Annotated in this window: 54 protein-coding genes and 1 riboswitch (2 of these 55 only partly in view); of the genes, 24 read left to right on the top strand and 30 right to left on the bottom strand. The window is 64.4% G+C overall.

The window, feature by feature from the left end; translation table 11 throughout:
• On the bottom strand, window positions 1-198 hold the 5' end (the start) of the coding sequence (locus tag AruPA_RS04080) for a lysozyme (RefSeq protein WP_265635299.1). 297 nt of this gene lie to the left of the window's left edge; 198 of the gene's 495 nt are visible here — the first part of the coding sequence; the start codon lies at window positions 196-198; its stop codon lies off the left edge, out of view.
• A gap of 164 nt (window positions 199-362) precedes the next feature.
• On the opposite strand from AruPA_RS04080, the gene AruPA_RS04075 reads away from it, so the two are divergent.
• Window positions 363-2,270, top strand: coding sequence for a hypothetical protein (locus tag AruPA_RS04075; RefSeq protein ID WP_265635297.1), 1,908 nt, complete (start codon window positions 363-365; stop codon window positions 2,268-2,270).
• On the opposite strand, the gene AruPA_RS04070 is transcribed toward AruPA_RS04075, so the two are convergent.
• Together AruPA_RS04070 and ruvX are read right to left on the bottom strand one after the other, a co-directional pair.
• A complete protein-coding gene (locus AruPA_RS04070) occupies window positions 2,254-2,583 on the bottom strand; it encodes a hypothetical protein (protein WP_265635295.1) in 330 nt (109 codons plus the stop codon). The two genes, AruPA_RS04075 and AruPA_RS04070, sit on opposite strands and share 17 nt — an antisense overlap.
• Complete coding sequence (ruvX, locus tag AruPA_RS04065) at window positions 2,580-3,047, bottom strand: Holliday junction resolvase RuvX (RefSeq protein WP_265635293.1); 468 nt, start codon at window positions 3,045-3,047, stop codon at window positions 2,580-2,582. The genes AruPA_RS04070 and ruvX overlap by 4 nt, the downstream gene beginning before the upstream one ends.
• Window positions 3,048-3,092: 45 nt before the next feature.
• Between ruvX and gatC the strand changes: the two genes are divergently transcribed.
• The 4 genes from gatC to AruPA_RS04045 are packed head-to-tail and all read left to right on the top strand — an operon-like array spanning window position 3,093 to window position 6,971.
• Window positions 3,093-3,380 (top strand): Asp-tRNA(Asn)/Glu-tRNA(Gln) amidotransferase subunit GatC, encoded by a 288-nt coding sequence (gene gatC / locus AruPA_RS04060; protein ID WP_265635291.1) that lies wholly within the window; start codon window positions 3,093-3,095, stop codon window positions 3,378-3,380.
• The gene (gene gatA, locus AruPA_RS04055) at window positions 3,377-4,858 is read left to right on the top strand and encodes an Asp-tRNA(Asn)/Glu-tRNA(Gln) amidotransferase subunit GatA (RefSeq protein ID WP_265635289.1); all 1,482 of its coding nucleotides are present in this window, start codon (window positions 3,377-3,379) and stop codon (window positions 4,856-4,858) included. Before gatC ends, gatA begins: the two co-directional genes overlap by 4 nt.
• Window positions 4,855-6,318, top strand: coding sequence for an Asp-tRNA(Asn)/Glu-tRNA(Gln) amidotransferase subunit GatB (gene gatB / locus AruPA_RS04050; RefSeq protein WP_265635287.1), 1,464 nt, complete (start codon window positions 4,855-4,857; stop codon window positions 6,316-6,318). Before gatA ends, gatB begins: the two co-directional genes overlap by 4 nt.
• A complete protein-coding gene (locus AruPA_RS04045) occupies window positions 6,315-6,971 on the top strand; it encodes an SCO family protein (protein WP_265635285.1) in 657 nt (218 codons plus the stop codon). The genes gatB and AruPA_RS04045 overlap by 4 nt, the downstream gene beginning before the upstream one ends.
• On the opposite strand, the gene AruPA_RS04040 is transcribed toward AruPA_RS04045, so the two are convergent.
• Genes AruPA_RS04040 through AruPA_RS04030 form a run of 3 tightly spaced genes read right to left on the bottom strand, consistent with a single transcriptional unit; the run spans window position 6,968 to window position 8,390 of the window.
• Window positions 6,968-7,306, bottom strand: a complete 339-nt coding sequence (locus AruPA_RS04040) for a c-type cytochrome (protein ID WP_265635283.1) — start codon at window positions 7,304-7,306, stop codon at window positions 6,968-6,970. The genes AruPA_RS04045 and AruPA_RS04040 overlap by 4 nt on opposite strands.
• Window positions 7,303-7,749: a copper chaperone PCu(A)C gene (locus AruPA_RS04035; protein ID WP_265635281.1), complete on the bottom strand. Its 447-nt coding sequence runs from the start codon at window positions 7,747-7,749 to the stop codon at window positions 7,303-7,305. Before AruPA_RS04035 ends, AruPA_RS04040 begins: the two co-directional genes overlap by 4 nt.
• The gene (locus AruPA_RS04030; protein WP_265635278.1) at window positions 7,746-8,390 is read right to left on the bottom strand and encodes an SCO family protein; all 645 of its coding nucleotides are present in this window, start codon (window positions 8,388-8,390) and stop codon (window positions 7,746-7,748) included. Before AruPA_RS04030 ends, AruPA_RS04035 begins: the two co-directional genes overlap by 4 nt.
• 178 nt (window positions 8,391-8,568) lie before the next feature.
• Between AruPA_RS04030 and AruPA_RS04025 the strand changes: the two genes are divergently transcribed.
• The 3 genes from AruPA_RS04025 to AruPA_RS04015 all read left to right on the top strand — a co-directional run bounded on the left by AruPA_RS04025 (window position 8,569) and on the right by AruPA_RS04015 (window position 12,295).
• Window positions 8,569-10,089, top strand: coding sequence for a glycosyltransferase family 39 protein (locus AruPA_RS04025; RefSeq protein ID WP_265635276.1), 1,521 nt, complete (start codon window positions 8,569-8,571; stop codon window positions 10,087-10,089).
• A gap of 134 nt (window positions 10,090-10,223) precedes the next feature.
• The gene (gene otsB, locus AruPA_RS04020; protein ID WP_265635274.1) at window positions 10,224-10,919 is read left to right on the top strand and encodes a trehalose-phosphatase; all 696 of its coding nucleotides are present in this window, start codon (window positions 10,224-10,226) and stop codon (window positions 10,917-10,919) included.
• Entirely contained in the window at window positions 10,916-12,295 is a 1,380-nt protein-coding gene (locus AruPA_RS04015; protein ID WP_265635272.1) for a trehalose-6-phosphate synthase, read from the top strand. The genes otsB and AruPA_RS04015 overlap by 4 nt, the downstream gene beginning before the upstream one ends.
• Here AruPA_RS04015 and AruPA_RS04010 read toward each other — a convergent pair.
• From AruPA_RS04010 to carA, 6 genes are all read right to left on the bottom strand, one after another.
• Entirely contained in the window at window positions 12,260-12,913 is a 654-nt protein-coding gene (locus AruPA_RS04010; protein ID WP_265635270.1) for an RluA family pseudouridine synthase, read from the bottom strand. The two genes, AruPA_RS04015 and AruPA_RS04010, sit on opposite strands and share 36 nt — an antisense overlap.
• A gap of 129 nt (window positions 12,914-13,042) precedes the next feature.
• Complete coding sequence (locus AruPA_RS04005; protein ID WP_265635269.1) at window positions 13,043-14,239, bottom strand: threonine ammonia-lyase; 1,197 nt, start codon at window positions 14,237-14,239, stop codon at window positions 13,043-13,045.
• A 4-nt stretch (window positions 14,240-14,243) separates the two neighbouring features.
• Entirely contained in the window at window positions 14,244-14,717 is a 474-nt protein-coding gene (gene greA / locus AruPA_RS04000) for a transcription elongation factor GreA (protein ID WP_029314711.1), read from the bottom strand.
• 84 nt (window positions 14,718-14,801) lie between these two features.
• On the bottom strand, window positions 14,802-18,044 hold the full coding sequence (gene carB / locus AruPA_RS03995; protein ID WP_265635266.1) for a carbamoyl-phosphate synthase large subunit: 3,243 nt from the start codon (window positions 18,042-18,044) through the stop codon (window positions 14,802-14,804).
• A gap of 81 nt (window positions 18,045-18,125) precedes the next feature.
• Window positions 18,126-19,307, bottom strand: a complete 1,182-nt coding sequence (locus tag AruPA_RS03990) for an ATP-binding protein (protein WP_265635263.1) — start codon at window positions 19,305-19,307, stop codon at window positions 18,126-18,128.
• A gap of 61 nt (window positions 19,308-19,368) precedes the next feature.
• Window positions 19,369-20,718, bottom strand: a complete 1,350-nt coding sequence (gene carA / locus AruPA_RS03985) for a glutamine-hydrolyzing carbamoyl-phosphate synthase small subunit (RefSeq protein ID WP_265635262.1) — start codon at window positions 20,716-20,718, stop codon at window positions 19,369-19,371.
• A 109-nt stretch (window positions 20,719-20,827) separates the two neighbouring features.
• On the opposite strand from carA, the gene AruPA_RS03980 reads away from it, so the two are divergent.
• The 10 genes from AruPA_RS03980 (at window position 20,828) to AruPA_RS03935 (ending at window position 31,220) form a co-directional block, all read left to right on the top strand.
• Complete coding sequence (locus tag AruPA_RS03980; protein ID WP_265635260.1) at window positions 20,828-21,292, top strand: GatB/YqeY domain-containing protein; 465 nt, start codon at window positions 20,828-20,830, stop codon at window positions 21,290-21,292.
• A complete protein-coding gene (gene dnaG / locus AruPA_RS03975) occupies window positions 21,289-23,100 on the top strand; it encodes a DNA primase (protein ID WP_265635257.1) in 1,812 nt (603 codons plus the stop codon). Before AruPA_RS03980 ends, dnaG begins: the two co-directional genes overlap by 4 nt.
• A gap of 46 nt (window positions 23,101-23,146) precedes the next feature.
• Complete coding sequence (gene rpoD, locus AruPA_RS03970; protein ID WP_265635256.1) at window positions 23,147-25,066, top strand: RNA polymerase sigma factor RpoD; 1,920 nt, start codon at window positions 23,147-23,149, stop codon at window positions 25,064-25,066.
• A gap of 7 nt (window positions 25,067-25,073) precedes the next feature.
• The gene (locus AruPA_RS03965; protein ID WP_265635255.1) at window positions 25,074-25,667 is read left to right on the top strand and encodes a GNAT family N-acetyltransferase; all 594 of its coding nucleotides are present in this window, start codon (window positions 25,074-25,076) and stop codon (window positions 25,665-25,667) included.
• Window positions 25,668-25,828: 161 nt separating this feature from the next.
• A riboswitch (guanidine-I (ykkC/yxkD leader) is annotated at window positions 25,829-25,938 on the top strand.
• Between the two features lie 164 nt (window positions 25,939-26,102).
• A complete protein-coding gene (locus AruPA_RS03960; protein WP_265635253.1) occupies window positions 26,103-27,101 on the top strand; it encodes a fatty acid desaturase in 999 nt (332 codons plus the stop codon).
• Window positions 27,098-27,739 (top strand): cysteine hydrolase family protein, encoded by a 642-nt coding sequence (locus AruPA_RS03955; RefSeq protein WP_265635252.1) that lies wholly within the window; start codon window positions 27,098-27,100, stop codon window positions 27,737-27,739. Before AruPA_RS03960 ends, AruPA_RS03955 begins: the two co-directional genes overlap by 4 nt.
• Entirely contained in the window at window positions 27,736-28,512 is a 777-nt protein-coding gene (locus AruPA_RS03950; RefSeq protein ID WP_265635251.1) for an N-acyl homoserine lactonase family protein, read from the top strand. Before AruPA_RS03955 ends, AruPA_RS03950 begins: the two co-directional genes overlap by 4 nt.
• Complete coding sequence (locus tag AruPA_RS03945; protein ID WP_265635250.1) at window positions 28,509-29,363, top strand: ABC transporter permease; 855 nt, start codon at window positions 28,509-28,511, stop codon at window positions 29,361-29,363. The genes AruPA_RS03950 and AruPA_RS03945 overlap by 4 nt, the downstream gene beginning before the upstream one ends.
• Window positions 29,360-30,181 (top strand): ABC transporter ATP-binding protein, encoded by an 822-nt coding sequence (locus AruPA_RS03940; RefSeq protein WP_265635249.1) that lies wholly within the window; start codon window positions 29,360-29,362, stop codon window positions 30,179-30,181. The genes AruPA_RS03945 and AruPA_RS03940 overlap by 4 nt, the downstream gene beginning before the upstream one ends.
• Before the next feature lie 31 nt (window positions 30,182-30,212).
• Entirely contained in the window at window positions 30,213-31,220 is a 1,008-nt protein-coding gene (locus AruPA_RS03935) for an ABC transporter substrate-binding protein (RefSeq protein ID WP_265635247.1), read from the top strand.
• Between the two features lie 83 nt (window positions 31,221-31,303).
• Here the strand turns inward: AruPA_RS03935 and AruPA_RS03930 are convergent, their stop codons facing one another.
• Genes AruPA_RS03930 through AruPA_RS03915 form a run of 4 tightly spaced genes read right to left on the bottom strand, consistent with a single transcriptional unit; the run spans window position 31,304 to window position 35,146 of the window.
• Window positions 31,304-32,446, bottom strand: coding sequence for a hypothetical protein (locus tag AruPA_RS03930; RefSeq protein WP_265635245.1), 1,143 nt, complete (start codon window positions 32,444-32,446; stop codon window positions 31,304-31,306).
• Between the two features lie 21 nt (window positions 32,447-32,467).
• A complete protein-coding gene (locus tag AruPA_RS03925; RefSeq protein ID WP_265635243.1) occupies window positions 32,468-32,719 on the bottom strand; it encodes an acyl carrier protein in 252 nt (83 codons plus the stop codon).
• 22 nt (window positions 32,720-32,741) lie between these two features.
• Window positions 32,742-34,217 carry a class I SAM-dependent methyltransferase gene (locus AruPA_RS03920; protein WP_265635242.1) on the bottom strand — a complete coding sequence of 492 codons (1,476 nt, stop codon included), beginning with the start codon at window positions 34,215-34,217 and terminating at the stop codon, window positions 32,742-32,744.
• Window positions 34,214-35,146: an amino acid--[acyl-carrier-protein] ligase gene (locus tag AruPA_RS03915; protein ID WP_265635240.1), complete on the bottom strand. Its 933-nt coding sequence runs from the start codon at window positions 35,144-35,146 to the stop codon at window positions 34,214-34,216. The genes AruPA_RS03920 and AruPA_RS03915 overlap by 4 nt, the downstream gene beginning before the upstream one ends.
• 409 nt (window positions 35,147-35,555) lie before the next feature.
• Between AruPA_RS03915 and AruPA_RS03910 the strand changes: the two genes are divergently transcribed.
• Both AruPA_RS03910 and AruPA_RS03905 read left to right on the top strand, forming a co-directional pair.
• Entirely contained in the window at window positions 35,556-36,017 is a 462-nt protein-coding gene (locus tag AruPA_RS03910) for a hypothetical protein (RefSeq protein WP_265635239.1), read from the top strand.
• Window positions 36,014-39,037: a glycosyltransferase gene (locus AruPA_RS03905; RefSeq protein ID WP_265635238.1), complete on the top strand. Its 3,024-nt coding sequence runs from the start codon at window positions 36,014-36,016 to the stop codon at window positions 39,035-39,037. The genes AruPA_RS03910 and AruPA_RS03905 overlap by 4 nt, the downstream gene beginning before the upstream one ends.
• A gap of 351 nt (window positions 39,038-39,388) precedes the next feature.
• Here the strand turns inward: AruPA_RS03905 and AruPA_RS03900 are convergent, their stop codons facing one another.
• Complete coding sequence (locus AruPA_RS03900) at window positions 39,389-40,537, bottom strand: DUF563 domain-containing protein (RefSeq protein WP_265635237.1); 1,149 nt, start codon at window positions 40,535-40,537, stop codon at window positions 39,389-39,391.
• 690 nt (window positions 40,538-41,227) lie between these two features.
• On the opposite strand from AruPA_RS03900, the gene AruPA_RS21690 reads away from it, so the two are divergent.
• The 3 genes from AruPA_RS21690 (at window position 41,228) to AruPA_RS03880 (ending at window position 43,279) form a co-directional block, all read left to right on the top strand.
• Complete coding sequence (locus tag AruPA_RS21690; RefSeq protein ID WP_322784381.1) at window positions 41,228-41,977, top strand: CatB-related O-acetyltransferase; 750 nt, start codon at window positions 41,228-41,230, stop codon at window positions 41,975-41,977.
• Window positions 41,974-42,555: an acyltransferase gene (locus AruPA_RS03885; protein WP_265635235.1), complete on the top strand. Its 582-nt coding sequence runs from the start codon at window positions 41,974-41,976 to the stop codon at window positions 42,553-42,555. Before AruPA_RS21690 ends, AruPA_RS03885 begins: the two co-directional genes overlap by 4 nt.
• Window positions 42,556-42,685: 130 nt before the next feature.
• Window positions 42,686-43,279 (top strand): hypothetical protein, encoded by a 594-nt coding sequence (locus tag AruPA_RS03880; protein ID WP_265635234.1) that lies wholly within the window; start codon window positions 42,686-42,688, stop codon window positions 43,277-43,279.
• Window positions 43,280-43,340: 61 nt separating this feature from the next.
• Here the strand turns inward: AruPA_RS03880 and AruPA_RS03875 are convergent, their stop codons facing one another.
• From AruPA_RS03875 to AruPA_RS03830, 10 genes are all read right to left on the bottom strand, one after another.
• The gene (locus AruPA_RS03875) at window positions 43,341-43,874 is read right to left on the bottom strand and encodes a GNAT family N-acetyltransferase (RefSeq protein WP_265635232.1); all 534 of its coding nucleotides are present in this window, start codon (window positions 43,872-43,874) and stop codon (window positions 43,341-43,343) included.
• Window positions 43,871-45,163, bottom strand: a complete 1,293-nt coding sequence (locus AruPA_RS03870) for an RsmB/NOP family class I SAM-dependent RNA methyltransferase (protein WP_265635230.1) — start codon at window positions 45,161-45,163, stop codon at window positions 43,871-43,873. The genes AruPA_RS03875 and AruPA_RS03870 overlap by 4 nt, the downstream gene beginning before the upstream one ends.
• Window positions 45,164-45,244: 81 nt before the next feature.
• Window positions 45,245-46,744, bottom strand: a complete 1,500-nt coding sequence (guaB, locus tag AruPA_RS03865) for an IMP dehydrogenase (protein ID WP_265635229.1) — start codon at window positions 46,742-46,744, stop codon at window positions 45,245-45,247.
• Between the two features lie 113 nt (window positions 46,745-46,857).
• A complete protein-coding gene (locus AruPA_RS03860; RefSeq protein WP_265635227.1) occupies window positions 46,858-47,418 on the bottom strand; it encodes a hypothetical protein in 561 nt (186 codons plus the stop codon).
• A gap of 110 nt (window positions 47,419-47,528) precedes the next feature.
• A complete protein-coding gene (locus tag AruPA_RS03855) occupies window positions 47,529-48,437 on the bottom strand; it encodes an energy transducer TonB (protein WP_265635225.1) in 909 nt (302 codons plus the stop codon).
• Window positions 48,400-48,924 carry a glycine zipper family protein gene (locus AruPA_RS03850; RefSeq protein ID WP_265635224.1) on the bottom strand — a complete coding sequence of 175 codons (525 nt, stop codon included), beginning with the start codon at window positions 48,922-48,924 and terminating at the stop codon, window positions 48,400-48,402. Before AruPA_RS03850 ends, AruPA_RS03855 begins: the two co-directional genes overlap by 38 nt.
• Before the next feature lie 108 nt (window positions 48,925-49,032).
• Window positions 49,033-50,178, bottom strand: a complete 1,146-nt coding sequence (dnaJ, locus tag AruPA_RS03845) for a molecular chaperone DnaJ (RefSeq protein WP_265635757.1) — start codon at window positions 50,176-50,178, stop codon at window positions 49,033-49,035.
• 107 nt (window positions 50,179-50,285) lie between these two features.
• Window positions 50,286-52,217 (bottom strand): molecular chaperone DnaK, encoded by a 1,932-nt coding sequence (gene dnaK / locus AruPA_RS03840; protein ID WP_265635223.1) that lies wholly within the window; start codon window positions 52,215-52,217, stop codon window positions 50,286-50,288.
• 151 nt (window positions 52,218-52,368) lie between these two features.
• A complete protein-coding gene (locus AruPA_RS03835; protein ID WP_265635756.1) occupies window positions 52,369-52,974 on the bottom strand; it encodes a nucleotide exchange factor GrpE in 606 nt (201 codons plus the stop codon).
• A 205-nt stretch (window positions 52,975-53,179) separates the two neighbouring features.
• Complete coding sequence (locus AruPA_RS03830) at window positions 53,180-55,435, bottom strand: glycosyltransferase (RefSeq protein ID WP_265635221.1); 2,256 nt, start codon at window positions 55,433-55,435, stop codon at window positions 53,180-53,182.
• A 29-nt stretch (window positions 55,436-55,464) separates the two neighbouring features.
• Between AruPA_RS03830 and AruPA_RS03825 the strand changes: the two genes are divergently transcribed.
• Window positions 55,465-55,860, top strand: a complete 396-nt coding sequence (locus AruPA_RS03825) for a hypothetical protein (protein WP_265635219.1) — start codon at window positions 55,465-55,467, stop codon at window positions 55,858-55,860.
• Window positions 55,861-55,873: 13 nt separating this feature from the next.
• On the opposite strand, the gene AruPA_RS03820 is transcribed toward AruPA_RS03825, so the two are convergent.
• The 3 genes in view from AruPA_RS03820 to AruPA_RS03810 are tightly spaced (each overlapping or abutting the next) and all read right to left on the bottom strand, a layout consistent with a single transcriptional unit that may run on beyond the window.
• A complete protein-coding gene (locus AruPA_RS03820; protein ID WP_265635217.1) occupies window positions 55,874-56,626 on the bottom strand; it encodes an SDR family oxidoreductase in 753 nt (250 codons plus the stop codon).
• Window positions 56,623-57,390: a class I SAM-dependent methyltransferase gene (locus AruPA_RS03815; protein ID WP_265635216.1), complete on the bottom strand. Its 768-nt coding sequence runs from the start codon at window positions 57,388-57,390 to the stop codon at window positions 56,623-56,625. The genes AruPA_RS03820 and AruPA_RS03815 overlap by 4 nt, the downstream gene beginning before the upstream one ends.
• Window positions 57,387-57,671: the 3' portion of a hypothetical protein gene (locus AruPA_RS03810; protein WP_265635215.1), read on the bottom strand. It continues 249 nt past the right edge of the window; only the last 285 of its 534 coding nucleotides appear in the window; its start codon lies off the right edge, out of view — the gene reads right to left on this strand; it ends in the stop codon at window positions 57,387-57,389. Before AruPA_RS03810 ends, AruPA_RS03815 begins: the two co-directional genes overlap by 4 nt.

Genomic DNA, 57,671 nt, shown 5'->3' with positions numbered 1-57,671 from the left:
CAACGCGAGCGCGTCCGCCTGGCTGATCGCCGGCGTATCGGCGGTGACCGGATTACCCCAGGCATCGATCGTCGAACCATACCCGATCGACCAGACCCCACCGGGATCACGATAGGGTTCGGCGCTGAATCCCTCGAACGGTTCCACCAATCGGGTGGCGGCGATCTGAAGCGGGTCGGGCGTAACTAAGATATCCATCGGTGATCGGCTCCTGACATTGCACCAAAAGATTTGCCATGAGGCCGGGGGGGTGAGAAACCATAAACACAACCTGGAAGTGCATGGCCCGTTTCCCCCTCGAGCGAAAGCAAAGATCCGCATTGGACGATAGCGCGCGCATAGCTTCATTCATGGCGGCGGCGATGACCGCGGATATCGCCAGTTTCGACCTGTTCGACACGCTGGTGCAGCGCGCCGTCTGGCGGCCGCACGATCTGTTCGCACTGCTCGCCGCCACTCTGCCCGACCAGGCCGGCCCATGGTTCGCGGCCGAACGCGGTCGTGCCGAGGCCGCGGCGCGCCGGGCATCAGGTATCACCGAGATCACGCTCGCCGCGATCTATGCCGAATTGGCCCGCACCGCACCGCAAGGCCTCGACCTGACCTCGATCATGGATCGGGAAATCGCCCTGGAAATCGAAGGGATCGCGGCTGACCCCGGCATTGCGGCTGCGTTTCGCGCCCTGGTTGCAGCCGGTCGCCGCGTCATCATCGTGTCGGATATGTACCTGCCACGCCACGCGATCGAAACCATGATCGAACGGGCCGGTATTGACGGGTACGCGCGGCTCTATCTGTCGAGCGAAACCGGCCGCACCAAGGCGAGCGGTGCGGTGTGGGATGAAATCCGCGCCGATTTCGGGCTGACGGCCGAGGCGCGCATCGTCCATCTCGGCGACCATCCGGAGGCCGATGGCGCGGTCGCGCGCCGCTGCGGGGTCACGCCGTCCCTGGTCTCGCCGCCTGAACGCCGGCTGCCGGCAAACCGCTATCAACCCAGCGGCCACGCGCTCGCCGACCTGCCCCATGCGCTGCTGCGCCGCGCCCTCGCCGCACAGCAGCACGTGGGGCAGGCCGGCGACCCATACTGGCTGACCCTCGCCTATCTGGTGGTCGCCCCCGCGGCGATCGGCATGGCCGGATTGATCCACAGCCGCGTGCGCGCGGAATGCCGCCGGCCGTTCTTTCTGGCGCGCGACGGGCTGGTGTTTCAGAAAGCCTATGAAACGGCCTGGCGCACCGAGGCAGCGCCCCCGTCCCACTACGTCTGGTCGTCGCGCCGGTGCCTCAATCTCGCCGCCATCACGACGCTGGATGCCAGCGATCTCGACTTTCTGTGTTCAGGGGTCAGCGACCTCACGATCGCCGAATACCTGCAACGCGCCGCGCTCGATCCCGCTGAAAGCGCGGTCGCGGCGGCAATGCATCGACACGGCGTGCATGGCCAGACCGCCGTGAACGATGCCCCGTCCCGCGCCGCCCTGCGCGCAATTTTCACCGATCTCGCGGACCCGATCACCGCGCGCGCCGGGATCGAGCGGCGCGATCTGCTGGCGCATCTCGACCAGATCGGGCTGTTCGATGGCAAGGCGCTGGTGGTCGATCTGGGCTGGCACGGCTCGCTGCAGCGCTCGCTCATCCGCCTGGGCACGATCGCGCGCGGCACCGCGCCCGACATTACCGGCGTCTATCTCGGCACCACCGCCAGACGCGCCCGTGACATCGAGGCCGAGGGATTTCTGTTCAGCGATAGCGCGCCGCAATCGGTCGTCGCCGCAACCGTCGGGCGATCGTACGAGGTGCTGGAGTTGCTGTTCTCGGCACCGGAATCCGGCATCAGCCATGTCGCCTGCCGCGATGGCGTGCCCTATCCGGTCCGCCTCGAACAGGCCGAGGAAGCCCCGCGTCTCGCCATTGCCGCGCTGATCCACGATGCCGTGACCGATGTGGCGCACGCGATGCGTCCCTATCTGCGCCAAGAGCATATCGCGATGCTGCGCGACCTTGCGTGTACCCGCCTCGCTGGCTTGCTTACCGCACCCGACCGCACCGATGCCGCGCGTTTCGCGGCAATCCCCCATGCCGAAGGGTTCGGCGCATTGTCCTACCGGCCGATCGTGCCACCCTCTGGCCGATCGCTGTTCGCCGCCGCCGGCGCGGCCCGCACCGCCTTCTGGCCGGCCGGATATCTCGCCCGGCTCGATCCCGGTTCACGGTTCGCGGTGCGCCTGATCAACCGCCTGCACCGCCGCATCACCGCGCCAGCGTGAGCACCAGCCCGCCCGCACAGATCAGCGCCCCCGCCACCAGCACCGGCCCGTCCGGGCGAACACCGTAGCCGAACCAGTTGACCAGCTGTGCCACGATGAAAAACAGCACCACATAGACACCAAGCACCCGGCCGAAATCCCACGGCCCGAGATTGACGAAAATACCATAGGCCGCGAGCACCACAGCGCCGCCGATCAGCCAGGAGATCCGCCCCGCCCCGCTCGCGTGCAAGCCGTTGCGCATCAGCGCATCGCCCCCCACCTCGAGCGCGGCGGCAAGGCCCAGCAGCAGCAGGATGCCAAGCCCCTTCACCCGGCGCCCGTGATGATATCGAGGGCCGCTTGCAGCATGTACGAAGCCGCCGCCGCATCGACCCGTGCGGCCCGCCTCGATCGCGATACATCGGCCTCGATCATCGCCCGGTTCACCGCGGCCGAGGACAGGCGCTCATCCATCATCGCGGCGGGCAGATCGGTCGCGAAGGTGATCGCATGCGCCCAGTCGCGCGCCGCCTGCGCCGCGGGGCCGTACGTGCCGTCCATCGACAGCGGCAGCCCGATCACCAGCGCCGTCGCCCCCTCCTTGGCCGCGATGTCGCGGAGCGTCCGCGCCATGTCGGCCAGTTTGCCACGCTTCATCGCGCCATAGGGTGATGCGAGCCGCCGGCTGACATCCGACAGCGCGATGCCGACGATGCGTGATCCCGGATCGAGCCCGATCAAGCGGGCGTTGCGGGGCATTGCAGCCACCAGATCGGTCAGGTTGAACAGTGTCATGGTCGCGTTTATGATCCAGACCGCACAGAAACCCAAGGGATGCCCATGTCGCTCGACCCCGCGACGGTTCGCCGTATCGCGAAACTCGCCCGTATCCGCCTCACCGATGATGAGGTGCCGCGCCTCGAAGGCGAACTCAATGCGATTCTCGGCTATGTCGAGCAACTCTCCGAGGTCGATGTCGATGGCGTGCAACCCCTGTCCGGCGGCGCGCAGATGGCGATGCGGCTGCGCGACGATGCGGTGACCGACGGCAATTATCCCGACAAGATCCTCGCCAACGCACCGGACCGGATCGGCAATTTCTTTGCCGTGCCGAAGGTGGTGGAATGACCATGCTGGACATGAGCATCGCCGAAGCGCTCGCGGCGCTGGCGGCGAAAAAAATCTCAGCCGTCGAACTGACGGATGCGCATCTCACTGCGGTCGAGGCGCTCAACCCGCGCCTCAACGCGTTCATCACCATCACCGCCGATCAGGCGCGCGCACAGGCACGCGCGGCCGATGCGGCGCGGGCCGCGGGCGACGCCCCTGCCCTGTCCGGCATTCCGATCGCGATGAAGGACCTGTTCTGCACCGAAGGCGTGCGGACCACGGCGGGGTCGAACATTCTCGAACCCTTCATCCCGCCCTACGAGAGCACGGTGTCCGCCCGGCTCAAGGCCGCCGGCGCGGTGATGCTCGGCAAGGCCAATCTCGATGAATTCGCCATGGGCTCATCGAACATCACCTCGGCCTACGGCGCGGTCGAAAACCCCTGGCAGCGCGATGACGGGGCGAAACTCGTCCCCGGCGGCTCCTCCGGCGGTTCGGCCGCGGCGGTCGCGGCACGCATGGCCATGGGCGCGACCGGCACCGACACCGGCGGCTCGATCCGTCAGCCGGCCGCGTTCACCGGCATCGCCGGCATCAAACCCACCTACGGCCGTTGCTCGCGCTTCGGCATCGTGGCGTTTGCCTCCTCGCTCGACCAGGCGGGCCCGATGGCGCGCACCGTCGAGGATTGCGCGATCCTGCTCGGGGCGATGAGCGGGTTCGATGAGCGCGACAGCACCTCCGCCGACCGCCCGGTGCCCGATTTCCGGGCCGCCTGCGCGCGCGGCGTCCAGGGCCTGCGAATCGGCATCCCGCGCGAATACCGCGTCGATGGCATGGCCCCCGAGATCGAAACCCTCTGGCAATCGGGCATCGACTGGCTGAAACGGGCCGGCGCCGAGATCATCGATGTCAGCCTGCCGCACACCCGATATGGTTTGCCGGTCTATTACATCGTGGCGCCGGCCGAAGCCTCCTCGAATCTCGCGCGTTATGATGGTGTGCGGTTCGGCGCGCGGGTGGATGGCGCGGATCTGATCGATCTGTACGAGCGCACCCGCGCGGCCGGATTCGGTGCCGAGGTAAAACGGCGCATCATGATCGGCACCTATGTTCTCTCGGCCGGGTATTACGATGCGTATTACCTGCGCGCCCAGAAAGTGCGCGCGCTGATGCTGCGCGATTTCAACCAGGCGTTCGCGAAGGTCGATGCCATCCTGACCCCCACCGCGCCATCGGCGGCCTTTGCGATCGGCGAAAAAATGGACGATCCGGTGACGATGTATTTGAACGACGTGTTCACCGTCCCCTCCAACCTCGCCGGCGTTCCCGCGATGTCGGTGCCGGCGGGGCTCGATGCGCGCGGCCTGCCGCTCGGCCTGCAGGTGATCGGGCGGCATTTCGATGAGGAAACCGTGTTTGCCGTCGCCGGCGCGCTCGAACGCGCGGCCATGTTCACGGCCATGCCGGCGGTACGCGCGGGGGCGGGCTCATGAGCTACACGATCGAAGGGTCCACCGGCCCCTGGGAACTGGTGATCGGGCTTGAGGTCCACGCCCAGGTGATCTCGAAATCCAAACTGTTCAGCGGGGCCGCGACCGATTTCGGCAGCGAGCCCAACACCCAGGTCAGCTTCGTCGATGCCGGTTTCCCCGGCATGCTGCCGGTGATCAACCGCGAATGCGTCGCCCAGGCGGTCCGCACCGGTCTCGGGCTGAACGCGCAGATCAATCTGGTGTCCCGCTTCGACCGGAAAAACTATTTCTACGCCGATCTGCCGCAAGGCTATCAGATCAGCCAGTACGAACACCCGATCGTCGGCATGGGCACGATCGATATCGAGCTCGAATCGGGTGAAACCCGCCCGATCGGCATCACCCGGCTGCATCTCGAACAGGATGCCGGCAAGAGCATGCACGATCAGCACGCCAGCAAATCGCTGATCGATCTCAACCGGTCCGGTGTCGCGCTGATGGAAATCGTGAGCGAACCCGACATGCGCACGCCCGAGGAAGCCGGCGCCTACATCCGCAAGCTGCGCACCATCCTGCGCTATCTTGGAACCTGCGATGGCAATATGGACGAAGGCTCGATGCGCGCCGACGTTAATGTTTCGGTCCGCAAGGCGGGCGAGGCATTTCGCACGCGCTGCGAAATCAAGAACGTCAATTCGATCCGCTTCGTGATGCAGGCGATCGAGGCGGAAGCACGCCGCCAGGTCGAGATCTGGGAATCCGGCGGCGCGGTGACGCAGGAAACCCGCCTGTTCGACCCCGCGCGCGGCGAAACCCGCTCGATGCGCAGCAAGGAAGACGCGCATGACTACCGCTACTTCCCCGAGCCCGACCTGCTGCCGCTGGTGCTCGATGAAGCCTGGGTCGCCACGCTGAAGACCGAACTGCCCGAACTGCCGGATGCCAAGCGCGCCCGCTTGATGCAGGATTACGGAATTTCGCGCTACGAATCCTCGATTTTCGTGATGGAACAGGTCACCGCCGATTTCTTCGAAACCGTCGCCAAAGGCCGTGATGCCAAGCAGGTCGCGAACTGGATGCTGGGTGATTTTTTCGCCGCGCTCAACCGTACCGGCCGCAGCATCGAGAACAGCCCGGTCAGTGCCGCCGATCTCGGCGCGCTGCTCGACCTGATCAAGGATGGCACGATCAACGGCAAGATCGCCAAGGAAGTCCTGGAACTGATGGTCGAAACCGGCGAGGCGCCGGGCGCCATCGTCGAGGCGCGCGGCCTGCGCCAGGTGACCGACACCGGCGCGATCGATGCCGCGATCGATCAGGTGATCGCCGCCCATCCCGACAAGCTCGCCGAGTACAAATCGGGCAAGGATAAATTGTTCGGCTTTTTCGTGGGTCAGGTGATGAAGGCGATGGCCGGCAAGGGCAATCCCGCCCTGGTCAACGAGGCCCTCAAACAAAAGATCGGCGCACCCGCAGCATGAGGCGCAGGCCGGAGCGCTGGCAGCTGGCTGCCCCGATCCTTGCGATGATGCTCACCCTCATCGCACCGGTCGCGGCCCGGGCCAACCCGGTCGTGCCGGTCACCGGGCTGGTCCCGCCGCTTGCGTTTACCATGACCGATGCGAGCACCGGCAAAAGCGTCACCGCCGCCGCGTTTCGCGGCAAGACAATCCTGCTGTATTTCGGCTACACCAATTGCCCGGATGTCTGCCCCGACACGCTCTACAAAGTGCATCAGCTCTACCTCAAGCTTGGCGCCGCCGCGGCCAACACGGTGTTTTTGTTCGTCACGGTCGATCCGGCGCGCGACACCATCCCGGTTCTGCGCCGGTACCTCGCGCTGTTCGACCCTCATTTCGTCGGGCTGCGCGGTTCGGCCAACCAGATCTATCGGCTGACGCGGCGCTACCGCGTCGTCGCCTCGGTGCATCCCTCGCCAAACCCGCAGGCCTATCAGGTGGTGCATTCGGCGCTGATCTATGGCTTCGGTCCGCACGGCAACGCACGGTTCATCATCCCCGACCTCGGCTCGAACAAGCACCCCGACTATGCCGCACTCGTCGCCGATATCGCAGCACTGCAATCGAAAACCCAGCCGCGCGGTCTGCTGACCTGGCTCGCCCGCCTGGGCTAATTGTCTGGTCTGCGCGTCGCCAGATAATCGGCGACCGCCCGCCGCTCGGCCGGCGTCAATGCGGCCGCGTTATTCTTCATCACGTAATTATGACCGATCCGGCCCGCCGCGATCGCGTCCAGCGCCGCCAGCGTGGCCGCGACCGGCAAACCCGCAAGCGCCGGGGCCCCGATGGCGGCATTGCCCCGCAGGCCGACGCCGTGACACGCCATGCACGGCAGCGCGCCGGACGATGTGCCATGCGCGACGATCCGGGCCCCCGCCGTCACATCACCCGCCTGCCCGGCCGCGCCGAGCACGAGGGCCAGCAGGCCCAAGCGTATCGGCCGCCTCATGGCGCCGCGGGCCTGCCGTCCGCGCCGTAGACCGCAAATTTCACGACCATCGGCGGCAGGCCGGCAAACAGCAGGGTCACCGCGGCGGCCTCGCCGGGTTTCATGTGCGGCTGCATGCACATGATATGATAGCCGCCGGGCGCGAACCGGAAATCGCCATGCGCCGGCACCGTGACCGACGGTGCCATCTTCATCCGGTCCACACCGCTTCGATTGACGGTCCGATGCAACATTGCCATGCCACACGCGGCCGATCGCACGCCGGTCAGCACGGCGGGTGACGCGCCCGCGTTATGCAAGGTCACGAAACCACCGGCGGGGATTTCAGGCAGCAGATAGCGAAACCACGCATCCCGCGCCGTGATCGGTGACGGTGCCGCCGCCATCGCCCCCCGCGTGCCGATCGCGAGCATCGCGATGACCGCGAGCTGCCAGCGCGTCATGCCGCGCCGGACAGGGTCTTGCGCACCAGAGCCGCCACCTGCGGCAAGTGCGGCGTGCCGGTCGGCAGCGCCGGCAGCACCGCGACGGCATGGCCATCCGGCGCGAACAGATAGGTCGCGTCACTATGGCCGATGCCGGAAACCGGATCAGGCGAGTCTGCCCCGCTCGGTGCGTGGTAGAACACGCCGAACCGCGCGGCCGCCGTCTTCAGTTCGCTGGGCGTGCCACGCAGACCGGTGAACACCGGTGGTGGCCCGAACTGCGCCATGAATTGTTTCAGCCGCGCCGGCGTATCGTAGTCCAGATCCACCGTGACGAACGCAATCCGCAGGCGCTGCCCGTCATTGCCAAGCAGCGACACCAGATGCGCCGCGTTTTGCATCGTCAGCGGGCAGGTATCCGGGCAGCGCGTGAAGCCGAAATACAAAATGGTCGGATGGCCGCGAAACGCCGCCTCGGTGATGGTCTTGCCGGTCTCGACATCCTGCATCCGGAACTTCAACGATTTCATGTGCCCGCCGACCGGCACGAACGCGGGCAAGGCCGGATCGGCCGCCGCCCGCCGCACGAGCAGCGATGCGCCGATCACGGCGGCTGCGCCGCCAAGCCATTGCCGGCGGCCGATTGTCAGACTGGTCATATGCGGGCTCCATTCTAGGGCTGGCAGGCAGGGAGGTTGCGGAAAAATCCGGTTCGTTCCGAAAAATATCAGGCACCGCCGTGCTACCGCGCCGCCTGCCGCACTGCAAATCAGGATCGCGCGATCTCACGCCGCGGCGGCTTGACCGCCGCAACGACCTCGCCCATGCCGCACGGCGATGAGACACCGATCCCCCGCCGCTCAGGCCGCCCTGGTCATTCTGCTGGCAACCGCCATCCGCCTCGTCTTCGCCGCCGGCATGGGTCTCGGCATCGACGAGAGCTACATGGTCTCGGCCGTGCATACCTATCAGCTCTCCTATTTCGATCATCCGCCGATCTCCTGGTGGATGGAACTGACCATCCAGCACCTCACCGGGCTGCACACGCCGTTGATCGTGCGCCTGCCCTTCATTGCGCTGTTCGCTGGCACCGGGGCTTTGATGTTCGGCTTCACCCGCCGCCTGTTCGGGTCGCGCGCGGCGGTCTGGGCGGTCGTGGCGCTGAACGTGTCGCCGGTGTTTTCGCTCGCCTTCGGCACCTGGGTGCTGCCGGATGGCCCGCTCGATTTTTTCCTGCTCGCGGCGGCCTGGGCGCTCGCGCGCGCGGTCGGCGTCGCACAATCTGCATGGGCGGCGGAGCCTGAACCGGCATTCTGGCCGCTGGCCGGGCTGTGCGCCGGGCTCGCCATGACCTCGAAATACAATGCCGCGCTGAACTTGCTGGGCGCGCTGGCCTTCCTGATCCTCGACCGGCGTGGCCGCCGCGCGCTCGCCAGCGCCGGGCCCTGGCTCGCCTGCCTGATCGCGCTGCTGGCGTTCTCGCCGGTGCTGTTGTGGAACGCGCTGAACCATTGGGCCTCGTTCGGCTACCAGGGCGCACGGGCGACCGGATTCGGCATTCATCCACTGCGCCCATTCCTCGTCTGGGCCGGCGAGGGTGTGTTCATCGCACCATGGATTTTCGTCCCCATGGCATGTCTGCTGGTCGGCGGCCTGCGCCCCGGGGCGGACCGGCGGGCGCGGTTCCTGGCGTTGCTCGGCATCATCCCGATCGTGCTGTTTTCAGCAATATCGTTCTGGTCGTCGCGCAAAATCCTGTTTCATTGGGCCGCCCCCGGCTATCTGATGCTGTTTCCCCTGCTCGGCGACTGGCTCGCCCGCCTCGGGGCCACCGCGCGCCGCTGGGCCGCGGGCGTCGCCTGGGGCACCGCCGCCGTGCTGACGCTGGCCGTGCTGTTCATCGGCGCGCAATTGCGGTTCGGCATCGTGCCCGGGTTCAACGCCCGCTTCGCACCCGGCAAATCCCCCGAATTGCAGGCGATCGACTGGCGCAGTTTCCGCGCCGCACTGGCGGCGCGCGGCGATCTGTCCCACCCGAACCTCGCACTCGCGGCCCTGCGCTGGTACGACGCCGGCAAGATCGCCTACGCCGTCGGCCCGACCATGAAGGTCGCGGTCTTCGAAGGCGATCCGCACGAGTTCGGCATCACCACGCCGCCGCAATCACTGATCGGCGATGATATTCTGATCGCCGCGATGCCTGGCGACGTCACCGCGATCATGCGGCGCTACGCACCGCGCTTCGCCTCGATCAGCATCGCCAAACCGATCGACATCATCCACCACGGCCACGTGCTGCTGCGCATCCCGATGCTGCTGGGGCACGATCTCCAATCCTGGCCGACCCCGGGCCCCTGATCTGCGGACACCCGATCTCCGGGCGCGTTCGTATCGCATCCGTCAACCCAGGGCGGGAAACGTTTGCTTGATCGGGCGTTCGCTTGATCGGCGCCTGATGACTGCCCATCTATTACACAATGTTACCTAACCTGATGCCCACCCACGCGCTGTTCCTCGACCTGGACGGCACCTTGCTCGATTTCGCACCGACCCCCGCCGAGGTCGTCGTGCCCGCCGGTCTGCCGGCGCTGCTGACGTCGCTCGCCGCCGCACGCAATGGCGCGCTCGCGATCCTGTCCGGCCGCACCATGGCCGATATCGACAGCGTCACCGGCACGGCCTTCCCCGCTGGCGCCGAGCACGGCTTCGTCTGCCGCGACAGCGCCGGCGTGATCCACCAACCGATCACGACCACCGCAAACCGCCCGGCCTGGCGCCAGGCACTGCACGATGCCGCGGCCGCCATGCCCGGCGTCGCGATCGAGGAGAAACGCTACACGCTGGTCGCCCATTTCCGCCGCGCACCGGAGCATGGCCCGGCCCTGCGCACGCTGATCGATCGCCTGATCGAGGGCGTGCCGGATATCGACGTGCTGCCCGCCAACATGGCGTGGGAGATCCGCCCGGTCGGCGCGGATAAAGGCCGGGCGCTGGAGTGGTTCATGCAACAGACACCCTTTGCCGGCCGCGTGCCGGTGTTCGTCGGTGATGACACCACCGATGAAGCGGCGATCGCGGCAGCCCGGGCGCAGGGCGGCATCGGCCTGCACGTGCATCGCGATTTCGATGGCACCACCAACGCCGTCCGCGCCTGGTTGGCGCGCGCGGTGGGGACGCCGCAGCCATGAGCCGCCTCGTCGTCGTCTCCAACCGCGTGTCGATGCCGACCGAGCGCGGCGCTAGGGCCGGCGGCCTCGCGGTGGCGCTGGCCGAGGCGATGACCCCGGGCTCGCTCTGGTTCGGCTGGTCCGGCAAACGCGGTGCGACCGCGTCCGATCAGGCCGCAGTCACCACTCACGGCGGCCTGACCTACGCCACGCTTGATCTGAGCGAATCCGATTACCGGCGCTTCTACGTGGGATTCTCGAACGGCTCGCTCTGGCCCCTGCTGCATTACCGGACCGGTCTGCTCGATTTCAAACGCGATGATTACGAGGGCTACCTCGCAGTCAACGATCTGTTCGCCGACCGCCTGGTTCCCCTGCTCCGGCCGGACGACACGATCTGGATTCACGACTACCAGCTCCTCACCATGGCCGATGCGTTGCGCCGCCGCGGTGTGAAAAACCGCATCGGGTTCTTCCTGCATATCCCCTTCGTGCCGCCCGCCGTGCTGCACGTGCTGCCCTCCGCCGCCGTGCTGGTGCGCGCGCTCGCCGCCGCCGATCTGGTCGGGTTTCAGACCCATGGCGATCGGATGAATTTCCTGGAATCGGTCGCGTCCTGCATGGACGTCCGCCCCGATGCCAACCACGGCTTCACCCATAACGGCCATCGCACCGAAACCATCGTCGCGCCGATCGGCATCGATGCCGATGGCTTTGCCCGCACCGCCCGCCGCGCCGCCGGCATGGCGGAGACCAAACGCCTGATCGAAAGCCTGGTCGGCCGCGCGCTGGCGATCGGCGTCGACCGGCTCGACTACACCAAGGGTCTGCCGCAACGCTTCGATGCGTTCGGCCAGTTGCTGCACCGCCACCCCGAACATCTCCGCCGCATCAGCCTGCTGCAAATCGCCGCCCGCTCGCGCGAGGATGTCGACCGCTATCAATCCCTGCGCCGCGAGCTCGACCGCAAGGCCGGTGACATCAACGGCGCCTATTCCGATTTCGACTGGACGCCGCTGCGCTACATGACCCGCACGGTCAACCGCAACACCATCGCCGGTTTTTACCGCCTCGCCCGCATCGCGCTGGTGACGCCGCTGCGCGATGGCATGAACCTGGTCGCCAAGGAGTTCATCGCCGCGCAGAATGCCAACGATCCCGGCGTTCTGGTCTTATCACGCTTCGCCGGCGCGGCGGAGGAATTGACCGAGGCGCTGATCGTCAACCCCTACGATGCCGATGCGGTGGCCGACGCCATGCACGCCGCCCTGGTCATGCCGCTCGAGGAGCGCGTGGCACGCCACGCCGCCTTGTTGACCAAGGTGCAGCGCACCACCGCCGCCTCGTTCTGCCGGGATTTCCTAGCACGTCTCAAGGCGATCGAAATCAACGCCTGAGAGCGCCGCCCGCAGCGTATCCGGCACCGGAGCCACCGCGCTGACCATCGGGTCGAACGGCAGGACCAGCCGCCGCGCGAGCAGACACAGCCCCTTGCCCGCCTTGCCGTACAACGCGTCACCGACAATCGGATGCCCCATCTCGGCGCAATGGACCCGAAGCTGATGGGTCCGCCCGGTGCGCGGCGAGAGCTCAAGCAGCGTGCGCCCGTCCGATGTCGCGCGCACGCGCCACTCGCTGATGGCGGGTTGCCCCTTGGGATCGACCACGATGCGCCAGCCGGCGGGCGCGGTGCGCTTGCGCAACGGCGCCGCCATCGTGCCGTGCGATGCGCGGGGCATCCCCTGCACCACCGCCCAATAGGTCTTGTGCACGGTATGGGCCGCGAAGGCGGCCTGCAGCGCGACCAGCGTGGTCTTGCGCCGCGCGATCGCGAGACAGCCGGCGGTATCGGCATCCAGCCGATGCGCGAGCCACGGCCCGTCATGCCCGCGCCGCCACTGCGGAAAAAAATCCTCGACGCTCGCGCCCCCGCGCGGACCGGCGTGGCAGGCCAGACCGGAAGGCTTATCGATGATCAGCAGATGATTGGATTGATACAAAATCGCCGGCAGCACGACATCACCTCAACACCCACTGTCAGCCCAACCCTGCGCGTGACCCGCTCCACACGCGCAAACCCAGCATAACAAAGTTTTTTTGCTTCTTTTTTTACAAAAAAAGAAGTGCTTCCTTCACGTCCGCAATCACATCCGCCGAACCGTATAAACCTCTTCGAGCGCCGCCACGATCGCGTTCCCATGCGCCGCATCCCGCGCCTCGATCATGATTTCCAGATGCGCCGCCTGCACGGTCGGCGAGGCGAACAGCCGCTGGTGCACGACTTCGATGATATTGCCGCCGCCATTGCCGATCCGCGCGGCGATATCGGCCAGCACGCCCGGGCGATCGGGGATTTCCATCAGAATTTTCAGGATGCGGCCGTCGCGCAGCAGGTTGCGCAGCAGGGTATTGGCGAGGGTGCGGGTATCGATATTGCCACCGCAGATCGGCAGCGCCACGGTTTTGCCGGCGAAACGATCGGGAAAGCTCAGCACCGCCGCAAGCCCGGCCGCGCCGGCGCCTTCAGCCACCAGTTTGCTGCCTTCGATCAGCAGCGCGATCGCCTGTTCCACCGCCGCCTCCGGCACCACCACCACCTCGGTGCCGAGATCGCGCAGGATCGACAGCGGCAGGCGCCCGATATCGCGCACCGCGATGCCTTCAGCGATGGTCGCACCCCCCACCTCGATCGGCTTGCCGGCCAGCGCCTGGGCGAACCCGGCATAAGACTCCACCTCGACGCCCAGCACCGTCAGCGCCGGGCGCCGCGCGCGCGCCGCGATGGCGCAGCCCGACAAAAATCCGCCGCCGCCGGTCGGCACCACCATGATATCCAGATCGGCCGCATCCTCGATGATTTCGAGCGCCATGGTGCCCTGCCCCGCGATCACCGCGGGATCGTCATACGGGTGCACGAACACCAGCGATTCCGCCCGCGCCAGTTCATGCGCATGGCTCGCCGCCTCGGCCAGGGTTTCGCCGTGCAGCACGACGCGCGCACCCCAGGCGCGGGTGCGCGTCACCTTGGTGGTCGGCGTGAAGCGCGGCATCACGATGGTCGCGGCGATGCCGGCCAGCTGCGCATGACGTGCCACCGCCTGGGCGTGATTACCGGCGGACATCGCGATCACGCCGCGCGCACGCTCGGCCGCACTGAGCAGCGCGATCCGGTTGGCCGCCCCGCGTTCCTTGAACGCACCGGTCGCCTGCAGATTTTCGAGCTTCAGCAGTACGCGCGCACCGGTCGCACGCGACAGCGCATCCGAATAGACCAGCGGTGTGCGCTGCACCGCGCCGGCGATGCGCGGAACCGCCGCCTCGATATCCTCGATCGTGACCAACGGCTCAGCCGAACCGGACGGTCAAAATCTCGTAGCTGCGATCGCCACCGGGTGCCGGCACCGAAACCGTATCGCCCGGCTTCTTGCCGATCAGCGATTTCGCGAGCGGCGAGGTCACCGAAAGCCGGCCAAGCTTGATATCCGCCTCATGCAGACCGACGATCTGATACCGCACCTGCTTTTCGGTCTCCTCGTCGATCAGTTCGACCTGCGCACCGAATTTGATCGTATCGCCCGACAGCGTCGCCGGGTCGATCACTTCGGCGGCGGAAATAATTTCCTCCAACTCCGCAATACGCCCCTCGATAAACGATTGGCGCTCCCGCGCGGAATGATATTCCGCGTTCTCCGACAAATCGCCATGGCTGCGCGCCTCGGCGATCGCGCGAATGATCGCAGGTCGTTCCTCCACCTTGAGGTGGCGCAATTCGGTTTCGAGACTGGTCAATCCGGGCCCGGTCATCGGGAATTTTTGCACGGCGATTCCTTACGTCAGAGACGTCAGCAGGCGGTTGGCATGAGTGCGCGCACCGTGACCGGAGGTTTCCGGCCACGGCACCGATTAAAACGATTGGGGAAAATACGACTGAAGCGGCGCAACTTCAAGACTGCCCGCAGCCAGGGCTGCTATGGCGTGCGAGGCCGCGCGCGCCCCGGCGATGGTGGTGAAATGCGGCACCCCGTGCGTCAGCGCGGAACGGCGGATATCGAAACTATCCGCCACCGTCTGCGCGCCGGAGGCGGTGTTGATCACCAATTGCACCTCGCCCGAACGAATCGCATCGACGCAATGCGGCCGGCCCTCCAGCACCTTGTTCACCGCCCGCGCGGTGATCCCCGCATCGGAGAGATGCGCCGCCGTCCCCCGCGTCGCCATGATGGTGAACCCGAGATCGACGAAGCGCCGCGCAATCGAAACGATCGCCGCCTTGTCGCCATCGCGCACCGACAGCAGCACGGTGCCGCCGCGCGGCAGCTTCACCCCCGCGCCCAGCTGCGCCTTGGCGAAGGCGCGCGCGAAACTCGCATCCAGCCCCATCACCTCGCCGGTCGATTTCATCTCCGGGCCGAGCAGCACATCGACGCCGGAAAACCGCGCGAACGGAAATACCGCCTCCTTGACCGCGACATGGCTGCGCATCACGCTGTCATCGAGGCCGAACGAGGCGAGCGTTTCCCCCGCCATCACCCGCGCACCGATTTTCGCCACCGATACGCCGGTCGCCTTGGCGACGAACGGCACCGTGCGTGACGCCCGCGGGTTCACCTCGAGCACATAGACATTGTCACCCTGGATGGCGAACTGCACGTTCATCAGCCCGATCACGTTCAACGCCTTCGCCATCGCCTCGGTCTCCGAACGCAATTCGGCCACCACGGCGGGTGAGAGCGAATAGGGCGGCAGCGAGCACGCACTGTCCCCCGAATGAATGCCGGCCTCCTCGATATGCTCCATCACACCCGCGACATAGACCGTCTGGCCATCGGCGATGCAATCGACATCCACCTCGATCGCATCGTTCAGATACCGGTCGATCAACACGGGATTGCTCCCCGAAACGATCACCGCCTCGCGCATGTAGCGCCGCAGATTGGGCAGATCATACACAATCTCCATCGCCCGGCCGCCCAGCACGTAACTCGGCCGGATGACCACCGGAAACCCGATTTTCTCGACGATCGCCTCAGCCTGCGCCGCCGACCGCGCAGTACCGTTTTCCGGCTGGCGCAACCCGAGCGATTTCAACAAAACCTGGAACCGCTCACGATCTTCGGCAATATCGATCGCATCGGCCGAGGTGCCCAAAATCGCAATCCCCGCATCCTCCAGCGCCCGGCTCAGCTTCAATGGCGTCTGGCCGCCATATTGCACGATGCAGCCGAGCACCGTGCCGTTCTGCTGCTCGCGCCGGATCAGCGCAATCACGTCCTCGGCGAACAGCGGCTCGAAATACAGCCGGTCCGACGTATCGTAATCGGTCGAAACCGTTTCGGGATTGCAATTGACCATGATGGTCTCAAACCCCGCCGCACGCAGCGCATAGGCGGCATGGACACAGCAATAATCGAACTCGATCCCCTGCCCGATCCGGTTCGGCCCGCCGCCCAGAATAACGACCTTCCGCCGGTCGGTCGGCGCCGCCTCGCAATGCGGCGCGCCAAAGCCGCCCTCATACGTCGCATACATATACGATGTGGCCGATGCGAACTCGCCCGCCGTACTGTCGATCCGCCGATACACCGGCACCACGCCCAGGGCCGCGCGTTCCGCCGCGATCGATGCCTCGGCACGCCCGCTCAACTGCGCCAGGCGCTTGTCGGAAAACCCCAGCGCCTTGACCGCGCGCAGCCCTATCACATCCTCCGGCAACCCCTCGCGCGCAATCCGCCGCTCCACCGCGACAATCTCCGCCATCTGCTCGAGAAACCACGGATCAAATTTCGACGTCGCATGAATATCCGCAACCGACAGCCCGGCCCGCAACGCCTGCGCCGCAATCAGCAACCGATCCGGCCGCGGCGTCGACAATGCGGCGCGGAACGCATCATGCGTGCCATCGCCCGGCGCCTCGACCTCATCGAGCCCGGACAGCCCGGTTTCCAGACTGCGCAACCCCTTCTGCAACGCCTCGGCGAAATTCCGCCCGATCGCCATCGCCTCACCGACCGACTTCATCGCCGTGGTCAGCAACGCCGGCGTGCCCGGAAACTTCTCGAAGGTGAAACGCGGAATCTTGATCACCACGTAATCGATCGTCGGCTCGAAACTCGCCGGCGTCACCTGCGTGATATCGTTGCGCAACTCATCCAGCGTATACCCCACCGCCAGCTTCGCCGCGATCTTCGCGATCGGAAAACCCGTCGCCTTCGAAGCCAGCGCCGATGAACGCGACACCCGCGGATTCATCTCGATCACCACCATCCGCCCATCCGCCGGATTGACGCCGAACTGCACGTTTGACCCTCCGGTATCCACGCCGATCTTGCGCAGACACGCAATCGAGGCATCCCGCATGATCTGGAATTCCCGGTCCGTCAGCGTCAGCGCCGGCGCCACCGTCACGGAATCACCCGTATGCACGCCCATCGGATCGATATTCTCGATCGAACACACAATGATGCAGTTATCCGCCGCGTCGCGCACCACCTCCATCTCGTACTCTTTCCAGCCGAGCACGCTCTCCTCGATCAACACCTCCGTGGTCGGCGACGCATCGAGCCCGCTGGTGACAATCTCCAGAAACTCCTCGCGGTTGAACGCAATCCCGCCCCCCGTGCCGCCCAGCGTGAACGAAGGCCGGATCACCGCCGGCAACCCCACCAGCTCCAGCGCCGCCCGCGCCTCATCCAGCGAATGAGCAATCGCACTCTTGGGGCTTTCAATCCCGATCTCGGCCATCGCATCGCGAAACTTCAACCGATCCTCCGCCCGATCGATCACATCCGCCTTGGCCCCGATCAGCTCGACCCCATGCTTGTCCAGCACGCCCGATTTCGCCAGCGCCATCGCGGTATTCAGCGCCGTCTGCCCGCCCATGGTCGGCAACAACGCATCCGGCCGCTCCTTGATGATGATCTTCTCCACCATCTCCGGGGTAATCGGCTCGATATACGTCGCATCCGCCAGCTCAGGATCGGTCATGATCGTCGCCGGATTGGAGTTGACCAGCACAACCCGATATCCCTCCTCGCGCAACGCCTTGCACGCCTGCGCCCCGGAATAATCGAACTCGCAGGCCTGGCCGATGACGATCGGACCAGCACCGATGATCAGAATGGATTTCAGGTCGGTGCGCTTGGGCATGATTAGTCCTTACGTTAAGTGATGAAGGGAAGCAGCAGGGCTCTGCCCTGCACCCGCTGGGGCCTTAGGCCCCAGACCCCGTTAGTCAGGCGGCATGATCCGTCTCAGAAAAAGTTCAAACAACGGCACCGTAAAAGCCGTATCCCCATACGCCGGCGCATAGATCATGCCCTTGGCGATCAGATTGTTCCGCACCGGTCCCACCGTCCGCACCGGCAACCCCAATGCGTCTGCCACATCCCCCGACCGATACGGCCCCGATCCCGGCAGGCTCGCCATCGCCCGCACATAATCCTTCTCGCGCGGCGTCAGACGATCGAACCGCACGCGGAAAAAACTCTCATCAAGCCGGCGGATCGAAACCACCGTCGCCGCTTCGATATCGGCGACATCGATCGGCGACTGCCGCGCCACCTGCCAGGCCTGATAGCCCCATTCCTGGAGATAAAACGGATACCCCTGCGTCTGCGCGATCAGCGCGGCCAGCGCCGCTGCGGTGATCCGCTCACCCTCGGCCTCGATCGGTTTACGAATTGCGTCCGCCGCATCCGCATCCGACAGCGACCCCACCCGCGGAAAATCGAACAGCCGTTCCGCGTAGGATTTTGATTTTCCGGCCAAAGCCAACACCTGCGGCAACCCGGCGCCAAACATCAGAATCGGCAACCGGTCCTGATTGATCCGGTGCAACGCCATGATCAGCGCGCTCATCTCGCGTTGCTTCAAATACTGCAGTTCATCGATCAGCAGCACCACGGTCTGCCCCCGGTCGATCGCAGCCTGGCCGACCGCCTGAAACACCGCCGGCAGATCGATCTCAAGATCGCCACTGTCCGCCGCCCCAACCTCCGGATCGATCTCCAGCGCGATCTCAGCTTCACCGTATCTCAATCGCACCGAACCCATGAAACTCTTCAACACGCGCAACCCGCGCTTCACCGCCTCCGAGAGCGTTCCCAGGCGGTCGAGCTCCAGCAACAAATGCCGTAACGGCGGTACCAGCAGATCGGGCAACGGCTTGATCTCGTGCGCCTCGATCAGAATCGTTCGACACCCCGCATCTCTTGCCATGTGATCGAATTCGTTGAGCAGCACGGTCTTGCCCACGCCACGCAATCCGACCACGATCATCGATTTAGCGGGCCGCCGCAGCTTCGCCCGCCCGATCGCAACGGATGTTTCTTCCAGCAGCCCGACCCGCCCGCTCAACTCGGGAGGCCTGGTGCCGGCGCCGGGCGCAAAAGGGTTGCGAACTGGGTTCATCGCTCAGTTATACAAAGTTTACCCGGTTATACACCAAACACCATATAACCCCGTAAACTCCCTATACGCCCTCCGCCAGCATCGCCGTGAACCGCCCGAACAAATGATGCGCATCGGATGGCCCCGGGCTCGCCTCAGGATGATATTGCACCGAAAAACAACGCTTCCCGGCGCAGGCAATCCCCTCGTTCGACCCATCGAACAGGCTGCGATGCGTCACCACAACATCCGCCGGCAAGGAGGCCTCGTCCACCGCAAACCCGTGGTTCTGGCTGGTGATCTCAACCTTGCCGGTCGCAATCTCCTGCACCGGCTGATTGGCCCCCCGATGCCCGCGCACCAGCTTGTACGTCGTCCCCCCCAGCGCATGGGCAAGCAACTGATGCCCGAGGCAAATTCCGAACAGCGGCACCCCGGCATCGAGCACACTGCGGATCGCCGGCACCGCATACACCGCCGTCGCCGCCGGATCACCCGGCCCGTTCGACAGAAACACCCCGTCCGGCCGGTGGCGCAGAATATCCTCCGCCGAAGCCGTCGCCGGCACCACGATCACCCGGCACCCCGCACTCGCCAGACTGCGGAAAATATTGCGCTTGGCGCCGAAATCGACCGCGACCACGGTATGGCGCGGCGCCGTCTGCCGGCCGAACCCGCTCACCCGGTCCCACAGCGTCTCGGTCCACTCATGGGTCTGGGTGCACGAAACCTCGCGTGCCAGGTCCATCCCGGCCAGACCCGGCCAGTCCCGCGCACGCGCAACCAGCGCATCGAGGTCGAACTGACCATCCTGTGGAAACGCAATCAGCGCATTCGGCGGTCCATCATCGCGGATCGTGCGGGTCAGCGCGCGGGTATCGACCCCGGCAATCCCCGCCAGACCCATCCGCCGGCACCAGCGATCCAGCCCCTCCGCCGCACGCCAGCTCGACGGCGCCGTGATATCCCGGTTGATGACAAGGCCACGGGCAAAACTCGTCGCCGCCTCGATATCCTCGCCGTTCGCCCCGACATTGCCGATATGCGGAAACGTGAACGTAATGATCTGCCCGGCGAACGAAGGATCGGTCAGCGTTTCCTGATACCCGGTCATCCCGGTCGAAAAACACAACTCGGCCGGCATCCCGGCGCTGAACGCGCCGAACCCCTTGCCCCAGAACACCTGTCCATCGCCCAGCACCAGCGCCGCCGTCGCGGCATCCGGCCGCGCCGTCACCCCATCCGGCGCGCTGCCACCCGGCAGGTCCTGCAACGAAAACCCGGTCGCGGCGAGCACCGCCGGCCAGTGCCGGGCCGGAATCGCACCGGCACTGCGCCATTTGCGAACCGCTTCGGTTGAAACCATGGTAAGCCGGGCGGCCGCTTCGGCACCACCCAGACGATCGATCAGTTCAGCGATGGTTTTTGGCATGATGATGCGGTATGCAGGAAATTAAATCCGGGATCAACCAAAAACAGACTGCCCAAGGTCATTGCGGAAATAGTTTCCGCAACGCCAGGGTGACAATGGAGTGAATAGCATGAGCGCCTTACGAACCCAGATCCAGGCCGACCTGAAAGCGGCGATGCTCGCCCGCCAGCCGCTCGCCGTCTCCACCCTGCGCATGGCCGCCGCCAAACTGAAGGATGCGGATATCGCGGCCCGCCCCAAAGGCATCGAGGCGATCTCCGATGAAGACATCGTGGCCTTGCTGCGCGGCATGGTGAAAACCCGCCGCGAGTCCGAAGCGCAGTACCGCCAGGGCAACCGCCCCGACCTCGCCGATCAGGAGGCCGCGGAAATCGTCATCCTCGAAGCCTACCTGCCCCGTACCCTGCACGGCGAGGCGCTCGATGCCGCGATCGCCCAGGCCATCGCCACCAGCGGCGCCACCGGCCCGAAAGACATGGGCAAGGTCATTGCCGCGCTGAAGGCCGCCCATGGTCCTGCGCTCGACATGGCCGCCGCCTCGGCCGCAGTGAAGGCGAAACTCGCCGCACCATGAGCCTGCCGCCCAATTTTCTGGACGAATTGCGCGCCCGCACCCCGCTGGCGCCGCTGGTCGCACGCAAGGTGCGGCTCGAGCGCGCCGGGCGCGACCAGAAGGGCTGCTGCCCGTTCCACAACGAAAAATCGCCGTCGTTCTACGTCTATGACGATCACTACCATTGCTTCGGCTGCGGCGCGCATGGCGATGCCATCAGCTTCGTCATGCAGAACGAAGGGGCGACCTTCATGGAAGCGGTCGAACGCCTCGCGGCCGAGGCCGGCCTCGCCGTGCCAAAACCCACCCCCCAGGCCGCCGAAGCCGCGCGGCGCGAAGCCGACCTGTCCGATGTGCTGGAGGCGGCCGGTGCGGAATATCGCCGCCTGCTGCGCACCCCGCAGGGTGCGGCGGCCCTGGCCTATCTGCGCGGGCGCGGCCTGAGCGATCCCATCATCGAGCGGTTCGGCCTCGGCTGGTCCGGCGAAGGGCGCGGCACCTTGCGCGAGGCGCTCGCCCGCCAGGACATCACGCCCGCCAGAATGATCGAGGCGGGGTTGATGAAGGCGGGCGAGCGCGGCCCCGTCGATTATTTCTTCGCCCGCGTGATGTTCCCCATCCGCGACCGTCGCGGCCGCATCATCAGCTTCGGCGGCCGCCTGCTGGGCGATGGCCAGCCGAAATATCTCAACGGCCCGGAGACCGATTTATTCTCCAAGCGCCAGACCCTGTACGGGCTCGACATCGCCCGCGCCGCCGTCCGCAACGGCGCCGCACTCATCGTCGTCGAAGGGTATATGGATGTCATCGCCCTGCACGAAGCCGGCTTCACCGGCGCGGTCGCCCCGCTCGGCACCGCCCTGACCGAGGCGCATCTAGCCGAATTATGGCGCGTCTCGCCCCGCCCGCTGCTGTGCTTCGATGGCGATGCCGCCGGCCGCCGCGCCGCACTGCGCTCGACCGAGCTTGCCCTGAAAGCCCTCGCGCCGGATCGCGGCCTCGCCATCCTGCGGCTCAAGGAGGGTGACGATCCGGACAGTTTCGTCCGCCGCGAGGGCGCGCCCGCCCTCGCCGCCCTGATCGCCGCCGCCCCCAATCTCGCCGAAACCCTCTACGACATGCTGGCCGAGGGGGCCCAGCGCACCACGCCGGAAGGGCGCGCCGCCTTTCGCAAACGCCTCGAAGCCGCGGCGCGCAGCATCGAGGATCGCTCCCTCGCCGGCGAATATCGCGCCGCCCTGCTCGACCGTCTCTACGCCGAACGCCGCCAGTCCTTCACCGCCGGCCCCCAGTCGAGGCGCAACGGCGGCGCCCGCGCCGCCTCGCCGCACGTCGTCCTGCCCCGCCCTGCGATCGATGCCGAAACGACCTCTGCGCGCCGCGCACGGCTGCTGACCGCAATTCTGCTTTGCCATCCGACACTTTTGCCCGATCTTGAGGAGGCGTTTGGTCTGCTGACCCTGCCGGACGACTGTGCCCGGCTGCGCGATTCAATGGCCCGATGGTTTCACGGTGCCAAAGCCCTTGACTCGGACGATCTGCTCAACCATTTGACCCAATCGGGTCTGCGGGATGTGGCCGAGCCCTTGCTCGCGCTCATGCCGCAACGCGCTCCCGACAATGACGCAGCCGCGATGGCTGAGTTGGAATCATCTTGGTACGGGATCTACGGGCTCATGAATTTGAAGCATCTGCAGGTGCAATGCGAAGAGCAGAGACTCCGTTTCGAAGCTGATCCGACCCCTGAAAATCTCGAGCGGCACCGCATATGCGTGATGGCCCTCAAGCGGGTCGAGCGCGGCGAATCCGACAGTGATGCCCTATTTTGACCGGAATGATGTGCGATCTCTCTCTTGCCTTGGAGACTAACGACTGATGGCGACGAAACAGGCGACCCAGACCGAAACCACCGCACCTGAGGCCGAGGCCGACACGGTCACGCTCGACATTCAATCCGCCTCGGTCAAGCGACTGATCGCGAAAGGCAAGGAGCGCGGCTACATCACCTTCGATGAGCTGAACGCCGTCCTGCCATCCGACCAGAACAGCTCCGAACAGATCGAGGACGTCATGTCGATGCTCAGTGAAATGGGCATCCAGGTGGTCGAAGGCGAAGAAGCCGAGGATACCGAAGCCACCCCCGCCGCCGAAAAGGAAGAGGAGGCCGTCGAGGCCGACGACGAAACGCCCGCCGGCAACATCAGCGAAAGCAGCGGCAGCCGGACCGACGATCCGGTGCGGATGTATCTGCGCGAGATGGGCACGGTCGAGCTGCTCTCCCGCGAGGGCGAAATCGCGATCGCCAAGCGGATCGAGGCCGGACGCGACATGATGATCGGCGGCCTGTGCGAAAGCCCGCTGACCTTCCGCGCCATCATTTCGTGGCACGAGGCCCTCAAGGACGGCAAGATGCTGCTCCGCGACGTGATCGATCTCGAAGCGACCCAGGGCGGCGGCGATGCCGGGTTCAACCCGTCGGCACCCGTGGTCGAGGAAATCGACGACGAGGAAGAATCCGAAGGCAGCGGCATGTCGCTCTCCGCGGTCGAGGAGAAGCTCAAGCCCGAAGTGTTCGAGACCTTCACCGAAATCGAGAAGCTCTACGAGAAGTTCATGAAGCTCCAGCACAAGCGGCTGGACGCGCTGAACGCCGGCGAGGAAGCCAGCACCCGCTCGGAAAAAACCTATGAGAAACTGCGCGACGAACTGGTCGCAAAAGTCGAGCAGGTGCGGCTGCACACCAACCGGATCGAGGAACTGGTCATCCAGTTAAAGGAGCTCAACCAGCGCATGAACGGGCTGGAAGGCCAGATGATGCGCCTGGCCGAAAGCTGCAAAGTGCCGCGCGATGAGTTTCTGAAAGCCTATCGCGGCCGCGAAATGGACCCGGCCTGGCTCGATGAAGTGGCCAAACTGCCCGGCAAGGGCTGGAAACTGTTCGTGCCCCGCTATGGCACGCAGATCACCGAATTGCGCGCCCAGGTCGGCCGCATCGCCGCCGAAGCGCAACTGCCGATCGAGGAATTCCGCCGCGTCTACGCAACCGTCTCGCGCGGCGAACGCGATTCGACGCGCGCCAAAAAGGAAATGATCGAGGCCAATCTCCGCCTCGTCATCTCGATCGCCAAAAAATACACCAACCGCGGCCTGCAATTCCTCGACCTGATCCAGGAAGGCAATATCGGCCTGATGAAGGCCGTCGATAAATTCGAATACCGCCGCGGCTACAAATTCAGCACCTACGCCACCTGGTGGATCCGCCAGGCGATCACCCGCAGCATCGCCGATCAGGCCCGCACCATCCGAATTCCGGTGCACATGATCGAAACGATCAACAAGCTGGTCCGCACCTCGCGCCAGATGCTGCACGAAATCGGCCGCGAACCGACACCGGAGGAGCTTGCCGAAAAACTCGGCATGCCGCTCGAAAAAGTCCGCAAGGTACTGAAAATCGCCAAGGAGCCGATCAGCCTCGAAACCCCGATCGGCGATGAGGAAGACAGCCATCTGGGCGATTTCATCGAAGACAAGAACGCGATCATCCCCCTCGATGCCGCGGTCCACGCCAACCTGCGCGAAGCCGCCACCCGCGTGCTGTCTTCGCTCACCCCGCGCGAGGAACGCGTGCTCCGCATGCGGTTCGGCATCGGCATGAACACCGATCACACGCTCGAGGAAGTCGGCCAGCAATTCAACGTGACGCGCGAACGCATCCGCCAGATCGAGGCGAAAGCCCTGCGCAAGCTCAAACACCCGTCACGCAGCCGGAAATTGCGGAGCTTCCTCGAAGACTGAGGCAAAAATGCTGGATTACGCCCGCGCCCGGCCCGGCGAAGCGATCGATCGGGTGATCGTCACCGTGACGTTCATGCGGCTCGACCGCAAGCCGCCGGTCGTGTGGCAGCCTCTGCCGGCCGGCGCCCTGATCGAACCGGCGCGCCGGCTGGATGTCGGCACCTACCGCGCCCTGTACGACCGCGTCGGCCAGCCCTGGCTGTGGTGGCTCCGCCGCATGATGCCCGATGACATGCTGGCCCGCCTGCTCGCCGACCCCGCAATCGCGGTCCATGTTCTCACCGTCAACGGCGAACCCGCCGGTTTCTTCGAACTCGACGCCACCTACTGGCCCGACATCAACCTCAGCTACTTCGGCCTCCTGCCCGACGCGATCGGCCAGGGCCTCGGCTTCTCCCTGCTCGGCGCCGCGATCGACCGCGTTTTCGCGGGCCCGGTGCGCGGCATGACCGTCAATACCTGCACCGCCGATCACCCCCGCGCCTTGCCAAACTATCGCCGCGCCGGATTTCGCATCACCCGCCAGGTCAACGAAGTCTGGGACATCCCCCAGAGACTCGGCTTTACTATTCCAGCGCATCTGCGTCCGGGCGCCGCATGATGCGCAACCGCCGCCGGATGCATCAGCATCGATGGCAAACAAAGTCATACGGTATATTATTACGGCATTCCTTGATTAGTTTGTAGTCACTTCCGATGGGCGCGCCCAGGCGGTGACCGATGTCCAGGGCCGTATCAAGAGTGGCACAAATCTTGCTCATCATCTTGCGCCGCTAGGGTTCCGGTCGGGTCAACGCCCGACGCTGGTCCGAGAGCGGCAGCCGTGCGGGAGACATCCGCCCGGTACACGGCGGGATAAAAGCCCGGGAGAGCGTTTTGATGCGAGGGGTCGCATTCGCTGTCCGTTCCGTTCCCCCCGCGTCATGTCGGACGGATGATTTGATCAGGGTGAACCGCGCATGATGTCTCGACCGTCAAGGACCACCCCCACCCATCACCACCGCGCGGCCGCGCCCGCCCGCCGGGGCCGGTCGGCATGATCTCGTTCCGCTACCGCGACGGCATCGCCCGCAATCTCGCAGCCCTCGCCTACGCGCTGTCCGGCTGGCTCGGCGGCATCGTGCTGATCACGCGCCCCCACCCGCTCGCGCTCCTCTGCGGCATTCTGCTGATTGCCCATGCGCTCGCGATCAGCGCCTATCTCATCCATGAATGCGAACACGGCACGATTTTCACCCGCACGCGCGACAACGACCGTCTCGGCAGCGCGCTCGCCTGGATGTCGGGCGCCTGCATCGCACCCTATGCCGGGCTCAAGGAAAAACATCTCCGCCACCATGCCGACCGGCTGGACGTCGTCAGTTTCGACTATCGCGGCGCGTTGCACGCTGCCCCCGCCTGGTTCCGCCGCACGATCCTCACGCTCGAATATCTCTACATCCCCGCTGTCGAATATCTCATGCGCGGCCTGATCATCCGCCAGCGCTGGCAGCGCGGCGGCACCGCCCGCGTCACCCTGATCGTGGTGCTCGCCCTGCGCCTTGCCGCCTTCGCCCTGCTCGGCGCCGCAGCCCCGCTCGCCCTGCCGGCCTACGCCATCGCCTACGCCATCTTCCTGCACATCCTGCGCTTTCAGGACGCATTCCAGCACACGTTCGATGTCTATCACGCGCCCGATCTCGCCGCCGCCCCGCCCGAACTGGTCCGCGACCGCGCCTATGAACAGCAAAACACCTATTCGGATGTGGTCAGCGCCGACCACCCCTGGCTCAACCTGCTGGTCCTCAATTTCGCCTATCACAACGCGCATCACGCGCGCCCGGCCGAACCCTGGTATCGCCTCGCCCGGCTGCACCGCAAACTCTACGCCGACGATCGCACCCAGGTCCTGCCGGTCCGCACCCTGCTCGCGAGCTACCACCGCCATCGCGTCACCCGCGTCATGGCCGCGCATTACGGCGAAGTCGCGCCCGATGGCGATCGCGCCCACGGCTTTCTCGGCGCCGTCGGCGTCTCCTTCCTCACCGCCTCATGATGCAGCACGCCGCCCTCGTCATCATCGACATGCAACGTGATTTCTGCTGCACGGGCGGCTACGCCGACCGCGCCGGGCTCGACATTGCCGCCCTCGCCCGCCCGATCGCACCGATCGCCCGCCTCGCCGCCCGCTTCCGCGCGGCCGGCCGCACCATCATCTACACCCGCGAAGGTCACCGCGCCGATCTGGCCGATTGCACCCCGGCCAAGCTGCGCCGCTCCACCGAAGCCGGCGCGCCGATCGGCTCGGCCGGCCCGCTCGGCCGCGCCCTGGTCCGCGGCGAATACGGCCACGGCATCGTCGATGAACTATCCCCCGCACCGGGTGACATCATCATCGACAAGCCCGGCTACTCGGCGTTCCACGCGACCGACCTCGACCACATCCTCCGCGCCCGCCGCATCGAAACCCTGGTCCTCACCGGCGTCACCACCGATGTCTGCGTCCACTCGACCCTGCGATCCGCGATCGATCGCGGTTACGAGTGCGTCACGATATCCGACGCCACCGCCTGCCACGACCCCGCCATCCAGCGCGCCATGCTCGGCTTGATCGCAGGCGAAGCCAACATCTTCGGCGCGGTCATCACGGCGGATGCGGTCTGCGCCAGGCTCGACCAACCGGTGCTCGCATGACCGCGGTGCGCCGCTTCTGGCCGCTGCTGACCGGCATCTATCACTACGATAAATCGATCTCTACCCGTAACATCGGCACCGGCACCATCATCGAGGCGCCGATCCTCGCCTATCTGATCGAAACCACCCAGGGCCGCATCCTCTACGACGTCGGCTGCGACTATCGCAAGATCGACGACCCGGTTCTGCGCGATCGATGCTACGGCGCCCTGGCCTTCCCGCCGCCCGCCATGCCGGCGGACCACCGCCTGCCCGCCCGCCTTGGCGCCCTCGGCCTCGATGCGCGCGACATCGATCTCGTCTTCCTCGGCCATCTGCATTTCGACCATGCCGGCGGCCTGCATGATTTCGCCCATGCCGATATCCACGTCCACGCCGCCGAGCGCGCCGCGGCCGCCGAACCCGGCGCGCGCGGCTATTTCACCGATGATTTTTCCGCCGCCTACCGCTGGCGCCTGCAACACGGCGATTACGATCTCGTCCCCGGCGTCACCGCCATCGAAACCCCCGGCCACACCGCCGGCCATATGTCGATGCTGATCGAACTGCCGCACGGCGCGCCCATCCTGCTCTGCGGCGACGCGGCCGACCTCACCGAAAACCTCGAGCACGAAATCGCCCCCGGCCTGTGCTACCGCGACGACGAAACCCTCGCCCTCGCCTCGATCCGCGCGCTGAAATCCCGCGCCTGCGCCTGCGGTGCCATACTCTGGCCCAATCACGACATCGATTTCTTCCGCGCGCACGACTGTTTTCCTCAGCACCTCGCATGACCGAACGCGCCAAAACCGTCAGCGCGCCACCCGCCGCGCGCGCCGCGACCCCCGAACCACAGGACCGCCGCGCGCCGCTCTGGGTGGTGCGCGGGCGGATGGACCGCGGCCGCTACATCGGCTTCGCCCTCGCCAGTTTCCTCGGCCTCCTGGTCGTCTGGGCCCTGATCGCCGCCGCCGGCACCATCAACCCGCTGTTCCTGCCCGGCCCGCTCGCCGTGGTGCGCGCGCTCGTCGCCTGGTGGCGCAGCGGCGATCTCTGGGCCGATATCGGCATCTCGGTCTGGCGCGTCATGGCCGGTTTCGCGCTCTCCGCCGTCATCGCCGTGCCGCTCGGCCTCTACATCGGCGCCTACCAGCCGGTCCGCGCCCTGTTCGAGCCGATCATGGAATTCGCGCGCTACCTGCCGGCCGTCGCCTTCGTGCCGCTGGTGCTGCTGTGGTTCGGCCTCGGCGAATCCGCCAAGATCGCCCTGATCTGGATCGGCACGTTCTTTCAGATGGTCCTGATGATCTCCGAGGATACCACCCGCGTGCCGATGGCGCAGATCGAAGCGGCCCGCACGCTCGGCGCCAGCAACGCCGAGATCATCCGCCTCGTCCTGTTCCGCTCCGCCATGCCCGCCATGCTCGATACGCTGCGCATCACGCTGGGCTTCGCCTGGACCTATCTGGTCGTCGCCGAACTCATCGCCGCCAATTCCGGCCTCGGCTTCGCCATCCTGCAGGCCCAGCGCTATCTGCAGACCGACAAGATCTTCGTCGGCATCATGCTGATCGGCATCATCGGCCTCATCACCGATCAGGTCCTCCGCCGCCTGCACAAACTCCTGTTCCCCTGGCTGCCATGACCGCAAGCGTCGTCCTGCAATCGATCACCAAAACCTTCCCCGGCGGCTTCGAGGCCCTCGCGCCGATCGATCTCGCCCTGGAGCCGGGCAGTTTCACCGCCATCGTCGGCGCCTCGGGCTGCGGCAAATCCACCCTGCTGCGCATCATCGCCGGGCTCGAGACCCGCAGCACCGGCCGCATCCTGATCGATGGCGAACCGGTCGCAGGCCCCGGCCGCGACCGCACCATGGTATTTCAGGACTACAGCCTCTACCCCTGGCTCACCGTGATGCAGAACATCCGGTTCTGCCGCACCCTCGCCGTCCATGCGCGGGGCGCGACCGATGCCGAGATCGGCGACGCCACCCGCCGCAGCGTCGCCCTGCTCAACCTGATGGGCCTCGCGCGCGTCGAACACGCCTACCCCAAACAACTCTCCGGCGGCATGCGCCAGCGCGTCGCCATCGCCCGCGCACTGATGGCCAGGCCCGCCGTCCTGCTGATGGACGAACCGTTCGGCGCGCTCGACGCCCAGACCCGCGAGGTGATGCACGACCTCATCCTGCACGTGAAATCCGCCGAAAGACGCACGATCATCTTCGTCACCCACGATGTCGAGGAAGCCATCTACCTCGCCGACCGCGTCGTCGTCCTCGCCCCGCACCCCGGCCGGATCGACTCGATCGAAGACATCCCCTTCACCGCGCGCCATCGCGACCTGCGGCTCGATCCCGCCTTCCTGTCGCTGAAACGCCGCATCACCGACCGGATCCGCGCCACCGCCGGCATGACCAGCGACCTCGATGACCTGAAATCCCTGACCGAACCGGCCGGATGACCCGGATGCTCAAACCCCAACGGAGGCTTGCTTGAAACAAATCCTGACCCGCAAACGCGGCACCATCGCCACGACCGCCGCCCTTCTGCTCGCGGCGACCACCGCCCTCACCCCGCTCCTCGGCACCGCCCGGGCCGCCACCACCCCGGTCACCTTCGCGATGAGCGCGTGGATCGGCTTCGCCCCGCTGTTCGTCGCCTCGCAGGAAAAATTCTTCGGTGCCTACCCGCTCAAATTCGTCCACATGGACAGCGGCATCAACGCCGCCGTCATCTCCGGCGCCGCCGATTCCGCCGATCTGTCGATGAACCAGGTGATCAGCGACCACCTCAAGGGTTTCGACATCAAGATCGTCATGCCGATCGACTATTCCAACGGCGCCGATGCCATCGTCGCCAGCAAATCGATCACCGCGATCGCGGACCTGCGGGGCAAGACCATCCCGCTCGACACCACGTCCTATTCCGAGCTTCTGCTCGCCTATGCGCTGCATCAGGCGAAACTCTCGCTGGCCGATGTCAGACCGACCAACATGCCCGCCTCCGCCGTCCCCGCCGCCCTGCTCGGCGGCCACGCCGAAGCCGGCGTCACCTGGGCGCCGCACATCCAGCTGATCACCGCCAACCCGAAATACCACGCGCTCTTCACCTCCGCCCAGGCACCCGGGCTGATCACCGATAATTTCGCGGTGAAAACCAGTTTCCTGAAAGCCCACCCCGGCGCCATACCCGCCATCATCAAGGGCTTCCTCAAAGGCACCGCCTACATCAAATCCCACCCCGCCCAATCCTACGCCATCATCGGCAAAGCCCTCGGCATCTCGCCGGCCGATGCCCGCGCGCAATACGCCGAGGTTATCAACCCGAGCCTCGCCGAAATGAAATACATGATGACCGGCAAAGGCAATCTCAAAATCATCCCCTACAAAACCAACGTCACCATGGTCCGCCAGCTCATGATCACCCAGGGCCAGATCAAACCCAGCCAGAAAATCGCCGAACCCTCTTTGTTCGATACCAAATTCGTGACCGCGGAATAATCACCCCCAGCGCCGCAACCCGTGTGACCACCACGGGTTGCGGCCGCGCCGGCCGGGCGCAAATGGTGCGTCACCACCGCGTCCTAAAGGCAGCAGCCCTCGAACAATCGGGGATTTCGGGTAAAGATCAGATCGCCGCTGTGACCCTCGATCGCCATCGCCACAGCGAGCGAACCGGAAGGCGGACATTTCGCCGTGGTCCAGACCGTCTGCCAACCCTCACGCATGCCAAGATCGGCATTCCGAAAGCTGACCGATGGCAAGCCGGCAAACAATACACCCACCGAATGGCCGCTGAACGCCTCGGTAATCCAGATTTCGAGCGAAGCGATATAGATCGTGTCCGGCATCAGGTCATCCACCCGGATGCTTGCGGTCATGGAATGGGGAAACCGTTGATCGGCCGACAACAGATAAAACCGGGTATCGGACGCCGGCGCCGCACCCGCCTGTCCCGACAGACGTATCCAATCCGGCCGGCCGGCAAGCAGGTTCGGCCGGTTCGCACGAACGAGACGCGGCAGCACCTCATCGGTGACGCCATCGAACACCATCGCATTGACGTTGCGGCAGATCGACAGCCATTGGTCGAGGCAGCCATTGAAACCGGTGCTGGCCATCGTCCAGAACCGCTCGATGTACCCGATGTACAATCGTTCCGAATGCCGCCTGACCGAACCCGGTCGGTTTCGCTCATCCGCAAGCGTCACCCATAACACGATACCCCGCCCATAGGCACCGATTGCATCGCAAATTGCCGTGACCTCCTCGAACGTCGAGTTGCCACCACGCACAAAGATGCGACGGGCCGATTCGAGCTCATGCAGAAACAGCCTCAGCATGAACGGCAACCGACGCTTCTGTTCCAGTTTCACGGCGTCCGGATCGGACGCACCGGCGTACTGACCGGTATGGAAGACAAACCCGTACGGCTCGATCCGGCAGAACCACTCGGGCGTTTTCGAATCCTGGAAAATCTCGATCGAGTCCGGTGCAGCGACCCCTTTGAAGCGTTCCGCCGCCGCACGCAGGAACGTCCCGGCCGGCGCCGAGGTAAACCGGAACAAGCTCAGCGGCTCGACACCGGCATGCCGCTGTACGAAGCCGAACTCGCAATCCGGCCCCAGACTTTCAAATCGGCGCAACAGCGCCGTATCGGTAATGTCGGTGAACGCTGGCAACGACACCCCGCCCGGCACACCGTCGCGAAAATCCTGCTCAAACATGGCGCGGCGGCGCAACGATCGTCATCGGGCAGACTGCCGCGCAACGACGGCATCGACCATGTCGCCGACGGTGCGCAACCTGTCGATATCGCTGACATCGAAGCGCATCGCGAACGCGTCCTCGATGTCCAGAATGATATCGACCATCCTAAGCGAGTTCCACGCGGGAACCATCTCCGGCCGGGTCCCGACCGTAATCGCCAAACCCGAGTCATTGAGATTGGCCCGCACAATCCGCGCGATCGCCGCCAGCACGGCCTCTTCATCGGTCACGAGCGCCTACCTCTCCGATCTGCTACAATGAAAAGTTGAAAACTTCATAAAGCGGCCCGTCCAGCCGCGCGGCGCGCGCAACCGGTAGAATGCTGGAAGGCAGCGCCGGCGCAGGCAAGGCGCGCGACAGACCGTCGAGCAGATCCGCACCCAGGCGTCGCAGGACCTGAAGTAACAGCGGCTGCGACGCATCAGTGGCCGGTCCCCCACCCATCGCAGCGCCGGCGCGATACGCCGACCGTCCGAACCAGGCGTCGTACCGCCCGTCGATCGCGCCGGGTGGCGCAAGGATCGCGCAGTGAAGGTTCCGCGCCGCCGCCATCGCCTCCAGATCGGCCGGATCAGCGACATCATCGCCGATACCATCGGCAGCTTCGATCCTGCCGCGCAGCGTCGCAACAATCGTATCTGCCGCTGCCTCACCGACCAGGTGCTGCGCGATCACATCGGACCGTATCCGTTTATTCGCGATGCCACGCACCACCACCGGCACGGGTCCCGGCGCTGCCAACCACGCCCTCAGTCCCGCCAATGTTTCTATTTCGATCGGCTTATCCATTTCGATCTCGATATCATCCTCTTCGGTCTTTCCGATCACCACGTCGTACCGGTAACGCGTCATTTCGGATGCACTGCGGCCCGATTTCAGGCGCGTACTCACGCGCGCGTGATGCTCCATCGCAAAGCCGTGAAAAAAACCCGGATCGATGACGAGTTCAGACTGGGCGAGCCACGCGGCGTGGATCGATCGGCGCAGCGCCGCGACATCACAGGCCTCCGCGCTGCGCGCGAGCGCCACCGCCGTGATGAACGACGGCAGGGTGCTCAGCAACCGCACATCGCCGATAAATATATGGCCCCCCGGCCGCAGCGCGCCCCAGGCATTGTCCAATACCTGACGCAAATAAGCCGCATCGGGGAAATACTGAACAACCGAATTCAGGATCACGAGGTCCGCGGACCACGCCGCACCGACTTCATGCGCCGGCGCATGAACCGTCTCGACATGCGCAAGATCGTCGCGGGTACCAAGCCATGCCCTCAGCTGCCGGATCGCGACCCCCGAAAGATCGGCGGCGCGATACGCCTCGCTGAACGGCGCGATCGCCTCCACGATCAGCCCGGTGCCACACCCGATTTCAAGCACACGCCGATGCCCGAGCGCCCGAAGCCGCCGCACCGTCGCGGCCAGCCAATCTTCCATATCGGCCTGGGAGATCGGCTCGCGCGTGAAACTGCTGGTCCAACTCACGAAGTCAGGTCGCGGCGCCGCATCGGGTTTGCGATAGGCCAAATCGTACGTCGTCTCCCAGCCGCGCAGCGCCCGCCGCGCCAGGGTCGCTGCATCGGCAACCTGGCCACGCAGCCAGCCTTCATCCGGGATCACAACGACCGCCGGCGGCGAGGCACCGTTGGCCGGAGGAACCGAAACGGCACCAACCCGCGGGTCGCCGCGCAGAATTCGCAAACTGTCCGCCAGCTGCCCCGTAGCCGTCACGCCAGCCGTCCGCCATGCGACACCAGCGCATCAACCAGCGGCGTCGGCCAGTCACGCGCGCGCACGCCATGATGCCAGAACACCGCGAGCGCCAGCCGCTCCAGACCAAACCCGACGCAGGCGGTGTGTGCCTGCGTCTGATCGTCGAGCGCAAGACCGAATGCCTGCGCCATCTTGTCGAGATGCAGGTTGAAACTGACGCACGCCGTCTCGCCCGATTCCGCGACCGAGGGTGTAACGAGTTCCAGTTTCAACGTCTGCTCGATCTGGCCGCGGATCAGGATCCGGCCGGTACGGCCAAAGAACGGATCATTCGCCGGCACGACGTCGAACGGTATTCCAAGCAGCGACGCCAGGTCCCGCGCGCGCTCCACCCACGCCGCCCGAAACGCCCGCGCACCCTCGGCGTGACCGATATACACCCGCTCATGCTGGCGAAACATCTGCTGCCGATTGGGGTCCTCCGACGGCTCACGCCGGAAGCAATAGCTGCATACGTCAAAGACCCGCCCAGCCGCCGCAACCGCGCCCCGCGCCGCCACCGCCGGGTAGACCGGGTAACAAGCCGCCGGCACCATCACGAGGTCACTGGCGCGTTGCTGGGCCGTCCAGTCGCCACCGGCATCATGGGTCCGCATCAGCACCCGATGATCCTCCTCGTCGCCGCAAAAACAATGAACCGTGCCGACAAGGTTGGGAAAATTCCGAAAATATCCGGAATCTTCGAACGATCCGCGTGCCATCAACGGCGGAAACCTCAGGAACTCGGCGCCATCGCCAGCGCCTGCCTCCCGGACCCAATGGCTGACGAATTCCGCCAGCCGTTCCATCAAAGCTCCGCGACCATAAAGTCCTGCCACGGTACCGGGGATCAAAATCCCCGCGCGAGCCAATGTCTCGATAAAATCGCGCCGCACAGACTGGTCCATCAACCGATCCAATATTTCAAAAGTGTAACGTAATACCACGAATACATAAAGCCACAATGTCGTAAACTTTTTTGTACATTGTTACAAGCTTGACATGTGGTCAAGGGCCGCGTCCCGCACCGCGCCATTTCGCATCCGCGCCGCGCAACACCGGATTCCGCAAAACCGAGCGCTCGTCGCGAAACCGCGCTTGACGCAGCAATACGAACTGTCTAAATTTTTTGTGAAAGGGAGGATTAAATCAAAGGATTAATCCAATGCATACCACATTACGCAACCATTTCATCTTTTCCTACATTGAAGTTAAAAATTCTACCATGCTCCCTGCATCGATGCCGCCGCTTCTTACTAACGGTCCCGTTGTTACGACCCTGATGGCATCAGGCGCCACAGGTCAGGGAGCACAGCAATGATCCCTCCCTTCGGATGCCTCCGTGGCGTGAAGCAATTTGGCGCGGAACGCAGCATCGAAGTTGTCGAAAGAAGACTGAGACAGCTCCTGACCCCGATACTGGAAACAGTCGATGTCAATGAAGAGTATTACAGAAAAATGAACCCCGACGTCGATGAAAAGATCAAAGCCGGCGAGCTGAAATCCGCGAAGGCGCACTACACCCTTGCCGGATACTATGAAGACCGTCTGCCCCGGCCGATTATCGTCGATGAAACCTGGTATCTGACCGAATACCCCGACGTGGCCGAAGCAGTAGCGCGCAAATATTTCATATCCGCAACACAACACTTCAACCTGGAAGGATTCCGTGAAGGCCGCCTGCCCGCCGCCGGCTGGACACTCGCGTCCGATCCCCCGCGCCCCAATGCCGTGCGCGACCCCTTCAGAGTTGACAAACTTTCGGGCGTCCCCGCTTGACCGTCTCCAACGGTCACGTCGACGGCTTCATCGGTCGCTACGTCAGCGGCTGGGCCCTGCCGCAATCCATCAACGACGCCTGCACCATCGAGATCCGCGCAAGCGACGGCGCGCGTCTCGCATCCGGCAGCGCCCGGCGCGACCGGCCGGATCTCGCGCCGCTGGGTCTCGGCCGCATCGATTTCGGCTTTCGTATCCTCCTCGATGATTTCGGGCACGGTCCGCTGATCCATATCCTCGCCGATGGCGTCGAGCTGCCCGGCTCACCCCTGCAGATCGGCGATGACATCGTCGATGGCTATTTCAAAATCCTCGAAGACCGCGTGGTCGGCTGGGCCTGCCGCCGCAGCGATCGCACCGGCCCGCTCGACCTCACCTTCCGCACCACCGACCGCGCCGCATCGCACACGCTGCGCGCGCTGCCGGGCGTGCACGATCAAGACCCCGGCTTTCAACCAGGCTGGTTCGACAGCCCCCTGCCGGACGCGTTTTTCAACCGTCCGGACCTGCACATCGAAATGCTCGCCGCCGGCCGCGTCTGCACCACCACAACCGCCAGCCTGCCCCTCACCGGCTTTCTCGATACCATCGCCCCCGATCATTGCGCCGGCTGGCTCCTCTGCCCCACCGCCCCCGGCCGCATGCTCGAAATCGAAGCCGTGATCGATGCCACCGTGGTCGGCTCGGCCGTCTGCTCCCTGCCCCGCAACGATTTGCGCGACACCTTCCCCGACAATTGGCAACGCGGGTTCTGGCTGAAACTCCCCGGCACCAGGCACCACCCCGCAGACCTGTCCCAACTGTCGCTCCGCCTCAAAAACAGCGCGATCGAATTATTCAACGGCCCCTTCGTCATCGGCAACCGCATCGCCTTCGTCGCCGCCGCCAAGCGTATCGCCGGGCGCATCCACACCGAAATGCCCGCCCTCGAACCAATGGATCGCGCCGTCTTCCAGACCATCATCCGCGACTATCTGGTCCAGGCGCGCACCGGTCCCGAACACCTCTGGCGGTCCGATCTCATCGCCGCCCGCCCGCAACCGAGCGATGCGATCACCGTCCTCATCCCGGTCTACGCCGGCGTCGACATCACCGAAACCTGCATCCGCCACGCCCTTGCCGACCTCGGCCCGAACGACACGCTCCTGATCATCGCCGACGGGCCACCCGAACCCGGCATGATGCCCATGCTCAACCAGTTCCGTACGGCGGAGCGCGTCGTCATCCTCGAAAACCCGGCCAACCTCGGTTTCGTCCGCTCCGTCAACCGCGGCCTCGATTATTGCAGGACCGGCGATGTCCTGCTCCTCAACGCCGATACCTGCGTCTTCCCCGGCACGCTCGATCGGATGCGCCGGGCCCTGCGCAGTGCAGACGACATCGCAACCGTCACCGCCCTCTCCAACAACGCCACCATCTTTTCCTACCCCCACCCCACCCTCGCGACCACCGCCCTGCCCGACATCACCTGGCCCGAGCTCGCCCGCCTCGCCGCCGACCTCAACCGCGACCAGATCATCGATGTCCCGACCGGTCACGGCTTCTGCATGCTCGTCCGCCGCGAAATCCTCGATCACGCCCAGCAGTTGAACACCGCCTTCGGCCGCGGCTACGGCGAGGAAAACGAGCTCTGCATGCGCGCGACCGATCTCGGCTTCCGCCACGTCGCCGCCACCGGCGCCCTGGTCGAACACCGCGAGAGCGTCTCCTTCGGCAGCGAGAAAGCCGATCTCATCAGCCGCAACCTCGCCATCCTCGGCGGCATCTATCCCGAATACACCCCCGTCATCATGGCCTTCGAGGCGGCCGATCCCCTGCGCGCCGGCCGCTGGCAGCTCGACATCGCCCGCCTCCGCCGCACCCGCGCCAACGCCGCGCAGCCAGGCCGGCGCTATGTCCTGATCATCGAAAACTGGCTCGCCGGCGGCACCCGCAAAGCCGCGGCCGATCTCGGTACCCTGGTCTCCTACGGCGCCCGCCACCCCATCTCCCTGCAATGCCAGGAAAACGGCACGCTCGTGCTCACCTGCCACGCCCCGCTCATCCGCGCCGTCTTCAATCCGGGTGACGAGCCCATGCTCCGCGCCATGCTCGATGCCGCCGAGATCGACCTGGTCCTGATCCACCAGCTGCTCGGCTTCACCGCTGCCGCCATCGAAACGCTCACCGAATGGGCCGCTCACCGCAAAACCATCTATTACGGCCACGATTTCTACCCCGCCTGCCCCCGCACCACCTTCATTGATGCCGCGGGTCAATTCTGTGGCGGCGGCACCCAGGCGGTCTGCGACCGCTGCCTGAAAATCGGCGGCAGCCACGAAGCGTCACGCCTCACCGCCCTCACCATCGATGATCACCGCGCCCTGTTCGGCCGCCTCTTCGCCAATATCACCAAAATCATCACCCCCTCGCACGATACCAAATCCTACCTCCAGCGCGCCTTCCCCACCGTGCCGATCCAGCCGATCCCCCACCCCACCATCCCGCACACCCCACCCGCGCCCATCCGCCAGGGTGCCAGCGACAACATCATCCTGCTCGGCGGCATCGGCCCGCACAAAGGCTCGCGCCAGCTGCTCGAAATCGCCCGAACCGCGCGCCTCAGCCACCCCCATCTCACCTTCACGATCATCGGCCATACCGACATCGATGACGATCTGAAACAACTGGGCAACGTCGCCATCCTCGGCCGCTACACCGCGGCAACCCTCCCCGGCCTGATCGACCGCGTCGGCGGCCGGCTCGCCCTGTTTCTCAGCGCCTGGCCCGAAACCTTCTCATACACCCTCTCCGAAGCCGTCAACGCCGGCCTCGTCCCCATCGTGCCGGACATCGGCGCCCCCGCCGAACGCATCCGCAACGCAGGCTTCGGCATCATCATCCCCTTCCCCGCCACCCCCACCGCCGTCCTCGCCGCGATCGACGGTTTCGACCCAACCCATAATTACCCCGAAGACGCGCGCGCCCGGTTCGCGGATACCGAATCCATAGCACTCCTCCAGGCTGAATTCGGCGTTTGAGGCATCCCTCGATGACCACGTCGCACAACCACTCCCTAACTTTTCTGCGGCAGTTGCAAGAATGCTGAGCGTCCGAATCGAGATAATAGGATGCTTATCTCGTGCCAATAGATTTTTAATATGAGGACGGGCGCGCAGGATAGGCCAAGCCTCTATCTCGCAGAACCTATCGAACAAAGCGAGCGTCAAAAGATTTAAGTTACCCTGAACAACTTTACGAGGCCAAATACTAAATTTCTATTGAATGCATGCCAATTAAAATTTCCGAAAAAAATATTTACAATTTTAAAATTCCCACCATCGAATAAATACAAGAGATATAAAAATTAATTTTCATCCAATGAAGCTGCTTTAAGATGATTCCATCTCGTCGATAGTAGCAAGCAGCAATTCAATATCGATGGTCATAACCAAATTACTGGTGTGCGTGGATGTTTCCGCTGGACTTTCAATACCAAAAATAAATCCATAGTCTAAATTCGATATTGCAGATAGACGTCTGTAGCACCAATTTTGATAAGAGGGATTGTGTAATTCGAGAATCTTAGTTCCTTCATTACAAAATCCAATATTCGTCAATCCTGCGCCGTGTTGGCCAACAACAAATCTTGCATTCGAAAATATAGTAATCTGTTCACGTAAAGACATTGAAGTAAGGGTAACAACTTGGAAACCACGAGATTCCAGCGCTGTCGCAATATCATGTTCATTACTAATTATTCTATTTTTTGTGTCCCGTCTGGATATAAATATTTTTTCAAAATGGTCGTAAGAAGGGTCTAAAAGCTCATGCCTTAACAAAAGCAGCATCTCGCGAACGAGAGGATGCGGCGTCAAACCAATAGAACGTTCCGGGATCGGATAAATTAGAGTATTTACAGAAATATGATCGCATAAGTCAGGTACCACATAAGGCATGGCAAGTATTTTTGTAATAGCTTCGACAGATTCAATATGAAAACTATCAGTGAGTGGTGGAAAAATTATCGTCGGCATTTTTCCATGGCTTTGTTCTAGAACTGTATCAATCATCTTCGGATGCAGTTTTGGCAAAAAAAGGATTAACCAATGATAATAATTTAAATTTATTCCGTGATGACATGAAATCGCATAGTCAATCATATAGTCGGGCGATTTATTTTCTAATATCCATCGTTTAGAATGTTCATCGACAAAAATTCGGCCTTCATAATAATAATTAGGGAAGTGTGACGTAGACTCAAGTATTACATATTTATCTATAGTTAAAATTCCATAGCACGTATGAATATGACAATCTTTTATTGTGTAAAATACGGGCTGCAGAATTTCGAACCCATCAATATCATAATCGTCACTCGTGGATATGCGCTCAAAGTCTTTCGATTTGACGCCAAATTTATTTGAATCAAGTGTAATCGATAAACTATCCGCATAGAATGTCGAAGAAATTCTTAGTGAATACTCCTGAAGATTTTGCACTTGCTCGAGATAACGGGACTCATACGTAATCTGATCCACTCAATATTTTCTTTCAACAAGAACGTTGCGTAGCCTCTTGTTCTTCTTACCTTCAATCGCGCGTCAGGTCCAGTTTTGGGAGCAATTCCAAGATCCGTTGAAGTCCATTTCGTATGCGCCCCCAATTTTTGGCCGGTCGAGGCAGGAGGCCGCAGGACCTCACATGGACGAATAGGCTGTAGTGTCGGTCAACGTGCCGAACCTATATCTGCGGTACACCGCGCTTCAGTGGAGAACGCCGGCACTGGCCATCTTCGGCTGTTGACGACTTTAGTTGGGATAACGTTGGCACGTTTTCACGTTTACGCTTTCCACCCGCACCGCCGCTGGCGCGGCGGAAGCACGTTTAGAGGCGATCCACCAATCGATGCGTCTGAGTTCGCTTCCATAATGTAACCTCACCCGACACGATGCCCGCGGCAGTTCGCCGTCCCCTTGGCATCTTTGGCAAAGCGTCACATATCGCGAAGAGAACAAACCGGGCGGGGTCGTCCAAATTTGCGCAACAAGCTCCAACTTGATTCCGGAATGCCCTCTTATTAAAGCGTATGGAAGCAAAAGTTTTGGACGGCGTAAGCGCTTCAGACAAGGCGTGCACGCAGCGACGGACTGCACCGCCCGCCTGGAACATAATACGCCCGACCACCAAAGGACAGGCGACCAAGGCCGTCCAATCAATGGAGAACAGATTTGCTGATCCAAATGACGCCCAGATTGCGCGATATTTTGCGACACAAGGGTGTCGAAGCGTTTCAGGGAGATGAAACGGGACTATCCGATCAAACTGTCTTTGAACCCCCTTGCAGCATCAAATGGATGAATATCGAGGATGGTGTTCGCATTGGAGCGTTCAGCTACGCCGTCAGCGGATTTTATTCAGGCGTCACTATTGGCCGCTATACGTCGATTGGCGAAAATGTTCAGATGGGTCGCGCGAGCCACCCTTTGACCTGGGTCAGCACCAGCCCCTTCTTCTATTTAAGAGAAAAGATATTCGAAGTCGGCGAGGGGTTCTCATCTGCGCCACTTTATCACGCTTACGGCGCACCAGACTGGCAGAACGCCGTCTCCACCCAGTTCAAACCAATCTCGATCGGCAACGACGTCTATATCGGCCACGGAGCCATGGTCATGCCGGGAGTCACGATCGGAGACGGCGCGGTTGTCGCCGCCATGGCCGTCGTCACCAAGAATGTGCCGCCCTACGCGATCGTCGGCGGCAACCCAGCCCGCATCATCCGCATGCGCCACGATCCCATCATCGCCGCGCAACTGCTTTTTATCCGCTGGTGGGACTACGCGCCCTGGCAATTGCAGGAGGTGGATTTCGCAAACCCGGCAGCCGCGATCGAAGGATTGAAACGTGTCGCTGAATCCGCGCCGATCTACGCACCTGAACCGGTCGTCATCGCTGACCTCTTGGCCGGCCCAACCGAATGACAATCACAATCGTCGACGAGGGGTCCAATAACGCCGTGCAGATACACCCCTCGGTCGAACAATCGGGCGATCTGCTGCTCACGCTGAAAGGGTCAAACATAGCCGTGCAGATCGGTGAGAACTGTACCTTCAGCGGGGCGACGATAACTATGGGGGACGCGTGTACTTTGGAGATCGGGCCAGCTTGCAGCCTCGCCGCCTTGGAAGTGCTCGCGAATGCAAACGGCTCGATCATCATCGGTGCGGAAACGAATTTCACATGGCACACCCGCCTCTACCTCCATGAGCCATCGCGGATTGTCATCGGCTCGAACTGCCTGATCGCCAGCGATACCCTGTTCATGACCAGTGACATGCACTCGATTCTCGACAGAACCAGCCGCAGACGCCTCAATCCGGCCCGGGACATCGTGGTGGATGACAACGTCTGGGTCGCATATCAGGCGAAGATCCTGAAAGGAGCCCACATCGGAGCGGGTTCGATCGTCGCACTTGGAGCGATCGTTACAAACAAAGTTCCACCCTGCACCTTGGTCGCAGGCCAACCCGCCAAAGTCATAAAACAGGATGTGACCTAGGATTTTACATTGGTCTGACAGCGCACGGTAGGCGGCAGGCATCGGTGCACCATCGGTCAGCCAGCGCTGCACCGACTTCAGCCGGAAAAAGCGCTTTCTCACCCCCCGCCCGCCGTGCTTATCTCCTGGGGTGCGCACCAAACCAACCCCGCTGACGATCTCACTCCTCGACCGCTTCGCCCTCATCATGGCGATGCTCGCCGAAATCGCCGTCCGGCAGGGCCACGCACAGCACCTGCCGGGGACCAAAATCATCGCCATCTGGCAGCGCCTCACCGGCATCGCCGCCCGCTTCGCCCGCGCCGTCCTGCGCGGCCCCACCCCAGGCCGCAAGCGCCCCACCCCAGCCAAACCCAGCCGCACCGAACGCCCATCCCTGCCTGCAGGCTTCGGCTGGCTCCCCCGCGTCTTCCCCGGCACCCACGACATACCCGCCGCCGTCACCTACCCCGCCCAGCAACTCCGCGATCTGCTCGCCGACCCCACCATGGCTCAGCTGATCGAAACCAACCCCGCCATCGGCCGCATCCTCCGCCCCCTCTTCGAAGCCCTCGGCCTCGAACGCCCCGCCATCCTCGCCATCCCCAAACCCGCAGCCGAGGCCAGGCCTGTCCCCATCGAGCACCCCCAACCAACCGGCACGATACAAATCGCCCCGCCGCCGGACCCCGTCACCATCCCGGACTGGAACCGGCAAAAATCAAGCCTCGCCGCCGCCGCCTGACCACGACCAATTTATTGCAAGTTCAAAATGAACTATGCGCGGTCTGATCTCGGCCCGCCCGTCAATCCACCAGCGCGTCGATCGGCTCCCACCGGTACGCGGTCTGGGCAACCCGCGTGCCGCCAACATCGATCATCCCATCGGCGGCGTGTTTCCCACCCATCCTGGCATAAAACCACCGCGCCGGATTGTCCGAAAGCACCCAGACGAACAACGAAGTGCACGATTTCGCGGCCAGATGCGCCGCAGCCGTGCGCATCAACTGCCGCCCCAGCCCACGCTCGCGAAAATCATCGAGCACATACAACGTCTCGACCTCGCCATCCGCCAGAGCCGCGCGCCGCCGCCGGGCCGTGACAAATCCAACCACCCGCACGCTGCCATCCGGCCCGGCATCCGAGCCCGACGCGACGGCAACATGCACCACTCCGCCGCTGCGAATCACCCGATCATAATAACCCGCCTGGCGCGGCGCCGACAGGCCGGTCAGCACCGGCTCGGGCAGCACACCGGCATAGGTACTCCGCCAGCTCGCGACATGAACCGCCCCGATACCGGCCGAATCCGCCGGCCGCGCCCGCCTGATCGTGATCATGCCGCAGCCGCGGCGGAACGCTCCATCCGGCAGGCAAAAAATCCATCGGTACCGTCCCGCGCCGGTGACAGCCGCAGATAATCCCCGCGCAGATACTCCGGAAACGTCCCGCCCACCGGCATCACCCGAAAACCCGGCTGGCGCTGCCGAAACGCGGTGATCTGATCCTCATTTTCGGCGGCGAGCATCGAACATGTCGCGTAAATAAGCGCCCCGCCGGGTTTGACCAGACGCTGCGCCTCATCGAGGATTTTTGCCTGTTTCGCCGTCAGCTCCACCAGATCGGTTTCGGTCAGACGCAGCCGCGCATCGGGGTTTCGGCGCCACGTGCCGGTGCCGGTGCAGGGGGCATCGACCAGAACCACATCGAATTTCCCGGCTTGGCGCTTGGTCCATTTATCACCCGGCTCAAGCAGATGGCGCTCGGCATTATGCACCCCGGCGCGGCGCAGGCGCTTGATCGCGCCATCGAGCCGGGGGGCGGAAACATCGCACGCGACGATATGACCCTTGTTTTCCATGGTCATCGCGAGCGCAAGCGTCTTGCCGCCGGCACCCGCGCAATAATCCGCAACGCGCATCCCCGGCCTCGCATCCGCGAGCAGGGCGACCAGCTGACTTCCCTCATCCTGGATTTCGACCAGACCATCCCGAAACGGTGCCGCCGTCGTCACGCTCTGGCGCGCCGCAAGACGGAGCCCCCACGGGCTGAGCCTGGTCGGTTCGGCCTTGAGTCTGGCCTTGGCGAGCAGACCGATGGCGTCCTCGCGGGTGGTTTTCAACAAATTGACCCGCATATCGAGCGGAGCCGGCTGCATCAGCGCATCGGATTCCGCCTCAAGCCGCTCACCGAACCGCGCCCGCAGTAGCGGGACCACGAAATCCGGCATTTCAAGGCGAATGCCGTCGCTCATATTGGGATGATCGAGCGTGTGCTTGTCGAGTTTTTCCAAGGCCCGGCGTTCATCATCATCGAGCGCCGGCGGTGCGAATCGCGAGCCGCCGAATTCGGCGGCGGCGCGGTGCACCGTGATGCCCCCGAGCACCATCAGCGCCAGCACCATCAGCCGCGGTGTCGGCACAGCACCAACCCGCTCGATCCACCAGCCAAGACGACGGCGTGCCCGCAGCACGCCCCAGACGGTCTCGCTGATATCGCGCCGGTCACCTCCACCAATGAAGCGGCGGGTACGAAGAAATTCATTGGCAACCGCATCGGCCGGGCGACGATCCGTTTCTATCGCCTCGAGCAGTTCAATCGCGGCTTGCAGGCGTCCGGCGGGGGTCAAGCTGGGGTCCTTTGGGTGGGGAGGAAGGAACCGTTTCTTTTTTTTAAAAACAAGATGTCTTCTTGTTGTCCTACCACAATCTCAATCCTGCCGATAATTCGGCGCCTCCCGCGTAATCGCCACATCATGGACATGGCTCTCGCGCAGCCCCGCCCCGGTGATGCGGCGGAATGTCGCCTTGGTCTGCAATTCAGCCACCGTGGCGCAGCCGGTATAGCCCATGCCGGCGCGCAGGCCGCCGACCAGCTGGTGAACCACGGCGGCCATCGGGCCCTTGTAGCCCACCCGACCCTCGATGCCTTCGGGGACCAGTTTCAACGTGTCCTTGATGTCCTGCTGGAAATACCGATCGGCGGAGCCGCGCGCCATGGCTCCCAGACTGCCCATGCCGCGGTAGGATTTATAGGAGCGGCCCTGATAGAGAAACACTTCGCCGGGTGCTTCATCGGTACCGGCCAGCAGCGAGCCGACCATGACGCAGTCGGCACCGGCCGCGAGCGCCTTGACCATGTCGCCCGAGGTGCGGACGCCGCCATCGGCGATCGCGGGCACACCGGCCTCGCGGCAGGCAGCGGAGGTTTCCATCACGGCCGAGAACTGCGGCACGCCGACACCGGCGACCACGCGGGTGGTGCAGATGCTGCCGGGGCCGATGCCGATCTTGATGGCATCGGCACCCGCCTTGATCAGTGCGGCGGCAGCTTGCGGTGTGGCGACATTGCCGGCGATCACCTGCACCGCGTTGGACCGCTCCTTGATCAGATTGACCGCCCGCAGCACGCCTTCGGAATGGCCATGCGCGGTATCGACCACGATGACATCGACGCCGGCGGCCATCAGGGCGGTGGCGCGGGCGGCGCCGTCGTCACCGACACCGGTGGCGGCAGCGACACGCAGGCGGCCGAATTCGTCCTTGTTGGCGAGCGGATGCGCCTCGGCCTTGTCCATATCCTTGACGGTGATCAGGCCGACGCAACGATAGGACTCATCGACCACCAAAAGTTTTTCGATCCGGTGCTTGTGGAGCAGATGACGGGCCATTTCGGGTGCGACATCGGCCGGGGCGGTGACCAGGTTTTCCCGCGTCATGAGCTCGTAGACGCGCGAGGAAGGGTCGGTCGCGAAGCGGACATCGCGATGGGTCAGAATACCGACGAGGCGGTTGGTGTCGCGCTCGACCACCGGCACCCCCGAGATGCGATATTGCGCCATCAGCGCCTGCGCCTCGGCAAGAGTCTGGTCGGGATGAATGGTCAGCGGGTTGACCACCATGCCGCTCTCGAATTTCTTCACCTGGCGAACCGCGGCGGCCTGGTCCTCGATGCTGAGGTTTTTATGAACGACGCCGATGCCGCCCTGTTGGGCCATGGCGATCGCCATGGCACCTTCGGTCACCGTGTCCATCGCTGCCGAGATCAGCGGGATATTCAGGCGAATCGTGCGGGTCAGCCGGGTTTCGGTACTGACCGCGGCCGGCAGGACTTCGGAATAGCCGGGCACGAGCAATACATCGTCAAATGCATAAGCCTCGACGATGCGGCCGTTGCCGCTGGATAAAACATTCAGATCGGAGGGAGCCATGGTGCATCCTTATCGGTTTGCGAACCTTGGCGATCCCTACTATCGGCAGCGGCCGCTTCCGGCAAGGGTTACGGCGCATTTCTGGTGCGCTGCCCGCGAAGGCGTCCGCCGGCTCAACCCTGCTGGGCCGGCCGGGCGGTACGTGGCGGGATGGGATAACGCGCGTAGGTCAGGGTCGCAGGCGGTGGCAAGGCGCCCGGCGGAAGGTGCGGCGCAGCCTGGGGCTCTGGCCGGGCGATCGGCCGCTGGCCGATTCCGGCCGGCACGGCGGCGGGCATCGGGCCGCAGCCGTTGCCGCTGCGATGGATGATGACGCGCGTCTGGCCGTTGGGGGCCGGCTCGAACTGCATCTGTTCACTGCACACGCTGACGGGTCCGCCCGAGGACGCGGTGGACGACACCATCGAGACCTGCGTCAAGCCATCGCCGCCCGCAGGGAACGCCGCCATTTCCGGCAGATTTTCCAGGGCCGTGAGGCTGGCGAGCATCTGGCGCTGCATCATGGCCATCTGTTCGATGAAGGCGGACGGCATCACCGGCAGGGCCACGGGCACCGGCACCAGCACGGTGGGGATGATGACCGGCGTCGCCGGTGCGGTTGTGGTGGCCGCCGATGCGATCGCGGGGCATACGGCGAGCGCTGTTGCAATCAGCCAGGATTTTACCGCAAGCATGGTGTTTTCCTTTCGATATGAGGTTGACCAACGACATCAGATTTCGCGCAGGACGCTTTTCTGTCCATTCGCATTCGCGTGAGCCGGTTTCACAATGATGAGCATGGGGATCAGTGGATCAGGATATAATGGATCGTCGCGATCACCTCTTCCCGCTTGGCGGTCGAGCCCGGGGGAAACGGCGGGACTTTCACACCCCGGAACAGGCCGTACCACGCCATGTCGAGCAATGGCGCGCCGGATCGCTTGATCAGATGCAGATCGATCACCTTGCCGTTCGGCAGGACGGTGAAGCCCACCGTCACACTGCCGGACTCGCCCTGGTCGGCAGCGGATTGCGGGTAGTATTTGTGCTCGTTCACCCATCTGTTGAACGCGCTTTCCCAATCCGGCCCGGCGTTGCCGCGGAAGGTGATCGCGGGCGCGTTGCGCGCATCGTCCGACTGAGGTGGTGCGAGGTTGAGCGCGCCGGGGGCATGATTGAGGATGGTGGTGGGGTGTTTACCGAACGACATACCGTTCAGCACCATAAAATGCTGCCGCGGCGCGGGCGGTGCGTGATGGGCGACCGCCGCATGTTTGGGCGGGCGCGCGGGGACGATTTCCTTCGGCAACGTGAAGGGCACCGGATTGGGGGAACTGAGGTTGACCTCGGTTTGCGCGGTGGGTGGCGCGGCCTCGGGCGGTGGCGGGGGCAGCAGCGTCGTCATGCTGGGTGGGGCTTTGACGACGGCTTTGGGGGCGGCGTTGTGGGCGGCACTGTGCGGCAGGCCGGTGTTACGAAACACCACGGCGATGCTCGATTGGGGCGACGGGGCAATCAGTTTCTGCCGGTGCACCGCATAGAGCAGCAACAGAATGACAGCCAGATGAAACAGCAGGGACACCGGCAGCGGGATGAACCAGCCGTCCTGGTCCGGCCGCCGCCGCGTCATTCCATGGTCAGCGACGCCGATACCCGGCCCGGAGCCGGGTGCCGGGTCAGTAACCCGGTGCCGGGTAATAGCCGGGAGGCGCATAGCCGGGTGCGCCGTAGCCGTAAGAGGATCCCGAACCGCCCGCATAGCCTTCCATCTTGTTGCCATGGCCGACCATACACTGGGCGTAGGCCACGTTATACTGCGCCTGGATGGAGTCTGCGGCGCCCTGGGCGTTGCCGCCACCGGCCGCGCTGCCAAGCAGCAGGCCCGAGCCCGCACCGATCGCCGCACCGACACCGGCATTGCCGCCGGCAGCGCCGAGCAGCGCGCCGGCCGCGGCACCGAGCAGCGTGCCGCCGACCGCCGTATTGGTCGAACTCTGGCTGGCGGCGGCGGCAGTGCCGCCCGCCTGGCTGCGCTGGCTCGCATAGTAGCGGCAGTAATTGTCGTCCTGCTGGAACACATTGAACGTCACGCCGGGTCCGGGCATGGCGACCACGGTTGGCGCGGTCGGCGGGGCGACGGTGCAACCGGCGAGGCCGATCATGGCGACGGCGGCCACGGAAACTGCAAGAATGGGTTTCATATCTGGCGTCCTGAGCGTGTTTGTCGAACGGGTTTCAATTACGACTTGATCGACCGCAATCAACGGGTTGTTACACTCTATTATTTTAATGATCCGAACCGGTTCCGGTCACAGCCCCTCGAAGAACTCCTTGACCTTGGCGAAAAACCCTTCGTGCTCCGGGCTGCCCGATGCGCTGCCGCCAGATTCGCGTTCGAATTCCTCGAGCAGTTCACGCTGGCGCTTGGTCAGGTTCTGCGGCGTTTCGACCGCGACCTGAATATACATGTCGCCGCGCTGGGTGCTGCGCAGCACCGAAAACCCCTTGCCGCGCAGGCGGAATTGATCGCCGGTCTGGGTTCCTGCGGGGATTTTGACGCGGGCCCGGGTGCCATCGATCGCGGGGACTTCGATTTCGCCGCCGAGTGCTGCCTGGCTCATTCGCAGGGGCACGCGGCAGAACACGTTCGCGCCGTCACGCTGGAAAATCGGGTGGACGCGGATCGCGACATGGACATAGAGATCGCCCGCTGGCGCGCCCTTGCCGCCCGCCTCGCCTTCACCGGACAGGCGAATGCGCGTGCCATCCTCGACGCCGGCCGGAATGGCGACCGACAGGTTGCGCTCACGCGGCACGGTGCCGGCACCGGCGCAGATGCGGCAGGGGTTACGAATGGTGCGGCCGGCACCGCCGCAGGTGGGACAGGTGCGTTCGACCACGAAGAACCCTTGCTGCGCGCGCACACGACCGGCGCCGCCGCAGGTGGGGCAATTATCGGCGCTCGCCTGCTTATCGGCCGAACCGGTCCCGTTGCAGGCATCGCAGGCGACGCGGGTGGGAACCCGGACATCGACCTTGGTGCCGGCGAAAGCCTGGGTCAGGTCGATCTCGACGCCGGCCCTGACATCCGCGCCGGCGCGCTCGGAGCGGCCACCGCCGCGCCGCCCGCCCATTGCTTCACCGAACATCTGTTCGAAAATATCGCCGATGCCGCCCTCGAATCCGAAGCCGGCGCCCCCGAATCCGCCGCCGCCACCGCCGCCGTTTTCGAAGGCGGCGTGACCGAACCGGTCATAGGCGGCGCGCTTTTGTTCATCCTTGAGAACATCGTATGCTTCGTTGATGTCCTTGAATTTCTGCTCAGCCGCCTTGTCGCCCGGGTTGCGGTCCGGGTGATATTGCATTGCGAGTTTTCGATAGCATTTCTTCAGCTCATCGGCGGACGCGCCACGCTGCGCACCGAGAAGCTCATAATAATCCGTCTTGGCCATGATAGCGGCTCAACCCCGAAATTCGATCGAACGACGACCTGTTTGAACACGAACGGTCCCGGACCATCGCTGGTCCGGGACCGGGCCTTCAGTCTATGCGCGTCGCGCGATCACGCGGACTTCTTTTTGTCGTCGACATCTTCGAACTCGGCATCGACCACCTTGTCGCCGGGCTTGCTGCCCGGTGCCTCGGCACCTGGCGCGGCACCCGCGGCGCCCGCCGCCTGGGCCGCTTCGGCCTGGGCCTTGTACATCGCCTCGCCGATCCGCATCGCGACCTGGGTCAAACGGTCGGTCGCTGCCTTGATCGCCTCGAGGTCGCTGCCTTCGAGTGCGGTGCGCGCCGCCGCGATGGCGGCTTCGGCCTCGCCCTTGTCCTGCGCGGACACCTTGCCTTCGTTGTCCTTCAAGGTCTTTTCGGTCTGATGCACCAGGCTGTCGGCCTGGTTACGGGCATCGACCAGCTCGCGCCGGGCCTTGTCGGTCGCGGCGTTGGCTTCGGCGTCCTTTACCATTTTTTCGATATCGGCATCCGACAGACCACCAGAGGCCTGGATGCGGATCTGCTGCTCCTTGCCGGTCGCCTTGTCCTTGGCGGAGACCGACACGATGCCGTTGGCGTCGATATCGAAGGTCACCTCGATCTGAGGCACCCCGCGCGGTGCGGGCGGCAGGCCCATCAAGTCGAACTGGCCGAGGATCTTGTTGTCCGCCGCCATTTCACGCTCGCCCTGGAAGACCTTGATGGTCACGGCGGTCTGGTTGTCGTCCGCGGTCGAGAACGTCTGACTCTTCTTGGTCGGGATCGTGGTGTTGCGGTCGATCAGACGGGTAAAGACGCCACCGAGGGTTTCGATGCCGAGTGACAACGGCGTGACATCGAGCAGCAGCACGTCCTTGACGTCGCCCTTGAGCACGGCGCCCTGGATGCCGGCGCCGATCGCGACGACTTCATCGGGGTTGACGTTGCGGGCGGGGTCTTTGCCGAAGAAATTCTTGACCGCTTCGATCACCTTCGGCATGCGCGTCATGCCGCCGACCAGGATGACCTCGTCGATTTCGCCGGCGGTGACACCCGCGTCCTTCAACGCCGCGCGGCACGGGCCGAGCGTGCGCTCGATCAGATCGTCGACCAGCGATTCCAGCTTGGCACGGGTCAGTTTCATCACGAGATGCTTCGGCCCGGAGGCGTCCGCGGTGATGAAGGGCAGGTTGATCTCGGTTTCCTTCGAGGAGGACAGCTCGATCTTGGCCTTTTCGGCGGCTTCCTTCAGGCGCTGGAGGGCGAGCTTGTCCTTGCGCAGGTCGATGCCCTGCTCGCGCTGGAACTCGGCGGCCAGATAGTCGATCACGCGCTGGTCGAAATCCTCACCGCCGAGGAAGGTGTCACCATTGGTGGATTTCACTTCAAACACGCCGTCGCCCAGCTCGAGCACGGAAACGTCGAACGTGCCGCCGCCGAGATCGTACACCGCAACGGTGCCGGCTTGTTTTTTATCCATGCCGTAGGCCAGGGCCGCGGCGGTGGGCTCGTTGATGATGCGCAGCACGTCGAGACCGGCGATCTTGCCGGCGTCCTTGGTCGCCTGACGTTGCGCGTCGTTGAAGTAGGCTGGGACGGTGATGACCGCCTCGGTCACGGTTTCGCCGAGATAGGCTTCGGCGGTCTCTTTCATTTTGGTCAGGATGTAGGACGACACCTGGCTCGGCGCGTAACGCTGACCGCGCGCCTCGACCCAGGCATCCCCATTGTCGCCGCGCACGATGCCGTAGGGCACCAGATCCTTGTCCTTCGTGACGGTCGGGTCGTCGTAGCGGCGACCGATCAAGCGCTTGACCGCGTAGAGCGTGTTGGTCGGGTTGGTGACCGCCTGGCGCTTGGCGGACTGGCCGATCAGCCGCTCGCCGTTTTCGGCGAATGCGACCATCGACGGCGTGGTGCGCGCGCCCTCAGCGTTCTCGATCACGCGGACATCCTTGCCCTCCATGACCGCGACGCACGAATTGGTGGTTCCGAGGTCGATACCGATGACCTTGCTCATAGAAACTTCTCCTTTGCAGCGGATGTGCCGGACCCGAAGCATCGGGCGCATCCCTTTTGTTTCACACCCTTCATGTATTGAACCGAACCCCAGGGCACAAGGGTTTTCGATGTCAGTCCGCTTAATTTATCTCGCGATGGTTAACGCGGGCTTAAGCCTCGATATCGAGCGGTTGCGACAGCGGCGGCTGCGCGACCGGGGCCTTCGCCACCACGACCATGGCGGGCTTCAACAGCCGGCCATTCAGCATCCACGTCCGGCTCCAGGCCTGAATGACGGTGCCGGGCGGAGCATCGGTGGTTTCCTGCTCGGACATGGCCTGATGGCGGTTGGCATCGAACGCGCTGCCGACCGGCTCTTCGGCCTTGACGCCGTTGCGCTCCAGCATTGCAACGAAGCTGCGCTCAACGCCGGCGAAGCCATCGCGCATCTTGGTCAGCAAAGGCGACTCGTCGGGCGCGGGCGGCGGCAGCGTGTCGAGGCCACGGCGCAGGTTTTCCGCGGTCTCGGCGACATCGGCCGCGAATTTCTGCACCGCGTACTGCCGTGCGTCATCGACGTCGCGCCGCGTGCGGGCGCGCAGATTTTCCATATCGGCCTGCGCGCGGATCCATTTGTCGCGATAATCGGCGACCTCGGCTTCGAGTGCGGCGATGCGCGCCTCGGGCGACTCGATGTCCGGCGCTTCGTTGTCCGATGCCACAATACCGGGATCGGTTTCGGATGATGGGGTTTGGGGTGGATTTTCTTCGGTCATGGCAATGGAAATAGGACGAGAGTCCGCGTGAGACAAGCGGGGGATCCTGGAGGCCAAGTAAGGGAAGGCAAGCACTGCTTTTTTGAAAAAAAGCAGCAAAAAACTTTTATTTATGTGTGTGGGGCGTGGTTTCGCGGGCATAGGATCTATGGCAGTGACGTTTTTTTGCTGCTTTTTTTTCAAAAAAACCAGGGCCTGCTTGACGTTACCCCAGGACGGCATCGAGCACCGACTGGGCATAGCGGGCCATGCTCCGCTGCGCCATGAATTCGGCGCGCAGGGCGGGGATATGCGCGCGCCCCTGATCGAGTGCTGCGGCGATGGCGGCGGCGATCGTGGCCGGTGCTGCGTCATCGCCAATTGCGGTCACATAGGGAGGCGGTTCCAGCGCGGCGACCAGTGTCGCGGCGGCGACGCAGGGCAGACCGGCGGCAATCACATCGGCCACCGCGCCCGAAATGCTGCCGGGCGGGGCGCGGCGGAGCTGGACCGCGACATCGGCGGCGGCGAGATAATCGCGGTAGCGCGATTCGGGTACCTGCGCGGCATCGAGATCGAGCGTGTCGGGCGCGATGCCGAGGGCGGTTGCGGTGGCGCGCAGATCCGCGATCAGCGCCGGGTTGCCGCCACCGACCATGGCGAAACGGCAGGCGCGGGTGGGTGCCAACCGGCCGAATGCCGCGATCGTCACCGCCGGGTCCTTGCCGGCATGGACATGGCCGAAACTCGCGATCAGCGTATGATGAGGTTCGATGCCGAGGCGCGCGCGGGCGGCGATGCGCGCGGCCGGGCTGAGGCTCGCCGGATCGGGCACGCGGTAGGGTGCGAAAGGCAGAAACTGTGCCGCGATGCCGTGGCGGGCGGTGATGAAATCGGCCGTGGCCCGCGCGTGCACGATCAGCGGCGTGGCGGCGGAGGCGACCTCGCCCAGGCACCGCACCGGCATGGTGGCTTCGGCACGCTCCCAGGCTTCGAGATCGGCGAGGCTGACATCGGCGCCGATTTCGGCCGCGGCGACGCCGAGCGCGCGGGCGATGCCGAGTGTGCCGCAGTAGAGGCCGATCAGCCTCGCATCGTGCAGAATGGCGGCGGCGCCGTAATCGAGCAGCAGCCCGATCTCGGTCGCGTGAAACTGCGAATTGCCGAGTACGGTGATGATCGCATCGAACCGGGCGGATCGCATGATCGTGACGTCGGCCACACCGCCGAAGGCAATGCCGGGCGGCAGGCCGGGTTGGCGCGTGTCGCTGAAAGCCGTGACGGTGGCGAGCGGGCGGAGCGCGGCAAGCAGGCTGGCGCTGTGGTCGGCGCAGCCCGAGGTGGTGGGCGGCAGCGGTGACAGGAACGCGATGCGGGGCAGCGCATGGGTCACGATGGCGGGGGATGGGCGTGCGGCGTTCGCGAGCGCCTCGATCGGCGCCCAGAAGCGCGCGGCGACGGCCGGCGGGGTAAACGCATCGACGATGCCGGTCTGGCGTGCTTGCGCAGCGTGCCAGCGCGCGGGGTCGGCGAGCGGGCCTGCCGCCTTTTCGCGCAGGGCTCCGGCATCGTCGGCCGGGAAACGGAACGACGGGTCGAGCAATTCGGCCTGCGCGGGTTCGTCGGCTGCGATCACCGGCGTGCCCTGGGCGATCGCCTCGATCACCGGCAGCGAGAAACCTTCCGCGCGGGAGGGTGCGATGACCAGGCGGGCGGCGGCGTAGGCCGCGGCCAGTTCGGCATCGGTCAGCTGCGGCAGAAAGATCAGATCGTCCGGTTTGCCGCCGGCGGCCGCGTGCAGCGTGGCCAGGCCGGCGCGCGTGCCTGGATCGTGGATGCCGACGAAGCGGATCGGCACACCCAGCGCGGCGCGGACGGCGATTGTCGGGTTTTTGCGGGGATCATCGCCGCTGACCACCAGAATGCCGGCGCGGTCGGTGAACGGCGGGGCGGGGCTGGCGCGGATCAGCCCGGGGCGGATCGCGACGCCGGTGACATCGCTATGGCCGACGCTGGCGGGGACGAGGTGGTGGAGGCGACGCGCGGTCGTTTGCGAAATCGGCAGAAAATGATCGTAACGGCGCAGGGCGGCGCACTGGGCGGCGTAGGCGCGGCGGGATTGCGGCGTGGTGAGATAGGTGGCGGGATCATCAAGCGGGATGAAATCGAGCACGACGGCGATGCGCCGGCGAGACCGGGTTTGCAGCAGGCGGGCGGTGCGGCCCGGCGGCAGGGAGAACGGCGCGGGCTGCAGAAAGACACCCGGCGTGCGGCTGGCGGCGTAGGCGGTCATCGTCACGGCCTCACCGAGCACCGCAAGATCGGGGTCGGGCGGCGGCAGGGCGGGGTCGAACAGCAAGGTGATGGCGAAAGCCGCCGTCGGCGATGCGGCGAGCATGGTTGCGAGATGCATACCTATGCCGCGCCGGGCAAAATCCGGTCGTTGCAGACAACGCGCATCGATCAGAAGTTGTGGTTTCATCAAAATCCACAACCGTGTAGACTGTTGCTATGGAAGAGACGGATGTCAGGCCTGCCGGGCTGGAGCAGCTGCTGCGGCGCATGGTGGTGGATCGGCAGGTCAGGATTGCCGGGCTGGAACAGGCGCTCGCGGCGCGCGACGAGGCGATTCTGGCGCGTGACCGGGCGATCGCGACACAGGTAAGCAAGCTCGGCGAACAGGCCGAGATTATCGAAGCGCAGCACCGTCAGCTCGAAGGTCAGCGCGGCATTATCGCGGATCAGGCGGCGCGATTGGCCGCTTGCGCGGCAGAGATTGCGGCTCTGAGCACCGAAGCGGCACGGCTGCCGGCGGTGGCGGCCAGCCTGCACTGGCCAGACGGGCCGCGCGCGATCCGCATGGTGCTGCCGCTCGCGCGGCTGATCAGGAGCGTGGCGCGGCGCTGACCACGGGGCCGGATCAGGCCGCGTTGAACGAGACATCGCGCTGCCTTCGCATCAGATGCTCGCCGGCATCGACCAGCAACGTCGTGCCGGTGATCGACGGTGTTTCGAGGATGAACATCACCGCGCGAGCGATATCCTCCGGGGCCGAGCCGTATTGCAGCGGTGTCGCCTGCTGGCCGCGCGCGAAATTCTCCGGGCTTTGTCTGGCGCCGATCATGGTCAAGCCCGGCGAGACGCCGCAGACGCGGATGCGCGGCGCCAGCGCCATTGCCAGCATTTCGGTCGCGGTTGCGAGGGCGGCTTTCGAAAGCGTGTAGGCGAAGAAATCCGGGTTCAGATTGGTCAGTTTCTGGTCGAGGATATTGATGATGACCCCGCGCCGCTCGCCGATGCGTGCGGCCAGATCGCGGGCGAGGATCACCGGCGCGGTGAGGTTGGGGGCGATATGCGCCGCAATCGAGTGTGCTGTCACGGTGGCGGCCTGATCGAAGATGAAATGCGAGGCGTTGTTGACCAGCACATCGATGGGCCCGGCGAGCGCTTCCGCCCGCGCGATCAGGCTGGCGACCGCCGCTTCATCCGCCAGATCGGCGCCGATCGTGTAGGCGGTGCCCCCGGCATCGGTCATGGTGCGGGCCAGCGCCTCGGCTTCATCGGCCGCGTTGCGGTAATGAATTACCACGGGTGTGCCCGCGCGCGCGATGGCGCCGGTGATGGCGGCACCGATGCGCCTGGCACCGCCGGTGATCAGGGCGGCGCCGCTCATCGGCGCGCACCGGGAAACAGCGCGGCGCGCAGTGCGGCCGGGTCGTCAAGCAGCCTGGTCGGATGCGGCGCGAGCAGCTCGAACAGGCGCGCGGTACCGTAGCCTACGAGATCGACCGCCATCATCGCATCGACCATGGTCTGGTACTGTTCGTTGAGGCGGCGGTTGGCGGGGTCGAGCCCGGTGATCACGATCAGCCCGGTCGGCGGCGCATCGAAGGCGATCATGGTAAGGTCCGGGCGGAAGCGCTTGAGCAGGACCGGCACTTTCCAGACATCGCCGGCCCACCAGCCGGGCACCACGGCATCGACCCGGAGATCTTCCGATTGATCGCGATGGGCGATACGCGGGTCGATCGGCAGGCAGTCGTGCAGCACGATCGCGCTGCCGGGATGGCAGGCGCGCTCGGTATTGGCGAAGTCGCGCAGCAGGAATTCGAAATGATGCATGCCATCGAGGAAGGCGAGGTCGATCGGGCCGCCGAGCGTCGTGATCGGGTCTTCGGTTGCGAAAAACGTGTCGCTGCCGGTCTGGAACAGATGGCAGGACGGTTTGCCCTCCATGATATTGCGATCGATCAGGAAATGCGGATCGATCGCTATGCTGGCGGCGCGCGATCGTTCGAGCGACTCACCGCGCCAGACGCCGATTTCGAGATAGCGCGCGGGCGCCAGCACATCATGCAAGCGGCTGAGACAATCGAAATAGTCCATGCCCGCGTGAAAGGGCATTACCTCGATCGGTCGATCGGCCGTCTCGCTCATGGCGCGGCGGCCGGTTCGCCGGTGCGGTCGAGTTCCGCCTGGCTCATCTGGAACCCGACCAGCACCTGCTGATGGGCGCTGCGCGGCGCGCGCGGGAATTTCAAAGTGATCGGGGTGGTGGTGGCAATCGCCTGATCGGCGCCGTTCTTGAAGTCGAAGCTGACCGGAAACACCCGCTTGTTGATGATGTCATCGCCCTGCACGATGGCGATGAAATAGGGCAGTGTCTGCTGCGCGAGGCGCGAGGCCGGGCCATTGGTGGCGGCGAAGCCGATGCGGAA

It is taken from the genome of Acidiphilium sp. PA, from assembly GCF_026191915.1.
GTDB lineage: Bacteria > Pseudomonadota > Alphaproteobacteria > Acetobacterales > Acetobacteraceae > Acidiphilium.
The sequence above is the reverse complement of the archived record's forward strand: the minus strand, read 5'-3'. Positions and strand labels throughout refer to the sequence as shown.

What these genes read in the sequence shown, in the direction of transcription:
- AruPA_RS03960 (WP_265635253.1), top strand. Translation starts at nt 26,103, where the DNA reads ATGATCTCGTTCCGCTACCGCGACGGCATCGCCCGCAATCTCGCAGCC.
- gatB (WP_265635287.1), top strand. Translation starts at nt 4,855, where the DNA reads ATGAGCTACACGATCGAAGGGTCCACCGGCCCCTGGGAACTGGTGATC.
- gatA (WP_265635289.1), top strand. Translation starts at nt 3,377, where the DNA reads ATGACCATGCTGGACATGAGCATCGCCGAAGCGCTCGCGGCGCTGGCG.
- AruPA_RS04025 (WP_265635276.1), top strand. Translation starts at nt 8,569, where the DNA reads ATGAGACACCGATCCCCCGCCGCTCAGGCCGCCCTGGTCATTCTGCTG.
- AruPA_RS04015 (WP_265635272.1), top strand. Translation starts at nt 10,916, where the DNA reads ATGAGCCGCCTCGTCGTCGTCTCCAACCGCGTGTCGATGCCGACCGAG.
- AruPA_RS03915 (WP_265635240.1), bottom strand. Translation starts at nt 35,146, where the DNA reads ATGGACCAGTCTGTGCGGCGCGATTTTATCGAGACATTGGCTCGCGCG.
- AruPA_RS03885 (WP_265635235.1), top strand. Translation starts at nt 41,974, where the DNA reads ATGACAATCACAATCGTCGACGAGGGGTCCAATAACGCCGTGCAGATA.
- AruPA_RS03945 (WP_265635250.1), top strand. Translation starts at nt 28,509, where the DNA reads ATGACCGAACGCGCCAAAACCGTCAGCGCGCCACCCGCCGCGCGCGCC.
- carA (WP_265635262.1), bottom strand. Translation starts at nt 20,718, where the DNA reads ATGCCAAAAACCATCGCTGAACTGATCGATCGTCTGGGTGGTGCCGAA.
- AruPA_RS03820 (WP_265635217.1), bottom strand. Translation starts at nt 56,626, where the DNA reads ATGAGCGGCGCCGCCCTGATCACCGGCGGTGCCAGGCGCATCGGTGCC.
- ruvX (WP_265635293.1), bottom strand. Translation starts at nt 3,047, where the DNA reads ATGACACTGTTCAACCTGACCGATCTGGTGGCTGCAATGCCCCGCAAC.
- AruPA_RS03910 (WP_265635239.1), top strand. Translation starts at nt 35,556, where the DNA reads ATGATCCCTCCCTTCGGATGCCTCCGTGGCGTGAAGCAATTTGGCGCG.
- AruPA_RS03950 (WP_265635251.1), top strand. Translation starts at nt 27,736, where the DNA reads ATGACCGCGGTGCGCCGCTTCTGGCCGCTGCTGACCGGCATCTATCAC.
- AruPA_RS04035 (WP_265635281.1), bottom strand. Translation starts at nt 7,749, where the DNA reads ATGACGCGCTGGCAGCTCGCGGTCATCGCGATGCTCGCGATCGGCACG.
- AruPA_RS03980 (WP_265635260.1), top strand. Translation starts at nt 20,828, where the DNA reads ATGAGCGCCTTACGAACCCAGATCCAGGCCGACCTGAAAGCGGCGATG.
- dnaK (WP_265635223.1), bottom strand. Translation starts at nt 52,217, where the DNA reads ATGAGCAAGGTCATCGGTATCGACCTCGGAACCACCAATTCGTGCGTC.
- AruPA_RS04030 (WP_265635278.1), bottom strand. Translation starts at nt 8,390, where the DNA reads ATGACCAGTCTGACAATCGGCCGCCGGCAATGGCTTGGCGGCGCAGCC.
- AruPA_RS03955 (WP_265635252.1), top strand. Translation starts at nt 27,098, where the DNA reads ATGATGCAGCACGCCGCCCTCGTCATCATCGACATGCAACGTGATTTC.
- AruPA_RS03860 (WP_265635227.1), bottom strand. Translation starts at nt 47,418, where the DNA reads ATGCTTGCGGTAAAATCCTGGCTGATTGCAACAGCGCTCGCCGTATGC.
- AruPA_RS03850 (WP_265635224.1), bottom strand. Translation starts at nt 48,924, where the DNA reads ATGAAACCCATTCTTGCAGTTTCCGTGGCCGCCGTCGCCATGATCGGC.
- AruPA_RS03825 (WP_265635219.1), top strand. Translation starts at nt 55,465, where the DNA reads ATGGAAGAGACGGATGTCAGGCCTGCCGGGCTGGAGCAGCTGCTGCGG.
- AruPA_RS03940 (WP_265635249.1), top strand. Translation starts at nt 29,360, where the DNA reads ATGACCGCAAGCGTCGTCCTGCAATCGATCACCAAAACCTTCCCCGGC.
- AruPA_RS03965 (WP_265635255.1), top strand. Translation starts at nt 25,074, where the DNA reads ATGCTGGATTACGCCCGCGCCCGGCCCGGCGAAGCGATCGATCGGGTG.
- AruPA_RS03830 (WP_265635221.1), bottom strand. Translation starts at nt 55,435, where the DNA reads ATGAAACCACAACTTCTGATCGATGCGCGTTGTCTGCAACGACCGGAT.
- gatC (WP_265635291.1), top strand. Translation starts at nt 3,093, where the DNA reads ATGTCGCTCGACCCCGCGACGGTTCGCCGTATCGCGAAACTCGCCCGT.
- dnaG (WP_265635257.1), top strand. Translation starts at nt 21,289, where the DNA reads ATGAGCCTGCCGCCCAATTTTCTGGACGAATTGCGCGCCCGCACCCCG.
- AruPA_RS03990 (WP_265635263.1), bottom strand. Translation starts at nt 19,307, where the DNA reads ATGAACCCAGTTCGCAACCCTTTTGCGCCCGGCGCCGGCACCAGGCCT.
- AruPA_RS04040 (WP_265635283.1), bottom strand. Translation starts at nt 7,306, where the DNA reads ATGAGGCGGCCGATACGCTTGGGCCTGCTGGCCCTCGTGCTCGGCGCG.
- otsB (WP_265635274.1), top strand. Translation starts at nt 10,224, where the DNA reads ATGCCCACCCACGCGCTGTTCCTCGACCTGGACGGCACCTTGCTCGAT.
- AruPA_RS03875 (WP_265635232.1), bottom strand. Translation starts at nt 43,874, where the DNA reads ATGATCACGATCAGGCGGGCGCGGCCGGCGGATTCGGCCGGTATCGGG.
- rpoD (WP_265635256.1), top strand. Translation starts at nt 23,147, where the DNA reads ATGGCGACGAAACAGGCGACCCAGACCGAAACCACCGCACCTGAGGCC.
- guaB (WP_265635229.1), bottom strand. Translation starts at nt 46,744, where the DNA reads ATGGCTCCCTCCGATCTGAATGTTTTATCCAGCGGCAACGGCCGCATC.
- AruPA_RS03930 (WP_265635245.1), bottom strand. Translation starts at nt 32,446, where the DNA reads ATGTTTGAGCAGGATTTTCGCGACGGTGTGCCGGGCGGGGTGTCGTTG.
- AruPA_RS04045 (WP_265635285.1), top strand. Translation starts at nt 6,315, where the DNA reads ATGAGGCGCAGGCCGGAGCGCTGGCAGCTGGCTGCCCCGATCCTTGCG.
- AruPA_RS03855 (WP_265635225.1), bottom strand. Translation starts at nt 48,437, where the DNA reads ATGCGCCTCCCGGCTATTACCCGGCACCGGGTTACTGACCCGGCACCC.
- AruPA_RS03835 (WP_265635756.1), bottom strand. Translation starts at nt 52,974, where the DNA reads ATGACCGAAGAAAATCCACCCCAAACCCCATCATCCGAAACCGATCCC.
- AruPA_RS03815 (WP_265635216.1), bottom strand. Translation starts at nt 57,390, where the DNA reads ATGAGCGAGACGGCCGATCGACCGATCGAGGTAATGCCCTTTCACGCG.
- AruPA_RS04075 (WP_265635297.1), top strand. Translation starts at nt 363, where the DNA reads ATGACCGCGGATATCGCCAGTTTCGACCTGTTCGACACGCTGGTGCAG.
- carB (WP_265635266.1), bottom strand. Translation starts at nt 18,044, where the DNA reads ATGCCCAAGCGCACCGACCTGAAATCCATTCTGATCATCGGTGCTGGT.